Annotated in this window: 51 protein-coding genes and 1 tRNA gene (1 of these 52 running past the window's edge); 31 read left to right on the forward strand and 21 right to left on the reverse strand. The window is 49.4% G+C overall.

Features of this window, described 5'->3' with window-relative positions:
- The 3 genes from COW20_18485 to COW20_18495 all read left to right on the forward strand — a co-directional run.
- Positions 1-1,573, forward strand: a 1,573-nt coding sequence (locus COW20_18485; protein ID PIW45814.1) for a hypothetical protein, incomplete at its 5' end; no start/stop codon positions are given.
- Positions 1,570-2,646, forward strand: a complete 1,077-nt coding sequence (locus tag COW20_18490) for a hypothetical protein (protein PIW45815.1) — start codon at positions 1,570-1,572, stop codon at positions 2,644-2,646. The genes COW20_18485 and COW20_18490, both read left to right, overlap by 4 nt.
- Before the next feature lie 304 nt (positions 2,647-2,950).
- A complete protein-coding gene (locus COW20_18495) occupies positions 2,951-3,625 on the forward strand; it encodes a hypothetical protein (GenBank protein PIW45816.1) in 675 nt (224 codons plus the stop codon).
- A 360-nt stretch (positions 3,626-3,985) separates the two neighbouring features.
- Here the strand turns inward: COW20_18495 and COW20_18500 are convergent, their stop codons facing one another.
- The 5 genes from COW20_18500 to COW20_18520 are packed head-to-tail and all read right to left on the reverse strand — an operon-like array spanning position 3,986 to position 9,758.
- Positions 3,986-5,476: an NADH-quinone oxidoreductase subunit N gene (locus COW20_18500; GenBank protein ID PIW45817.1), complete on the reverse strand. Its 1,491-nt coding sequence runs from the start codon at positions 5,474-5,476 to the stop codon at positions 3,986-3,988.
- The gene (locus COW20_18505) at positions 5,457-6,980 is read right to left on the reverse strand and encodes a hypothetical protein (protein ID PIW45818.1); all 1,524 of its coding nucleotides are present in this window, start codon (positions 6,978-6,980) and stop codon (positions 5,457-5,459) included. Before COW20_18505 ends, COW20_18500 begins: the two co-directional genes overlap by 20 nt.
- Positions 6,977-8,947 carry an NADH-quinone oxidoreductase subunit L gene (locus COW20_18510; protein PIW45819.1) on the reverse strand — a complete coding sequence of 657 codons (1,971 nt, stop codon included), beginning with the start codon at positions 8,945-8,947 and terminating at the stop codon, positions 6,977-6,979. The genes COW20_18505 and COW20_18510 overlap by 4 nt, the downstream gene beginning before the upstream one ends.
- Before the next feature lie 5 nt (positions 8,948-8,952).
- Complete coding sequence (locus COW20_18515) at positions 8,953-9,255, reverse strand: NADH-quinone oxidoreductase subunit NuoK (protein PIW45820.1); 303 nt, start codon at positions 9,253-9,255, stop codon at positions 8,953-8,955.
- On the reverse strand, positions 9,255-9,758 hold the full coding sequence (locus COW20_18520) for an NADH-quinone oxidoreductase subunit J (GenBank protein PIW45821.1): 504 nt from the start codon (positions 9,756-9,758) through the stop codon (positions 9,255-9,257). The genes COW20_18515 and COW20_18520 overlap by 1 nt, the downstream gene beginning before the upstream one ends.
- A 202-nt stretch (positions 9,759-9,960) precedes the next feature.
- Here COW20_18520 and COW20_18525 point away from each other — a divergent pair, with 202 nt between their 5' ends.
- The 8 genes from COW20_18525 (at position 9,961) to COW20_18560 (ending at position 18,916) form a co-directional block, all read left to right on the forward strand.
- Positions 9,961-10,362 carry a hypothetical protein gene (locus COW20_18525; protein ID PIW45822.1) on the forward strand — a complete coding sequence of 134 codons (402 nt, stop codon included), beginning with the start codon at positions 9,961-9,963 and terminating at the stop codon, positions 10,360-10,362.
- Between the two features lie 15 nt (positions 10,363-10,377).
- On the forward strand, positions 10,378-10,878 hold the full coding sequence (locus tag COW20_18530; protein ID PIW45823.1) for a hypothetical protein: 501 nt from the start codon (positions 10,378-10,380) through the stop codon (positions 10,876-10,878).
- Between the two features lie 14 nt (positions 10,879-10,892).
- The gene (locus COW20_18535; protein ID PIW45824.1) at positions 10,893-11,360 is read left to right on the forward strand and encodes a chemotaxis protein CheW; all 468 of its coding nucleotides are present in this window, start codon (positions 10,893-10,895) and stop codon (positions 11,358-11,360) included.
- Positions 11,357-13,213, forward strand: coding sequence for a hypothetical protein (locus tag COW20_18540; protein ID PIW45825.1), 1,857 nt, complete (start codon positions 11,357-11,359; stop codon positions 13,211-13,213). Before COW20_18535 ends, COW20_18540 begins: the two co-directional genes overlap by 4 nt.
- A gap of 280 nt (positions 13,214-13,493) precedes the next feature.
- A complete protein-coding gene (locus COW20_18545; GenBank protein ID PIW45826.1) occupies positions 13,494-16,055 on the forward strand; it encodes a DNA gyrase subunit A in 2,562 nt (853 codons plus the stop codon).
- Between the two features lie 12 nt (positions 16,056-16,067).
- Positions 16,068-17,870 carry an elongation factor 4 gene (locus COW20_18550; GenBank protein ID PIW45827.1) on the forward strand — a complete coding sequence of 601 codons (1,803 nt, stop codon included), beginning with the start codon at positions 16,068-16,070 and terminating at the stop codon, positions 17,868-17,870.
- A 26-nt stretch (positions 17,871-17,896) separates the two neighbouring features.
- Positions 17,897-18,568 carry a hypothetical protein gene (locus tag COW20_18555; protein PIW45828.1) on the forward strand — a complete coding sequence of 224 codons (672 nt, stop codon included), beginning with the start codon at positions 17,897-17,899 and terminating at the stop codon, positions 18,566-18,568.
- Positions 18,569-18,709: 141 nt separating this feature from the next.
- Complete coding sequence (locus COW20_18560; GenBank protein PIW45829.1) at positions 18,710-18,916, forward strand: hypothetical protein; 207 nt, start codon at positions 18,710-18,712, stop codon at positions 18,914-18,916.
- A gap of 63 nt (positions 18,917-18,979) precedes the next feature.
- Here the strand turns inward: COW20_18560 and COW20_18565 are convergent, their stop codons facing one another.
- Positions 18,980-20,290, reverse strand: coding sequence for a carboxypeptidase (locus COW20_18565; protein ID PIW45830.1), 1,311 nt, complete (start codon positions 20,288-20,290; stop codon positions 18,980-18,982).
- 351 nt (positions 20,291-20,641) lie between these two features.
- On the opposite strand from COW20_18565, the gene COW20_18570 reads away from it, so the two are divergent.
- The 10 genes from COW20_18570 to COW20_18615 all read left to right on the forward strand — a co-directional run bounded on the left by COW20_18570 (position 20,642) and on the right by COW20_18615 (position 29,473).
- A tRNA-Pro gene (locus COW20_18570) sits at positions 20,642-20,715 on the forward strand.
- Positions 20,682-21,740, forward strand: a complete 1,059-nt coding sequence (locus COW20_18575; GenBank protein PIW45831.1) for a hypothetical protein — start codon at positions 20,682-20,684, stop codon at positions 21,738-21,740. Before COW20_18570 ends, COW20_18575 begins: the two co-directional genes overlap by 34 nt.
- Positions 21,741-21,823: 83 nt before the next feature.
- Positions 21,824-23,293 carry a UDP-N-acetylmuramoyl-L-alanyl-D-glutamate--2,6-diaminopimelate ligase gene (locus COW20_18580; GenBank protein ID PIW45832.1) on the forward strand — a complete coding sequence of 490 codons (1,470 nt, stop codon included), beginning with the start codon at positions 21,824-21,826 and terminating at the stop codon, positions 23,291-23,293.
- A 4-nt stretch (positions 23,294-23,297) separates the two neighbouring features.
- Positions 23,298-24,473 carry a hypothetical protein gene (locus tag COW20_18585; GenBank protein PIW45833.1) on the forward strand — a complete coding sequence of 392 codons (1,176 nt, stop codon included), beginning with the start codon at positions 23,298-23,300 and terminating at the stop codon, positions 24,471-24,473.
- 5 nt (positions 24,474-24,478) lie between these two features.
- A complete protein-coding gene (locus COW20_18590; GenBank protein ID PIW45834.1) occupies positions 24,479-25,477 on the forward strand; it encodes an esterase in 999 nt (332 codons plus the stop codon).
- Between the two features lie 282 nt (positions 25,478-25,759).
- Entirely contained in the window at positions 25,760-26,641 is an 882-nt protein-coding gene (gene rpsB, locus COW20_18595) for a 30S ribosomal protein S2 (GenBank protein PIW45835.1), read from the forward strand.
- A 32-nt stretch (positions 26,642-26,673) separates the two neighbouring features.
- A complete protein-coding gene (gene tsf / locus COW20_18600) occupies positions 26,674-27,273 on the forward strand; it encodes an elongation factor Ts (GenBank protein PIW45836.1) in 600 nt (199 codons plus the stop codon).
- Between the two features lie 5 nt (positions 27,274-27,278).
- Positions 27,279-28,046 carry a UMP kinase gene (locus COW20_18605; protein ID PIW45837.1) on the forward strand — a complete coding sequence of 256 codons (768 nt, stop codon included), beginning with the start codon at positions 27,279-27,281 and terminating at the stop codon, positions 28,044-28,046.
- Positions 28,039-28,617 carry a ribosome recycling factor gene (locus COW20_18610; GenBank protein ID PIW45838.1) on the forward strand — a complete coding sequence of 193 codons (579 nt, stop codon included), beginning with the start codon at positions 28,039-28,041 and terminating at the stop codon, positions 28,615-28,617. The genes COW20_18605 and COW20_18610 overlap by 8 nt, the downstream gene beginning before the upstream one ends.
- A complete protein-coding gene (locus COW20_18615) occupies positions 28,553-29,473 on the forward strand; it encodes a hypothetical protein (GenBank protein ID PIW45839.1) in 921 nt (306 codons plus the stop codon). The genes COW20_18610 and COW20_18615 overlap by 65 nt, the downstream gene beginning before the upstream one ends.
- On the opposite strand, the gene COW20_18620 is transcribed toward COW20_18615, so the two are convergent.
- Positions 29,449-30,459 (reverse strand): glycosyltransferase family 2 protein, encoded by a 1,011-nt coding sequence (locus COW20_18620; protein ID PIW45840.1) that lies wholly within the window; start codon positions 30,457-30,459, stop codon positions 29,449-29,451. The genes COW20_18615 and COW20_18620 overlap by 25 nt on opposite strands.
- Positions 30,456-31,325, reverse strand: coding sequence for a hypothetical protein (locus COW20_18625; GenBank protein PIW45841.1), 870 nt, complete (start codon positions 31,323-31,325; stop codon positions 30,456-30,458). Before COW20_18625 ends, COW20_18620 begins: the two co-directional genes overlap by 4 nt.
- 96 nt (positions 31,326-31,421) lie before the next feature.
- On the opposite strand from COW20_18625, the gene COW20_18630 reads away from it, so the two are divergent.
- The gene (locus COW20_18630) at positions 31,422-32,504 is read left to right on the forward strand and encodes a hypothetical protein (protein PIW45842.1); all 1,083 of its coding nucleotides are present in this window, start codon (positions 31,422-31,424) and stop codon (positions 32,502-32,504) included.
- Positions 32,505-32,548: 44 nt separating this feature from the next.
- Entirely contained in the window at positions 32,549-34,762 is a 2,214-nt protein-coding gene (locus tag COW20_18635; protein PIW45843.1) for a hypothetical protein, read from the forward strand.
- On the opposite strand, the gene COW20_18640 is transcribed toward COW20_18635, so the two are convergent.
- Both COW20_18640 and COW20_18645 read right to left on the reverse strand, forming a co-directional pair.
- Entirely contained in the window at positions 34,759-36,135 is a 1,377-nt protein-coding gene (locus COW20_18640; GenBank protein PIW45844.1) for a hypothetical protein, read from the reverse strand. The genes COW20_18635 and COW20_18640 overlap by 4 nt on opposite strands.
- Positions 36,132-37,748, reverse strand: coding sequence for a hypothetical protein (locus COW20_18645; protein PIW45845.1), 1,617 nt, complete (start codon positions 37,746-37,748; stop codon positions 36,132-36,134). The genes COW20_18640 and COW20_18645 overlap by 4 nt, the downstream gene beginning before the upstream one ends.
- Positions 37,749-37,802: 54 nt before the next feature.
- On the opposite strand from COW20_18645, the gene COW20_18650 reads away from it, so the two are divergent.
- The gene (locus COW20_18650) at positions 37,803-38,585 is read left to right on the forward strand and encodes a hypothetical protein (protein ID PIW45846.1); all 783 of its coding nucleotides are present in this window, start codon (positions 37,803-37,805) and stop codon (positions 38,583-38,585) included.
- 18 nt (positions 38,586-38,603) lie between these two features.
- On the opposite strand, the gene COW20_18655 is transcribed toward COW20_18650, so the two are convergent.
- Entirely contained in the window at positions 38,604-39,329 is a 726-nt protein-coding gene (locus COW20_18655) for a hypothetical protein (protein ID PIW45847.1), read from the reverse strand.
- On the opposite strand from COW20_18655, the gene COW20_18660 reads away from it, so the two are divergent.
- Positions 39,315-40,346: an SAM-dependent methyltransferase gene (locus COW20_18660; protein ID PIW45848.1), complete on the forward strand. Its 1,032-nt coding sequence runs from the start codon at positions 39,315-39,317 to the stop codon at positions 40,344-40,346. The two genes, COW20_18655 and COW20_18660, sit on opposite strands and share 15 nt — an antisense overlap.
- 106 nt (positions 40,347-40,452) lie before the next feature.
- On the opposite strand, the gene COW20_18665 is transcribed toward COW20_18660, so the two are convergent.
- The 6 genes from COW20_18665 to COW20_18690 all read right to left on the reverse strand — a co-directional run bounded on the left by COW20_18665 (position 40,453) and on the right by COW20_18690 (position 46,533).
- The gene (locus COW20_18665; GenBank protein ID PIW45849.1) at positions 40,453-41,355 is read right to left on the reverse strand and encodes a hypothetical protein; all 903 of its coding nucleotides are present in this window, start codon (positions 41,353-41,355) and stop codon (positions 40,453-40,455) included.
- A gap of 6 nt (positions 41,356-41,361) precedes the next feature.
- The gene (locus COW20_18670; GenBank protein ID PIW45850.1) at positions 41,362-42,369 is read right to left on the reverse strand and encodes a hypothetical protein; all 1,008 of its coding nucleotides are present in this window, start codon (positions 42,367-42,369) and stop codon (positions 41,362-41,364) included.
- Between the two features lie 102 nt (positions 42,370-42,471).
- Positions 42,472-43,020, reverse strand: a complete 549-nt coding sequence (locus COW20_18675) for a metal-binding protein (GenBank protein PIW45851.1) — start codon at positions 43,018-43,020, stop codon at positions 42,472-42,474.
- 3 nt (positions 43,021-43,023) lie between these two features.
- Entirely contained in the window at positions 43,024-44,487 is a 1,464-nt protein-coding gene (locus tag COW20_18680; protein PIW45852.1) for a hypothetical protein, read from the reverse strand.
- A gap of 190 nt (positions 44,488-44,677) precedes the next feature.
- Positions 44,678-45,076, reverse strand: coding sequence for a response regulator (locus COW20_18685; protein PIW45853.1), 399 nt, complete (start codon positions 45,074-45,076; stop codon positions 44,678-44,680).
- Positions 45,073-46,533: a hypothetical protein gene (locus tag COW20_18690; GenBank protein PIW45854.1), complete on the reverse strand. Its 1,461-nt coding sequence runs from the start codon at positions 46,531-46,533 to the stop codon at positions 45,073-45,075. Before COW20_18690 ends, COW20_18685 begins: the two co-directional genes overlap by 4 nt.
- A 132-nt stretch (positions 46,534-46,665) precedes the next feature.
- Between COW20_18690 and COW20_18695 the strand changes: the two genes are divergently transcribed.
- The 4 genes from COW20_18695 to COW20_18710 all read left to right on the forward strand — a co-directional run bounded on the left by COW20_18695 (position 46,666) and on the right by COW20_18710 (position 52,733).
- A complete protein-coding gene (locus COW20_18695) occupies positions 46,666-48,684 on the forward strand; it encodes a hypothetical protein (GenBank protein PIW45855.1) in 2,019 nt (672 codons plus the stop codon).
- Between the two features lie 159 nt (positions 48,685-48,843).
- Complete coding sequence (locus COW20_18700) at positions 48,844-50,952, forward strand: hypothetical protein (protein ID PIW45856.1); 2,109 nt, start codon at positions 48,844-48,846, stop codon at positions 50,950-50,952.
- On the forward strand, positions 50,949-51,809 hold the full coding sequence (locus COW20_18705) for a hypothetical protein (GenBank protein PIW45857.1): 861 nt from the start codon (positions 50,949-50,951) through the stop codon (positions 51,807-51,809). Before COW20_18700 ends, COW20_18705 begins: the two co-directional genes overlap by 4 nt.
- A gap of 75 nt (positions 51,810-51,884) precedes the next feature.
- Positions 51,885-52,733: a hypothetical protein gene (locus tag COW20_18710; GenBank protein ID PIW45858.1), complete on the forward strand. Its 849-nt coding sequence runs from the start codon at positions 51,885-51,887 to the stop codon at positions 52,731-52,733.
- A gap of 1 nt (position 52,734) precedes the next feature.
- Here COW20_18710 and COW20_18715 read toward each other — a convergent pair whose 3' ends face one another.
- Positions 52,735-53,514, reverse strand: a complete 780-nt coding sequence (locus COW20_18715; protein ID PIW45859.1) for a hypothetical protein — start codon at positions 53,512-53,514, stop codon at positions 52,735-52,737.
- Positions 53,515-53,911: 397 nt separating this feature from the next.
- Here COW20_18715 and COW20_18720 point away from each other — a divergent pair, with 397 nt between their 5' ends.
- Complete coding sequence (locus COW20_18720; protein PIW45860.1) at positions 53,912-54,280, forward strand: hypothetical protein; 369 nt, start codon at positions 53,912-53,914, stop codon at positions 54,278-54,280.
- A 2-nt stretch (positions 54,281-54,282) separates the two neighbouring features.
- Here COW20_18720 and COW20_18725 read toward each other — a convergent pair whose 3' ends face one another.
- Positions 54,283-55,002: a hypothetical protein gene (locus COW20_18725; protein ID PIW45861.1), complete on the reverse strand. Its 720-nt coding sequence runs from the start codon at positions 55,000-55,002 to the stop codon at positions 54,283-54,285.
- A gap of 65 nt (positions 55,003-55,067) precedes the next feature.
- Here COW20_18725 and COW20_18730 point away from each other — a divergent pair, with 65 nt between their 5' ends.
- Positions 55,068-55,535 (forward strand): MarR family transcriptional regulator, encoded by a 468-nt coding sequence (locus tag COW20_18730; GenBank protein ID PIW45862.1) that lies wholly within the window; start codon positions 55,068-55,070, stop codon positions 55,533-55,535.
- Between the two features lie 157 nt (positions 55,536-55,692).
- On the opposite strand, the gene recA is transcribed toward COW20_18730, so the two are convergent.
- Both recA and COW20_18740 read right to left on the reverse strand, forming a co-directional pair.
- Positions 55,693-56,802: a recombinase RecA gene (recA, locus tag COW20_18735; protein PIW45863.1), complete on the reverse strand. Its 1,110-nt coding sequence runs from the start codon at positions 56,800-56,802 to the stop codon at positions 55,693-55,695.
- A gap of 234 nt (positions 56,803-57,036) precedes the next feature.
- Positions 57,037-57,671, reverse strand: partial view of a hypothetical protein gene (locus COW20_18740; GenBank protein PIW45864.1) — the final stretch only. Its footprint extends 1,174 nt past the window's final position; 635 of the gene's 1,809 nt are visible here — the last part of the coding sequence; the start codon falls outside the window, past its right edge; it ends in the stop codon at positions 57,037-57,039.

Here is a 57,671-nt window from a genome sequence, read left to right on the forward strand (position 1 = left end):
TTTTCAGGTACTTTCAGCCCCCCAGCCGATCAATTGCCCTTCAGATTATCAATACTATGGCTATGCCTGTGCACAAACGGGTCTGGTTACAGCTTTAAATGCTTCTCTGGGCTTCTTTCCTGTGCCCCCCCCCACACCTGCAGGAGATTCTGTTTCTTTGACTTCTTCGGGTCTCTATTCACGAATTGTTGAAGGCCAGTCAGGCTATTACTATGGTGTAAATGTGCTCGAAACAGGGCTCAATGCCCAGAATCAACCCATTGCAACCCGGCTGATTCTCAGTACAGGAGTGAATGCCTGGGATCTGGGCTCGCTTAATGGGGGTTTCAGTCGAAATGTTTCCAGTTCCATCGAACTGGTCAGCAGCGATGGCTTGAATTTTACGCTGGATACCAGTCGTTCCTGGCCAGCAGGGTTTGGCTTTAATTACCAATCAGACACAAACAAGCTGACCGATGGTGGTGAGGTTTGTGTTGAAGGTTCCTGGGGCACAAGCAATAACAGTATGTGGGTTAACTCTGCCAGCGGGGTTTGGAACCCGACTGAATCCAAAGCACAGTTTCAACTGAGTATCTCAGGCACGGCTCAAGGGGGAGCCTCTGTTTTTGCTGTCAATTCTGAGGGAACGAGTTTCTGTTCAAACTATGGGGTGGGAGGGCCTTCTACCGCAAGTATTTCACTTGAAGTTTATTTGCCTCCCCAGCCAGATCCCCAGCCTACGCCCACTCCTACGCCAAGTGAATCAAATCCACCTGACTCAGCCGCTGAAATTAGTTTGGAAGAATGCAGCAAAATTAACGCCTATTGTCCAGTTGTACCTCGTTCTGGTGACTTTCAAATTCTGGCAAAAAAGAGAACACCCTTAGAATATCTCATCGCTTTACAAAAAGAATTGAGTTCAGAACTCGCCAAAACAACAGCATTAATCTGGTATCAAAACGAAATTAATCGTTTACAAACACAAAATACAATACTTCGTGAAGAATTAAGACAAAGTATCCAAGCCTATCGTAATTCAAGTTCAAATTCCAAAAAACTTGTCGATGCCACAATCGATAAAATGCAAATGCTTATGAATACCAGAAAAATAATGGAGCGTTACTATGCAGCAATTATCTATCTCAACAATGCCTCTGCGATGTTCCCTTGTGAATCTTGTGTAAAAAAAGCGCTACAAATTGTTGGCAAACAGGATAAAGGAGATCTGTTTGAACGCGAAATTTTGGAGATTTATCGCAATACGGTCGCGTCAAATCCCCTCAGTATGAAAACAAATCTTACCTATCAATTGCCAGGAAGATCAGATACCTATGAGCTTGATTTTGAATCCAGTGATCGTGTTGGAGAAATCTCAAATCAATTAAGACGGTTTAAAGGAGGAAAGGATGATCAAATTGAACGCCACCTTGAGTATGCCCACACTCAGGGGGGAGGAAAGCCAGTCGAATTGGTCTATGGTTATAATACGAAAGAACAGGAACTCAATAAAATCCGTACAGATTTTGCCTCACAAATTCGAGCTGGAAATCTGATCTTAACCGACTGGAGAGATGTGGTTCTGCCCCCTCTATGAGAAACGAGCCTGTAGAATTTACTTTTTTTGGATTTCAAAAAAAATATCTGGATACATTTTTAGATCAGTGGTTTCTCTTTGATGAGAAAAATTATGTGCGAGAACATCGATATGATTCAAAAATAAAACCCTTTGGTTATGAGTATGCCTCAAGATTTCAGCGAAAATTCTGGAATTATTCAGAATTCATAGCTTACTGTAAAAGCCAAGCTGAAGTAAATCTGGGTATTTTTGGAAAACTTAGGCTTGAAGGCACAAATATTGGCCAGGGAATGTCGTGTGAAATTTTCACCTCTGGCCCCATGCCCCGTCTGGAATTTTGTTTTAATGAATTTGCCATCAGAGAAGCTGAAGATGAAGAGCTTGAAATGATGTACGACTATGTCAAACGCATGGCTGAAACATTTGAAATTCCCTATGTGGTCTTTTGTGAGGTATCAACAAGTCCAGAAGAATTTAGATTTGATGGCAAGAGCCTGGAAATAGATCTCATTCTTTTAAATCAAAGCATGGACGATGATGAGTTTATTGATCGCATCTGGGTTCACAAGGGTTGGCCCGCTCCAGATAATTATCCCGTGATCTATGTTCAAACCTATCCTGGTAGCTACCAGGAATATCAAAGTATTCGCTTTGATGGAAAAACACAAGATCTCTATGATCAAAGAAGAGAGGAGCGAGCAAGGGAGAAAGATCCGCTAACAGGTCAAGCTATTGCGCAAGAAATCCATTCTGAAGAAAAAAAGCAGACCTTTTCTTGGGATGGTTCTTACCATACCGTTCCCTACGAACCAGCCAGCAACTATCCTCTCAGTGTGCCTCAAAAAAACAAAATGAAATTTGATTTACTGGCTTTAATCGATAATCTTATCAACAACCGAATTTCATATGCCATTTTTTCTGATGAATTTTCAGATCTACTCTATAAGGTTCCTCATTTCTGCATGTTTAAGACAGATCTCTCTTTCTTTGAGGAAATAGATCGTCTCACATATTTGTCTTTAAATGAAAACGAAATAAAAATGGAAATAGAGAAACGCTACAAGCAGTATTCAAAAAGCAACAGAGATTGATCGAGACTCTTAGCCAACCCAATCGGCCCTAGAAAAACCAGCCTTCACCAACCTGAAAAGCCCCACTCCGAACAGAGTGACAACAAGCTTCAGGTATCAAACACAAAACAAGCCAAAATACCCGCAGATCTAGAGATCCAAGCAAAATTTTGCTATAGTAAAAGAAAGGTCTGATTAAGGACTGAACAGATCATTAAGTGATCTTTAAGTTTCTTCTAAGTTTATAGAAGCCTTCACAAGATCCTGACAGCCTTTTGCGACAATACCTGTGTGAAGTTTGCCAAAACCCGGAGGAACCCGAACCATGCCGAACCTGAGACCCCTCAACGAAATTATGCCCGCTCAACAGTATCAGCCTCAACAGCCTGTACAACCTCAGCCTCAACCCGCTGAGCAATACCAACCCCAACCTGCCATGCCTGGCAACCTGCGTGTCGAACAACTGACCAACTCTGCTCAAATGCAGAGTTTTCAGAACAACGGCCGTGTTGAAGTTGTCATTCAGGATCGCACCCGGGGTCACTTCGTTATTTCTGCAGATCAGCTGAATATCTCCATGGTGGATCAACAGACCGGCGGCATCGGTCTGGGTAACGAACTTCGCATGTTTGACGCCAATGGTGATGGCTGGCTGGTAGAACAAGAACTTCAAACTGCAATTGGTTCCGCTCCCGTTGGCGAAGGCACTTCCAAATTTGAACACGTTGCATCCACCACCCTGGGTGGCGGTATGTTCGGTGCAGCGGTTGGCGGAATCGCCGCAAAAATGGGTCTGGATATCGGCAGCAAGCTCGGTGGCAAATTTGCAGGAACCAAAGGCTGGATGATCGGTGCTGGCGCTGGCGCAGCTGTCGGTCTGGTCGCAGGTTTTATCACCCACAAAGGCAACAAGGCCAATGACTCAGCCCCTGCCAATGTCAATGGCTACCGTGCTGAAACTCAGTGGAACGAAAGCCGTTTGGCCAAGACCGTTCTCTAAACAAACTTCACAACCAAGCCCCGGAAATTCCGGGGCTTTTTTCATGGGAAGATTTTGGGGCTGACTTCTGTTGAGAACCTCCAGGCAGTTCCCACGTGCCAGCGTTTAGAGCATTAAGCAACGCAGACGACTTCAGCGAAACTTCGTATGAACCCTCAAGAGAAACGCTCAGAGCGGATCCGTCTCTCGCGCCCAAAGTCTATTCAGGCAGGCCAACCCCAAAATCAGGGCTGAATGCTCAGGTAAAAGCCATACGAGAGCTTGAGTCGTTCAAGCTTTGTATCTGCACGGGTTGGTTTCTGGAAGTGAAAATCTAGCCCAGCAGAGACAAGAAAATCCCTGCTGGGCTTCAAGTGTGAATTATAAAAAGCTGGTGCCCTGTAGCCACTGCAAAAGGGGAACCAAGCCAGGAAAAACATTGAGGAAATTCACCGGGGCAAAGCCGGCCCAAAGCACAGCAAAACCACTGCAGCCCAAAACAGCGCCCAAGGCGATCGGACGCACACGGGGCGCTTCGAGATGGGGGGCGGTGGGCTCCATATAAAGGGTCATGATCACCTTCAGATAATAGACAATTGAAAGTATGCTGCCCAAAATAGCCACAGCGACAACCGCTGTCTGCTGCGCTTGAATCGCCGTTAAAAACAGATAGTATTTGGCAAAGAAACCACCCAGGGGGGGAACGCCAATAAAAGAGAAAAACAAAATACTCAGCCCCAAAGCCGTCAGTGGATAGCGCTTGCCCAAACCTGCAAGATCTGAAATCTGAACAAATTCTTCGTTTTGCGAACTGAGCCAGGTCAGGGCTGTAAAAATGCCCAAAGAACTGAGCACATAGATCAAAAGATAATAGAGCAGCGCGGGAATGGCTTCATTCCCAGCGTGCAGGGCCAGAGCGGTCAGCCCGGTAAGCAGATAGCCCGTATGCGCGATACTGGAATAGGCAAGCATGCGTTTGATATTGCGCTGGGTATAAGCCAGAATATTCCCACCGAGAATGGTTAGAATCGCGAGCACGCCCACAACTTCCACCCAATAGGACTTCAGCGAGATAAAACCCTCTCCTAAAACGCGGATCATCAATGCGAAAAAAGCAGCTTTCACAGCCGTGGCCATAAACCCCGTCACGGGCATTGAAGCCCCTTCGTAGGCATCGGGAGACCAGGTATGAAAGGGAACCGCTGCCACCTTAAAGGCCATGCCAATCAGCACCAGCATCAGGCCCATGCCCGCCAAAGGCTCAAGAGGATGGGTTGAGAAATAGGTGTGTAAAGCGTAAAGACGGGTAGACGCAACCGAGCCATAGAGCATGGCAATGCCATAGAGCAGCAGGGCTGAGGCCAGAGAGCCCAAAAGAAAATATTTAAAGGCCCCTTCATTGGCGCGAATATTGTTGCGGGCATAGCCCACCAAGACATAGATCGCTACCGAGACCACTTCCAGGGCAATATACAAAGTAATCAGATCACGGCTGGAACTCAAGAGCAACATGCCACTCAAAGCGAAGAAGAGCAGGGCATAGAATTCGGCCTGCACCAATCCCTCACGCTCAAGATAATAGGAAGCATTCAAAACCGTCACAAAGGTAGCAACCGTCAATAAAAGATGGAAAAAGAGTGCATAGGGATCCACCATCAGGTAACCGCCCATGATTTCGGCATTGGGCCAGTCAATATACGCTTTGATCGAGGCAGCACCCACACAGCCCAGCCCCACTATTGAGAGATAAAAGAGCAAGGAGCCCTGTTTACGGGAGGGAACAAAGACCCCGATCAAGAGCAGTACAAGCCCCCAGAAAACAGGCAGAGCGACGGGTAAAAAAACAGACCATTTATCCATGGAAAGAGGCATCACTTTCGGGCGAGATCACCTGCTGGGGAAAATTGCGAAACTGTAGATACTGCTGAACAGAAGACTTTGTACGCTCCAGAACAGGCGCGGTATAAAGCCCCATCAAAACTACAGCCAGCACCAGCGGGACAAAAACAGCCTGACACAAGGGGGCCAGGGTAAGAGAAGTCTCTCGTTGCGGGGCATGAAAGGCTCCAAAAAGAAAACGTTGGTTTAACCAGAGCATATACGCGGCAGAAAGGATCAGGGTCAGAGCGGCTCCGGCTCCCAAGAGGGGAGAATGGGTGGTCACACCCAAAAGAATCAAAAACTCACCGACAAAGCCATTCAGACCCGGCACGCCAATCGAGGCAAAACTAAACAGTGAAAAAAGCACGGCGAAAAGAGGTGCTGGCTTGGCCAAGCCACCCAACTCAGCAATCTCGGTGGTGCCATAATGCTCTTCAATCAAGCTGACCAATAAAAAGAGTGCGCCAGTGGCCACCGCGTGGTTAATGATGTGATAGAGGGTTCCCTGCAAACTGCTCTGATTCCAGCTAAAGACTCCCAAAGCCAGCAAAGACATATGGCTGAACGAAGAATAGGCAAGTAAACGCTTGAGATTGGTCTGGCCCAAGGCCGCAAAAGCCCCGTACACAACCCCCAAGACCGCCAGCCCAGACAGGTAAGGGGCCCATTGGGTCATCGACTCAGGAAAAAGCGGAACCACTATCCGAATCAGGCCATAGATTCCCATTTTGGCCATCAGACCTGACAAAAGAAAAGTCACCAGCGAAGGGGCTTCTTGATAGGTATCCGGCAACCAAGTATGCAAAGGGAAAAGCGGAACCTTGATCAAAAACGCCAGGGCAAAGCCAAAGAAGAGCAGATCGACCAAAGGCGTCAAGGGCAGATGCAGTTGATACAGAACCGGCAGCGAAAAACTCCAGTCCCCTGTTTTAGCGTGGTACTGAACTCCCAGATAGAGAATGCTGAACAAAAGCACCAGCGAACCCACCATGGTATAAATCACGAATTTTAAAACCGCTTGTTTGCGTTTGGGGCCGCCCCAAAGGCCGATCATAAAAAAGGCAGGAATCAACATGAGTTCCCAAAACAGGTAAAAGAGGAAGAGATTCAAAGCCAAAACGGTTCCCAAAAGACCCGCCTCAAAGAGCAAAAGCAGCGCAAAGAAAGAACCCGGATAGGCTTTTTTCGAAGCATAGGCCATCAGCATGGCAATCAGGATAAAAACAGGAATCAGCAAAACCAAAAAGAGGCTGATGCCATCCACCGCCAGATGGTACTCAATCCCAAAGCGTGGAATCCAGTTCAGTTTTTCTTCCATCTGAAATAGATTCTGGGGTTGAAAACGCAGCAGTACAGCAGCCGCTAAAAGCAGATCAAGCAAAGCAATCACAATCGCGCTGGGTTTCACCAGATGCTCGGCTTTACGCGCAAGCGCAAGAAGAGCCAGACCACCCACAAAGGGAAGAAAAATAAGCAGACTTAAGAGATGGTTCATAGCTCAAAAACTCCGGGTAAGTGCAAAAGAAGATAAAGGTAGACCAGAATAAACAGGCCAAAAAGCATATATTGGGCATAGGTTCTGACATGGCCTGTCTGTAAAGTGCGTAAAGAAAGGGAAAACACATAATAGGCCCAGGTTCCAGCCCGAATCACGCCATCAATCATAATCGGTTCAGCGACCTGGCGGCAGAACTGGCCCAAAGCCAACCAGGGTTTGACAATTCCTTTTTGGTAAAGCAGATCAAAACCAAATTTAGCATCCAAAAGCTGGGTAAAGGCATTGACCGGAATAGCAGGCACAGTGTCTGTAATTTTGCCAAAGCGTTTCAAGGCAAAGCCAATCCCAGCGGCAGCAGCCAAAACCGAAAGCGCCATCAGCATCAGAGAAACCCCCTGAACAGAAGCTGCGGCGACAGGGTGCTCGCCATACAGGGGCGAAAGCCAGTGAACAAACCAATTGGGCAAGCCCAATGTTGCTGGCATCCCTAAGAAACCCACGCTGACTGCGCCCAGGCCCAAAAGCGCCAAAGGCAATTTCATCAACAAAGGCTCAGATTGAGGCGCGTGGTCTCCACGGTAAGTGCCCCCAAAGGCCAAAAAGTAAAGGCGGAACATATAAAAAGCGGTGAGCGCAGCGGTTACAAGCCCCACGCCCCAAAACAGATAGTGCTGTTTTTCCCAGAGCGACCAGAGAATTTCATCTTTGCTGAAAAAACCCGCGAAGGGGGGAATACCGGCGATGGCCAGGCAGGAGACCAGCATCGCGGCATGGGTCACAGGCAAGTATTTACGCAACCCGCCCATTTTACGCAGGTCTTGCTCATGGTGAAGGGCATGAATAATCGCACCAGCGCCTAAAAACAGAGCGGCCTTGAAAAAGGCATGGGTAAAGACATGAAACATCCCTGCGGCATAAGCGCCACTGCCAACGCCCATGAACATATAGCCCAGCTGGCTGACGGTTGAATAGGCCAAGACCTTTTTAATATCATGCTGAACCAAGGCGATCAAGGCGGCCATCAAGGCCGTCAGAGAACCAATCAAAACAATCAGCCAGGCCACAGCGGGCGTTGCGGTATAAATAAAGTGCAGACGCGCCACCATATACACTCCCGCTGTCACCATCGTCGCAGCGTGAATCAGTGCACTGACCGGTGTTGGGCCCGCCATGGCATCGGGCAACCAAACATGCAGCGGAATCTGGGCTGACTTGCCCAAGGCACCGATCAAAAGCAAAAAGGCAATCACAGGCAGAATATAAAAATCAGAGGCTCCTATTTTGGCCTGAATCGTTGCAAAATCAAAGGCCCCGGTTTCTCTGAAAAGCAGAAAAATACCCAAGATAAAGCCGAAGTCACCGACCCGGTTGACCAAAAAGGCTTTGGTTCCGGCGCCCGCTTTTGCTGAATCTTCAAACCAGAAACCAATCAAGAGATAAGAGCAGAGCCCAACCCCTTCCCAGCCCATAAACAAGCCGATGATATTATCGGAGAGAATCAGCAGCAACATGGCCCCTAAAAAGAGATTGAGCCAGGCAAAATAACGGGCAAAGCCCCGATCGCCATGCATATAGCTGAGCGAAAAGAGATGAATCAGGGTGCCTATAAACGTAATCATCAGCACCATAATCGCGGAGAGATGATCCATGCTCAGACCCAGTTTGATTTGAAAACTGCCGGTATCGAGCCAGTTGAGCAAGGTGCTCTGCCAAACCGCAGCGGAATCACCCAGCATGGGCAAAAACAACAAGAGCGCAATCAAGGTGGCCAGCGCAGGTCCTGAACAGGCAATCGCTCCAACGACTTTTTCAGAAAGCCCCTGTTGCTGACGGGCATTGAATAAACTGCCCAAGCCCAAAACCAAGGCTCCCGCCAGAGGCAGCAGAACAATCAGATTTAAAAGCGGATTCAGCTGTAAAGCTGCCGTGGGCAGTGAAGTGTGTGCAGCAGAGTGAAGCAACATCGCAATCAGCCTTTCAGAGTGTCGAAATCATCGACATTGAGCGTCTGTCGGTTTTTAAAGATCAGAATCACCAGCGCCAGACTGATCGCCGCTTCAGCGGCGGCCACGGCAATCACAAAGAAAACATAGATATGGCCATCCAGGTGATTAAAGAAGCGCGAAAAGGCCACAAAGCTGAGATTAATGCCATTGAGCATCAACTCCAAAGAAAGGAACAGAATAAAAATGTTTTTACGGCTGATAAAACCTGCAAGGCCCAGAAAAAAAAGCAGGGCGCTCACGGTAAGATAGTGTAAAGGTCCAATCATCAGGCTCTCCGTTTCGCCAGGGCCACGACCCCCACCAGGGCCACCAGCAAAAGAATTGAAATCACTTCAAAGGGAAACACATGGTTGCGGTAAAGGGCCAGCCCAACCGCTTGGATCGAGCCAAAGTCCGATGAAACGGTAGGAAAAACCGCATTTCCAAACTGGGCAATCATTGCACGCTGAACCAAAAAGAAAAAGGGAGCCAAGGCCAAGAGCGCAAGAAAAACCCGTGAGGCAATATTTTTTTCAGGGGGAAGATGGTCTATGCGCACATTCAAAAGCATGATCACAAAGACCATCAAGGCCATAATCGCGCCTGCATAAACCAAAATTTGAATCACGAAGAGAAAATCAGCTGACAATAAAGCGTATAAGCCAGCCAAGGCAATCAAGGTCATGACCAGAGAAAGAGTTGCAGACAGAGGGTGCCTGCGGGTAATGGTCATCAGACCACCGGTCACCGCAATGATTGATAGTATTGTGAAGTAGGCCGTTGTTTCCATGATTTCTGCTTCGTTATTGAGTGCCTTTCAGGTGCAAGAGGCTAAACCATTATAACGGATCCCCCATCAGCCCCCAATATGTTCTGGTGATTTAGACGTGAAAAGAGGCTTTTGAGGATCGCTTCAGGGGTGTGTCATCCTGCAAAAATGGTGGTATACTCGATTAACTTGCCCACAGAGCGCAGACGGAGGAAAAAAGCGAATGGCTTCTATCATGATTGTCGATGACTCCAGTGTTACCCGGAAAGTCATCAAAAAACATATTGGCAGCGGCCCCTATGCCGGCCTGAACCTGATTGAGGCGGCAGACGGTGAGCAGGCGCTTGAAACCTTCAAAGGTGGCGCGCGTCCAGACGTGGTTTTAAGCGACTGGAATATGCCCAAAATGAACGGTTTAGAGTTTGTCAAAAAACTCAGAGAATACGAGAGTTCTATTGGCACTGAAGCGGATAAAAAAGTCAAAATCATCATGATCACGACAGAAGGTACCATTGACAAGGTCACCGAAGCAATGGAGTCAGGTGTGAATGAGTATATTGTCAAACCCTTTACAGCTGATACCCTCAACAAAACCCTGAAAAAGGTTTTGCCGCTGCACGTCTGAGCTGGCGCAAGACACATGGCTTTAGAAAAGCATTTTATCCGCGCTGTCAACAGCGCGGTTTCAAACCTTTTGAGCACCATGATTCCGATGGACTTTAAACTTTCAGAGGAGTCCGCTCAGAACCCGGCAAATACCCAGGGGTTTTCCAGGGAGCTGGTGGGAACCATCGATATCCGTGGGGGACTCAGCGGCAGTATTTCTGTCATGCTTTCCTATCCCCTGGCCATTTCCATGGCCTCGCTTCTGCTTGAAGAGGAATTGGATGAGGTCAATGAAGATGTCTATGAAGCCGTTGCCGAAATTACCAATATGATTGCTGGCGGAGTCAAAACCAGTCTTTCTCAGCATGGCAGCTCCTTCGTGATTGGCCTGCCCCAGGTTTTTGATCTGGGCGGAGACAAGATCTCAGCCTTTCCCGAAGCTGGCAAAGGTCAATTCCCCATTAATGTTCCTGTAGAAACCCTTCAAGGTGCTTTTTGCGTGGCATCTTTGCTGCAGGAAGAGGCTTTTGCTTGAGTGTTTCAACGGCCATGACCGAACTGCTTACAGAAACTCTGCAGGTTGTTTCTTTCAGGCTTGAAAACGAGATTTATTCTTTGGATATTCTCTGTGTACAAGAGATTATTAAGGTTTTACCTGTCACGCAGGTTCCCCTCACGCCCCCCTGGATGGCGGGCGTGATTAATTTGCGCGGTCAGATTTTACCCTTGATTCATTTGGCCTCGCGTTTGGGCCTCAAAAAAACGCCTTACCAACGCAATACCCGCTTTGTGATTGTGCGTGGCAGAGAACAGAATGTCGGACTGGTCGTCGATGAAGTACAGGAAGTACTGCGTCTGCCGGTTTCTCAACTGGAACCCCCTCCCGCCACATCGATTGAAAAAGACTATATTCAGGCGGTCTGCAAACATGACAACAGGCTGGTGATTGTGCTGGATTTGCCAAAAGTACTCTATGATTACAAGCCCCGCCCCGAAACAGTACAGGAGGTTGTATGAAAATTTTTGCCAAACTACTGGTCAGCTTTGGGATTACCTGCGTATCCCTGCTGCTGGTGCTGATGATCAGCCTGGCTGGTCTGGATCAGCTCAACCAAAAGCTCGATCAGGTCTACGATACGATTGATACCAAAACAGAACGCGTGGTTCAAACCTACCAAGAAAGCCAGCGTATCCAACACCAGGCGACCTTTCAATTGGTCTTTGTTTTTATTGGGGGCCTGGTTTTCTCATTGGTGATTGCCGTCTGGCAAGTACGCCAGATTACCCGTTCCCTCAAGGAGGTCAATCAGGTAGCCACCTCGATTGCGGGAGGAAACCTCAACAGGGTAGCGGTGGTCAAAACACAGGATGAATTCGCAGAACTGGCCTATACCTTTAATGAGATGACCCATAATCTCAATGAAAAATTTGCACGCATTCTCGAAACCTCCAATAAAACAGCGCAATCCTCCAGCGAGATTCAGTCTCTGTCGCGGGAAACGGCGGCAGGTGCAGCCAAACAAGCCTCTGCCATCACTGAAATTTCTGGTTTTATGGAAGAAGTCAGCCGTTCCGTCAAAGGCATTGATAACCAGGCCGAAGCCCTGGCTTCCCGCTCCAGCGAAACCATGGGCCAGATTGAACAGGTGGCTCACAATCTGAGTCAGTCCACGCAAAGCATTACCCGTCTTTCCGAGGCCAGTGACCAGGTCTCTGACGTGGTCAGCCAAAACTTCAGAGCCTTTGCTGAAATCAAAGAAAGTGCAGAGTATATCAGCCGGGGCACGGGAGATACCTCTGCCGCAATCAATGAGCTGTCTGCCAGTTTCAATGAAGTCTCTACCAGCCTGCAGGAAGGGGCAAAACTGGCCCTTGATATGCAGGAAGCAGCCTTTGAGGGCAGTGCTGCCGTTCAGGAAACCATCAACGGCATCAACCATCTCAAAGAAGTGGTTTTGGAAGCATCGAAGGTCATTGAACACCTGGGTTCCAGCACCCAAAAAATCGGCGAGATCATCAATGTAATTGACGATATCTCTGATCAGACCAACCTGCTGGCACTGAATGCGGCGATTGAAGCTGCCCGTGCCGGTGAGCATGGCAAAGGCTTCGCGGTAGTCGCCGATGAGGTCAGAAAACTGGCCGAGCGCTCCAGCCGGGCCACCAAAGAGATCTCGGATCTGATCCGGGGTATTCAGGTCGAAGCCGATGGGGCTGTCAAAACCGTTCAGGGGGGAGTGACCCAGGCTGAACAGGGAGCCCGTCTGGCCGCTGAAACCGGAGGCAAGATCAACCAGGTTATCAAAGGGGTCGAAACCACGGTCACCCTGATTGAACAGATCAAAAACGGAGCGGAAGAACAGGCACGTGCTGCAGAGCATATTGCCCACCGCGCTGAAGAGATGAATCATCAGGTCACCAAGGTCACCGAGGCTGTAAAAGCCCAGGCCTTCAATACCGAAAACATCGTGCAGACGATTGAACAGGTACGCCAGATGATCAAGCAGATCGTACAGGCCACGCAAAACCAGGAAGACAGCAATCAACAGATTGTTGCTGCCGCCACCAAAATCAACGAAGCCTCTCAGGCCATCCGCAACGATACAGCCCGTCAGGTCACTTCGATTGAACGGATTACCTCTGCGATTACAGAAGTGGAAAAAATCGCCGATGGCAATGAGCATATTGCCCATCGCACGATGGAATCGGCCCAAGCTGTGGCCGAGTATGGCGAAGAATTACGTGAGATGGTCCAGGAGTTTCACCTGGCCCCTGTCAACAGTGCTTCACGTAAGAAATACATTACCCAATTCAAAGGCGGCGGAGATGTCAAAACCGCGCGCTTGGGAATGCTTGAAAGCGGCAGTTAAAGCCACTTAAACAAAATTAGATGAGGTCGGAAAATTCCGGCCTCTTTCTATTTTTTTGAAATCGATAAGGGGTCCTTTGCCTGCCCTGAGAAACAAAGCACACAAATCTCAAACCTCATCACCTGCGACGTGCCTCTCTGATCAGAGCCAGAGTCCCTCATTCCCCTTGGCTTAAATTGAAAAATATCAGCGACTCTGCAAGGGAATAAGCGCTTCCTACTTAATTTTCAGCCTCGTTTGCGGTATAATGATTCAGTTTTACCAGGAGAAATATCCACCCATGACCACTGATCAAGCGCCGCCTGCGGAGCAGGAATCCAGCCCCTTTGTAACGATCCAAGACGAAATGAAGCAGTCCTTCATGGACTACGCCATGTCCGTCATCGTCTCACGGGCCCTGCCTGATGTCCGCGATGGCCTGAAACCCGTGCACAGACGCATTCTCTATGCCATGCACGAAATGGGCATGACCCCGGATAAACCTTTTAAGAAATCGGCCCGTATCGTCGGGGAAGTTTTGGGTAAATACCACCCCCACGGAGACAGCGCGGTTTACGATACGATGGTGCGTATGGCCCAGCCCTTCTCCCTGCGCCATATGATGGTCGACGGCCAAGGTAACTTCGGCTCGATTGACGGGGATTCCGCAGCAGCCATGCGTTATACCGAAGCCCGCCTGTCTAAATTCGCCATGGAAATGCTGGCGGATCTCGATTGCAATACTGTCGGTTTTACCCCCAACTTTGACGGTTCTCTCGAAGAACCGATTGTCATGCCCAGCAAAGCCCCCAACCTGTTGATCAATGGCGTCACCGGGATTGCCGTCGGGATGGCCACCGAAGTCGCCCCCCACAATCTCAAAGAGGTCTGCGAAGGCCTGGTTTACTTGATTGACAACCCCGATGCCAGCATTCTCGACCTGATGGATTTTATCAAAGGCCCAGATTTCCCCACCGGCGGCATTATCCTCGGCAACCGGGGCATTCGTGAAGCCTTTGAAACCGGACGTGGCAAAGTTACCATGCGTGCCGTGATTGATTTTGAAGAAGGCCATGGCCGCGAGCGCGACCGCCTGATCGTCAAAGAAATCCCCTTCCAGCTCAACAAAACCACCCTGGTTGAACATATCGCCGATCTGGTACAGACTGGCAAACTCGAAGGCATTGCCGATCTGCGTGACGAATCCGATCGTAACGGCATGCGCATCTGTATTGAATTGAAACGCGACGCCAATTCCCAGGTCGTGCTGAACAATCTCTACCAGCAGACCCGTCTGCAATCCAATTACAACTACAATATGGTGGCCCTGGTCAATAACCAACCCCGTCTGCTGAGCCTGAAAGACATTCTCCAGGAGTTTTTAAAGCACCGGATTGAAGTCATTCGTCGCCGCACCCAGTTTTTCCTGGATCGTGCCGAAGGCCGTGCTCACCTCGTAACAGGCTTTCTCAAAGTGCTGGATAACCTCGATGCGGTGATTGAGACCATCCGCGCTTCAAATGGCACCCAAGAGGCCCAGGCCGCTTTGATTGAACGCTTTGAACTGAGTGAGCGCCAAGCCACCGCCGTTCTGGAAATGCAATTGCGCCGCCTGAATGGCCTCGAACAGAAAAAACTTGAAACCGAACACTCTGAACTCTTGCTGCAAATCACTGATTTTCAGCATATTCTGGCAACACCCGAACGGGTAGCCACCCTGATTCGTGAAGAACTCGAAAAATTGGCAGCCAATTTTGAAGATGGCCGTCGCTCTCGTTTAGAAGCTGATCCTGGTGATTTTACCTATGAAGATTTGATTCCCGATGAGCCCATGGTAGTCTTCATGACCCGCCAAGGCTATATCAAACGCAGCCATCTCGACAGCTTCGAACAGCAAAAACGCGGTGGCCGGGGTGTTTCAGGGATTCAAACCCGTGATGAAGACTATATCGCCCAATTTGCAGTGACCAACAGCCATGATTCCCTGCTGTTTTTCACCAACCAGGGCATTGTCTATAATCTCAAAGCCTATGAAATTCCAGAAACCAGCCGCCAATCCAAGGGCAATAGCGTGGCCAACCTCCTTCAGTTCCGTGAGGACGAAGAAGTCACCGCCATGATTCCTGTGCGCGAATTTGACGCGGACAAAAACCTCGTCATGCTCACCCGCCAGGGCATTATCAAAAAAACCCCCTTGAATGCCTATCGCAATATCCGTCGGGCAGGCCTGATTACCGTCAACCTCGATGAGGGAGACGTGCTCGGCTGGGTCGCCCTGACCGATGGCCAACAACAGATTCTGATCGGCACAGCCAACGGCATGGCGATTAAGTTCAAAGAAGAAGATGTTCGCCCGACAGGCCGTACCTCACGCGGTGTCAAAGCCATTCAACTGAAAAACGATGACGTCGTGGTCGGCATGGCCACCCCGCAAGCGGGTCAGACCATTTTGACCGTTACCAACAATGGCTATGGCAAACGCACAGAGATCGAAGAATACCGCCTGCAAAGCCGTGCCGGTTCAGGCATTATCAATATCAAACTGCGCAAAGATGGCAAAGTCGCCAGTCTGCAGGCGGTGGATGGCACTGAGGAACTGATTGTGGTCACCTCACAGGGCATCGTCATTCGCCAGCATGTGCGCGATATCAGCGTTTACAGCCGTTCCACCAAGGGCGTGATGGTGCAAAGATTGGGCGAAGGCGATAAAATCGTCGCAATTGGCCTGATCCAGGAACAACCCGAGGCTCCCGAATCAGAAGCAAACACAACGGAAGGCGAAGCCGCCCCAGCGAGCGAAACCCCTGCCGTGGTGGCAGCAGCTGAGCCCAGCGAAGTAAGCAGCGAAAACAGCGAAAACTAGAAACAACCTCTCATGAGTTATATTGAATCGATCCGTAACTTTTCGATTATTGCCCATATTGACCATGGCAAATCGACCCTGGCCGATCGCCTGATTGAATTTACAGGCGCTCTGTCACAACGTGAAATGATGGAACAGGTGCTCGACAGCCTGGATATTGAGCGCGAACGCGGGATCACGATTAAATCCCAGTCCGCCCGTCTGAACTATACAGCTTCAGACGGCAAACCCTATATCCTCAATCTAATCGACACCCCTGGCCACGTGGATTTTACCTACGAAGTTTCACGCAGTCTGGCAGCCTGTGAAGGTGCCCTGCTGATCATCGACGCCACCCAGGGGGTAGAGGCCCAAACGATTGCCAACCTCTACCTGGCCCTTGAACACGATCTTGAAATTATCCCCGTGATCAATAAAATTGATCTGCCCAGTGCCGACGTGGATCGGGTCAAAGAGCAGATCGCGGATTTGGGGCTCGACCCCGATGAGGTGGTACTGTGCAGCGCCAAAGAAGGCATTGGCATCAAAGACCTACTCGAAGCGATCGTTTTTCATGTGCCGCCCCCCAAAGGCGACCCCGAAAAACCCCTGCAGGCCCTGATTTTTGACTCGGTCTATGATACCTATCGGGGCACAGTGGTGTATTTCCGTATTTTTGAAGGCACCCTGCGCACCCGCGACAAAATTCGCTTCATGGCCTCGGGCAAAAACTACGATGTCACGGAGTTGGGCGTGCTTTTGCCCCACCGCAAACCCGTTGAAGAACTCAAAGCCGGTGAAACCGGTTTTCTTTCAGCTGAAATCAAAGACGTGCAGCATGCCCGTGTCGGCGACACGGTCACACACAGCGAAAAACCCGCCAAAGAACCCTTGGCTGGTTATCGTCCAGCCATTCCCATGGTTTTTTGTGGGCTTTACCCCGTAGATTCTGATGATTACGAAGAACTGAAAGAGGCCTTGGGCAAACTTCAGCTCAATGACGCAGCCTTGGGATTTGAACCTGAAACCTCCAATGCCTTGGGCTTTGGCTTCCGCTGTGGATTTTTGGGACTGCTGCATATGGAAATTATTCAGGAACGTCTGGAACGGGAGTATGATCTTGCGCTGATCGCTACGGCCCCCAGTGTGGTCTACGAAGTGACCACCACCCAAGGCGAAGTGCTGATGATCGACAACCCCCAGAAAATGCCTTTGCCTCAGCATACCGAATCCATGAAAGAACCCTATGTAAAGGTCACGATCATCGCGCCCAAAGACTATGTGGGCCCCATGATGGATCTGGCCCAGAGTCGCCGGGGCCTTTTTATCAGCATGGATTACCCCACTCCCGATCGGGTCGTGATGATCTATGAAATGCCCCTCAATGAAATGATGGCAGACTTCTTTGATCAGCTCAAATCCCGCAGCAGTGGCTACGCCTCGCTCGATTACGAAATGATCGGTGTGCGTGAAGCCGATCTGGTCAAACTGGATATTTTGCTCAATGGTGAAATTGTCGATGCCCTTTCGGTGATTGTGCCCCGCGAAAAAGCGCCCATGATGGGCCGTCTTTTAACCGCTAAACTGCGTGAAATTATTCCCCGCCAGATGTTTGAAATTCCCATCCAAGCAGCGATTGGCAGCCGGGTGGTCAGCCGCGAAACCGTCAAAGCCATGCGCAAAAACGTACTTGCCAAATGCTACGGGGGCGATATTTCGCGTAAACGTAAACTGTTGGAAAAACAAAAAGCAGGTAAAAAGCGCATGAAGCAGGTCGGACGGGTTGAAATTCCGCAAGATGCCTTCATGGCGGTTTTACGCATTGGTCAAGAATAAGCGAAAAGTGCAAGGAGAGAGAAAAAATGGAAGACTATAAAGCCCCTCTGGCTGAAACCCCCGTCAGCGCGGGAGATGAATTGACCCTGGCCGATCTCGAACGCCTGCATGGACTGGAAGCAGCAGAAGCAATTGCTTCTGCTGGTTATGAAAGTAATCTTGAAGATTTGCAGGACAGCACGCTTGAACTCAGTGAAGACCTGCAGGGCAGTGATCCTGATGATCTTGAACTGGCAATTGAACACCAACGGATTGAAATTCCAAGCATGACAACAGCTCCCCCTGCTGAAGCCAGCGAAACACCTGTCGAATCACCTGCACCCGCTGCACAGCCAGGACTGATGATCCAAGTCGGTTCAGAAACTTTGGATTTGAGTAAAAAAGATGATATCTCCTGGTTTGAACAGGAATTTCAAGCCCTCTTCAGCCAAAATCTTTACCCCTATCTGCAACGCATGTCACGCACCTGGAATTCAGAAACTGAAGTCAGTGCCATGTACCAGAAACTTGAAGAACTCTCGCGCAACCGCGGTCCCGTTGAAGAAATCATGGATGTGGCCCAGCAGGTCAGCGTTTACCGTGAAATGACGGAAAAAGAACGCCTGAACGCTGAAGAAATTCAAGCCACTCTGACCCGCATTGAAACCCTTCAAGGGATTCTCGGTCATTACCAAGGGCTTTTCTCAAGCCTGCGCTAAACAGCTTGATATCAAGCTTTCAGCCCTGCCTTAAGGCAGGGCTGTTGTTAATTTTTCGTTAAATTCGTTCAATTGGGTCTTTTATTTTCATATATTCTATGTTAGATACATGTAGATCTTCAGAGAGAGAGGAATTTAAAGATGGGTCTCGATGGCATTTATAATGTGCCTGAGTTTCGCTACCAACAAAAGGTGGAAAAGCATGCGGGCAACACTGAAGAGCGCAAGCAGCAGCAGGAACAGGGCAAAAAAAAGAAAAAACAAGATGACAAGGCTGAAAGTCTTTTCGAAAGTCTGGCCGATAGTTTGGGCCAGTACAGTGACGAACCCTTTCAGTTTTCGGGTTAAGGATTTGTTCACGAAAAAAAGGGGAGCTTTTTCAAGCTCCCCTTTTTAATTGGGTGACGATTCTTAGAGTTTGCCAGCAGTATCGATCAGATACAGTGCTGCATCACGGTTCTCATTCCAGAACTGAGCCACACGGGAGTAGGGGGGATCAAAGCCATCGCCCCAGCTGCCAATTTCAGTGGTGAAGGACATCAAGCCCTTTTCACCAAAGGTGAAGTCATCGGTAATTCCGGAAGCAACATACAGATCAGAGGCCTGTTCAGGAACATAGCCTGTCATTTTACCAAGTTTCTGACCCATTTCAACCAGTTTGGGACTGTTCACGCGCTGCTTGGTATAACCCCAGGGCCAGAGGATCAAATTGCTGAAGCTGTGATAGCTCATCATGATCTTGAGATTGGAATGCGCAGAAACGAAATTACGAACAGCCTGGGTTTCGGGCTCAGAGAAAGGAGCCTTCCCCATAAAGGTATCACTGCTGGGAGAGGAGGAAGAACCGCCTGAATTCCAGTGATGGCCATAGTTGCGGTTCAAATCAACACCGCGATAGCGATTACCATCGTTGGCATTCATGTTTTTACGCCAATTGTCGCCTTTTTCAGCTTGCAGGTGACCGTCTGGATTGACCATGGGAACAATCCAGATATCGCGGGTATTGACCAGCTCAGTAATCTGGGGGTCTTTGCCGTAATTTTCGAGCAGAAGGTGAATCAGGTGCAGGGGAATTTCAACGGTCACCAATTCACGTGCGTGGTGGTTGCCAAAGAAAACGATGCCAGGTTTCTGACTGCCTTCACCTGGGCCGGTGATATGCAGGGCCCACAGATCACGGTTGCCTTCTCCATGCACTTTCTGCCAGGTATCACCGATATCGTGCAGGCTGGAGATCTGGGGATATTGCTGAGCAACCTGTTTCAGTTCTGCCAGCATTTCATCATAGGTATGGTATTGCGGGTCAAACGTATTTTGGGCGCTCATGCCGCGCTCGGGGCTGATCAGGCTGAAGTTCAAACGGCTGAGTTGCAGACGCTGAAAAACTGCATCATTGACTTGACCCAAAACATATTTGGGGGTGACCATCCAGATATCCATGCCCAATTCAGCCAATTGACTGACCTGCGCATTGTTCTGGTAAGAAACTTTGACAACCGTATTGCCAGTGCGGGCCATGGGGCGCGCCGTCATGAAAGAATTCTGGAATGAGGGTTCAAAATTAGCGCTCAGGACTTGCTGCTTGGGATTAACCGCATTGGCGCGCAGAGCGGGATTGCCTGTATTGTTCAGTGGCAAAAGACCGGTCTGGGCACTACAGCCCACCATCAGGGCAACAGAAGCCAGGGCCATACGAAAAGAAGTGCGAAATTGCTTTGACATCGGGATAACCAAACCTCGATTGAAAATTAAGTAAATCTTATCACAAATTTAAAGACATTTACAGGGGGTGGATCCCCAAAGGCAATAAATCATAGCAAATAATTTCAGTTGCTCGCATGAGAATTTGCTGAGAACCTCAAAAAAGATCGCAAAGCGCAAATAAAAAACAATTCAAAAAGCTAGCCTGATGCATTTTTCAGACAGAGAAAAGGCAGGTAGACGCGAGAGAATTTAGAAGCATGAATTGAAACTACTGTGCAAGTCAAAAAAGGGTATGCTAGTATAGTGTCTGCGTTGCTCAAAAAGGAACGCAATTACCCCCCGGCCACAAGCCGGTCACATCGTTACAATCGGGGCGTAGCGCAGCTTGGTAGCGCACCACTTTGGGGTAGTGGGGGTCGCTGGTTCAAATCCAGTCGCTCCGATTTTTGTCTTTTTTTGGGGATTAAAACCTTTGAAACGCCGTTTTCTGTTATTTCTACTGGTTTTAGTAATCCTGGCAGGTTGCTCACACTTGCTCGAGCGACCTTCGCTGGAAACCTACCGTGCTTATTTTACAGATCCCCAGGCAGCCCCCCCTGCCTGGAAAGCCGGTCAGGTCAAAGCGACCTTTTTAGGCACGACCTCCCTGGTCTTTTCCGATGGCGAAACAAATCTCTTGATTGATGGTTTTTTCACCCGCCCCGGCCCCGCCACAGAATTGCCTTTCCGCAAAATTGAAACCAACCGGGATCTGGTACGCAAATACCTTAAACGCCTGGAACTCGATCGGCTGAGTGCGATCTTTGTTTATCATTCCCACTATGATCACGCCATGGATTCAGCTTATATCGCCCTGCAAACCGGGGCCCAGGTCGTGGGTTCAGAATCTACAGCGATGATCTCGCGTGGCGAGGGTTTGAGCTCAAACCAAATTGTGGTTTTAGAACCCTTTAAACCCATGCACTACGGCAAATTTACAGTCACCATGGTTCCTTCCATGCATGTAGATTTGCCCTGGGTCGCCAATCTGACCGGCATGATGGGCACGATTGAAGCTCCTTTTTCTCAACCCGTTTCAATGTTTGATTACCGAGAAGGCGGCACCTTTACGATTCATATTGCCCATCCCCAGGGAACCGCCATGCTGCATGGCGGACAGTACAAAGCCGATGAACTCAAAGGCTTAAAAGCCGATGCGCTCTTTCTCTGTACCCCCGGCCTGGATCGTCTGGGAGAAAACAAAGACCGGTTTTACGATGAATTGGTAACGCAAACAGGGGTCAAAACCATTTATCCCGTGCATTGGGACGATTTCTCCATCTCGCTCGATAAGCCCCTCGAACCCCTGCCCCGAGGCGCAGAAAATCTCGATGCGGCCATGACCTATCTGCTGGAAAAAACCAAACCACACCCAGAAGTCAAAATCCATTTCCTGCAGGGCTGGGAACAGACAACACTCTACCAATAAAGGGCAAAATCCAGGCCATGCCCTGCCCTTTTCCCCCTGTGCTAAGATAGAATGTACTTTCAGTCAGAAGAAAGTCCAAAGCCATGAAACTCGACACGCTGCTGCAAGCGCTGCCCGCTCTGAAAAGCGCTGAATTAAATCCTGAAATTACAGGGCTGTGCTATGACTCCCGCCAGGCAAAGGCCGGAAGCCTCTATGCCTGCTTGCCCGGTACGCGTGCCGATGGCCATCAGTTTATTCCCCAAGCCCTGGCCCAGGGAGCCGTCGCCGTACTCTGTCAAAACGATTGGCTGCAGCAACAATCTGACCTAAGCCCTGAAATCGCTTGGATCGGCGTTGAAGAAACCCGTGTGGCCCTGGCCCAGCTGGCAGCTGCCTTTTATGATTTCCCCAGCCGCAAACTGGCACTGGTAGGGGTCACAGGAACCAATGGCAAAACCACCACCACCCATCTGATTCGCTCACTGCTTGAAAAGGCGGGTCAGGCCACGGGCCTGATCGGCACCCTGGGCTGCTTCTTTGGCGCCAGCGAAATTCCCACAGGTTTTACCACGCCCTTTGCACCTGAGCTTCAGCAAATTCTGGCGCAAATGCAGCAGGAAGGGGCCCAGACCGTCACCATGGAATGCTCCTCACACGCCCTGGAACAACACCGTCTCGACGCCCTTGAATTTGAATGCGCCATTTTTACCAATCTGACCCAGGATCACCTCGATTACCACAAAACAATGGAAGCTTACGCCAGCGCCAAACAAATTCTTTTCAAGCACCTGCTCAAAGCTCAGGGAACGGCCCTGCTGAACAGCGATGACCCCTACGCTGAAAGTTTTGCCCAAAGCTGTTCAGGTAAAATTCTGCGCTATGGTTTTGGCAGCGAGGCCGATCTGCGCGCCAGTGACCCTGTTTATGGTCTGGCTGGTGTGAGCTATCTTCTGCACTGGCAAGGCAAAATCTGGCCTGTGCGTCTGGCCTTGCCCGGACATTATAATATTCTCAATTCGCTGGCGGCCCTGGGAGCCGGGCTGGTCTTGGGCCAAGATCTGCCCAGCCTGATTGAAAATCTGGCTCAGATTCCTGGGGTGCCAGGTCGCCTGGAAGTGGTCAGCCCAGCAAACCACCCCTTTACTGTGGCGGTGGATTACGCCCATACTCCCGACAGCCTGGAAAATGTTTTAAAAACAGCCCGCCAGTTTACCCCCGGCCGACTGCTCTGCGTCTTTGGCTGCGGGGGCGATCGGGATGCCAGCAAACGCCCCCTGATGGGAAAAGCGGCCTCTGAATTGGCGGATCATGCCTGGCTGACCTCAGACAATCCCCGCTCAGAAGATCCTGAAGCCATTCTCAACGACATTCTGGCAGGCATTGATCAGCCCGAAAAAGTCACCCGCGAAGTGGATCGGCAGACGGCGATTGAATCTGCCCTGCAGGCTGCCCAACCTGGGGATGTGTTGATCATTGCCGGCAAAGGCCATGAAACCTATCAAATATTTAAAGATCGCACGGTTCATTTTGATGATCGTGAAGTGGCCCGCCAGTGGCTTGAAAGGAATTAGAAAAATGCCGGTTTCACTCGTACACAGAGCCATGCAACTGCGCCAGAAACTGGTCGATTATGGCCGTGAAAACTTTTCAGAACTTTATGCCCAAACCCTTGAACAGCTTTTTCCGGGGCGCAATCAAGAACTGAATGACGATGAACGCCTCGCCTTTGATACCTGGTTTGTGCTCGAATATCTATTGCCCGATCATCGCACTATCCTCTCGCATTTTCTTAAAAACTGGGAAGACGGGGCCGATCTGGTGCTGGCCGAGCAATGGCATATGGTCATACAAGGCATTTTTCAAGTTCGGCAGCTCTTACCCGGCAACCACTTTGAACTGTTTAACCTGGTCAATGAAGTCAGCTATACCGTGGCCGGCAACCCGGATGCGCCCCTGCCCCTGGAAAAGGGTGAGTATATTGCTGCCAAAATTATTCCTTTTCAGGACTACCACCTGTTTACAGGCGTGATTGACCGCTTGCCCACGCGCAAAAAAAATGAGCTTTATGAATTGGTCGCCGAAATTCAATTGCACAACCCCCGCATGGCGTTTATCGACAACAAAGAGCGCATCGCTCAGGCCTACCGGATTCAGGCTGAAGAATACCAGGATTTTGTTTCGTTTTTTGGCAGTGCCGAGGTCATTCTCAATGGCCGTGAACTGCCTGAAAAAATGCGAGAATTTTACCATTACCGCTATTTTCAGAAACGCAGCCAGGAAACCGGTGCCACCATCGCCCGCGCTTTTCAGGAAAAATACCATCAATTGCCCCCCTCTCCCAGTTTCGACTTTTTACCCGATCTTGAAGCCCAGGAAAACCTGGGGATTATTTATGATAAAACCGAAGGCATGGTCTTTTTGCTGGAGTACGGCAAATTCAAAGAAATCTTTTCACGTAAGGATTTCAAACGGATCAAAAACTGGCGGCAAGTCATACAGGGCTATCTTGAAGACCCGATGATTTCTTCTTTGCCCTTTAAGCTGATGGCCCAAGCCTATCCTGAAAATACCCAGGCAGTCTTCAAAGCCCTTCTGAAAGTGAAACAATTCTCACTGGATGAAGATTTTGCTGACTTGATCAAAGAACACAAACCCATGGAAATGATGACCCATCTCACGCCTGCCATTATTCCTTCCTTGGTCAAAAGCAAAACCTTTTTAAAATCCCTTAAATCTGGCAGCAAGTGGTAAGCCCTATGGATCTTGAAATCTGTTTTAAAAACACGCTTAGTAAACGTATTCTGCGTCTGACACGTTTTATCTGCCGCCACCGGGGCGTGCATTATCTTGATGAGGAGTCCATGCCGCGCCGCATGGAGCACAGTGTAGAAACTGTGGGTTTCAAATTTTTGCAACCCGCCCCCGAGCAAACCCACCTGGCCGGCAATATCCGCCTTCACCGCCAGTTTTTCTCTCGCTACCTCGAATTTGAACGCAGTATTATTGTCTATCTGCCCCCCAGCTACAAGGACAACCCCTACAAACGCTACCCTGTGCTGTATATGCATGACGGCAACAATGTCTTTGATCCACGCACCTCCTTTGCCGGAGTCTCCTGGGAAGTCAATGACACGGTTGAAAAACTCGTTACCCAAAATAAACTCGAAGAAATCATCGTGGTGGGTATTTACAATACGCCCGCCCGACTCTATGAATACACTTGGACCCCCATGACCCTCGACAACGAAATGATGCAGGGAGGCCATGGCAAAAAATACGCCCGCTTTATGGTGCAGGAACTCAAGCAGTTTATCGACAAAGAATACCGTACCCTGGCGGATCGACAGAATACAGCCGTGATGGGTTCCTCCCTGGGCGGCCTGATTAATTTCTATTTGGGTCGCCATTATTCAGATATTTTTGGAAAAATCGCAATTATGTCGCCATCTTTTTGGTGGGGAAATGGCATTGCCTATAAACACGCCCAGAATTACCCCCGTGATCTGCGGATCTGGATGGATATCGGCGTCTATGAATGTGGCTCGCATCAACCCAAGGCCAATGACTATGTAATTCGCCAAACCCGCATGATGCGCGAAGCTTTGCTGCAAAATGGCTATGAAGAAAATGTGAATTTTCGCTATTTTGAGGATCCTCACGGTCACCACAATGAGTATTCCTGGAGCAAAAGGGTGCATCGCCCCCTGCTCTTCTTTTTTGGCAAAGAGCAGCAACAAAAACCATTTTCTGCCTGAAAATCTGTTTTTCTGAGCACAGATCGAATTAACATTCGCACCAATAACAGGTAAACTGAGTCAAGGATACGCAATCTCAGCTTATGGGTGTTCACCTGTGAGGGTCGTTTGCGTTGGCGTTGAATGCGTAACTTGGGCAGTGCTATACTGCATCTCACACGTACTCAGATTGTATCCCGCACAACAGCAACTATCCTGAAACCTGCCATTATGGCACTGTTGCCATCTGGTTTCTACCCGTAAGCGGAATCCAAGAACTGGTGAAAAGAAAGGAATGATGACATGAGCGTCGTCTCAATGAAACAACTTCTGGAGGCTGGTGTCCACTTTGGCCACCAAACACGCCGCTGGAACCCCAAAATGAAACGGTTTATCTTTGATGAGCGCAATGGTATTTATATCATTGACCTTCAAAAAACCATGCACCAACTGAATGAAGTCTATGATGAAGTGAAACGTCGGGCCCAAGAAGGTCAACGGATTCTCTTCATTGGCACCAAGAAACAAGCCAAAGAATCCATTCAGGAAGAAGCCCTGCGTTGCGGCATGCCTTCTGTCAGCCACCGTTGGCTGGGCGGCATGTTGACCAATTTCAGCACCATTCAGAAACGCGTAAGCTATCTGAAAGATCTGAAAAAACAGGAAGCTGAAGGCGAATTCGAAATGCGCACCAAAAAAGAAGCGCTGAACCTTCGCCGCAAAATGGAAAAACTGGACCGGGTACTCGGTGGTATTCTTGAAATGAATGAACTGCCCGATGCAGTTTATATCGTCGATCCCAAGAAAGAATATATCGCTGTTGAAGAAGCCCGCAAACTGGGTATTCCCATTATCGGGATTGTAGACACCAACTGTGATCCTGACGTGATCGATTATCCTATTCCTGCCAATGACGACGCTATCAAAGCCGTTCGTCTGATCTCCTCCCTGATGGCCAACGCTGTTCTGGAAGGCCGGAGCATGGCCAAGGATGTGGAAGACGCAATGATGGCTCAAGCTGCTTTGGCTGAACAGGAAGCTGCTGCCCCTGCTGAAGAAGCAAGCGCTGAAGCTGCTGCTCCTGCCGAAGAGGCAAGTGCTGAAGCTGCCGCTCCTGCTGAAGAAGCAAGTGCTGAAGAAGCCACTGGCGTGGAAGCAGATGCCGCTGTCGTTGGACAGGTCTAGGAATCTGCGAAGGATTTGAGAAAGGATTAATCATGACAACGATTTCTGCTGATTTAGTCAAAACCCTGCGTGAAAAAACCGGGGTTGGGATGATGGAATGTAAAAAAGCCCTGGTGGAAACCAGTGGAGATATTGAAAAAGCTCAGGAATTTCTGCGCAAGAAAGGTCTGGCCGACGCTGCAAAACGCGGAGACCGCACCACTGCTGAAGGAATGATTGAGTCTTATATCCACATGGGTGGCCAAATTGGGGTCATACTGGAACTCAATTGCGAAACCGACTTCGTCGCTCGCAATGAGAACTTCAAAACCCTGGCCAAAGATATTGCTATGCATATCGCAGCCAGTGCTCCCCAGTATGTATCCAAAGAAGAAGTGCCTGCTGATCTGGTCAATAAGGAAAAAGATATCCTGATGGCCCAGCCTGACATGGCTTCTAAACCTGAAAATGTACGCGAAAAGATCATCGAAGGCCGTATTGAAAAATTCTACGAGCAAATCTGCTTGATGAATCAACCCTTCGTCAAAGATCCTTCCGTCAAAATTGCGGATCTGGTCAATAAGTCCATTTCTACCATTGGCGAAAAGATCCTGGTCAAACGTTTCGTACGTTTTTCTGTCGGCGAAAGCTAAAATTCATGCCTACTTCGTCTGAATTGACAGAAGATCTGAAGACCCAAGCCCAAGGCCCCGTCTTCAAACGGATTCTGATCAAATTGAGTGGCGAAGCCCTGATGGGAAACCGGGGCTACGGAATTGACCCTGCTGTGGTACATTCCGTAGCCTTGCAAATCAAGGCCGTTGTCTCTCATGGCGTAGGCGTTTCAATTGTCGTCGGCGGGGGAAATATCTTCCGCGGACTGGCAGGAAGCGCAGCAGGCATGGATCGCACCACCGCCGATACGGTCGGCATGCTGGCAACCGTTATGAATGCTCTGACCCTTCAGGATGCGCTCGAAAAAGAAGGGGTCATTACCCGCGTACAAACCGCCATTGAAATGAGCAAGGTCGCCGAACCCTTTATTCGTCGCCGGGCGATTCGCCACCTTGAAAAAGGGCGGGTCGTTATTTTTGCAGCAGGAACCGGCAACCCCTATTTTTCAACAGATACAGGCGCAGCTTTGCGGGCCGCAGAAATCAACGCAGACGTGATTTTTAAAGCCACCAAGGTAGACGGTGTCTATACCAGTGACCCGGTCAAAAATCCGGATGCTACGCGGTATAACCAGATTTCATATATGGACGTGATCAAACAGGAAATCAAGGTCATGGATACCACGGCCATTTCTCTGTGCATGGAAAATTGTATTCCGATCCTGGTTTTCAAATTGGAAGATGAAAATATGGAACGTGCCGTCATGGGAGAAACCGTCGGCACACTGGTAGGAGGCAAGAAACATGAGTGAAGATCTTCAGGAAGAAGTACTGACTATTCAAATGGAAGCCGAAGAAAAAATGGAGAAATCTCTCCAAAGTATTCGGATTGAATTTCAATCGATTCGTACAGGACGTGCCAATCCGGCGATTTTGAACCGGATCCATGTGGAGTATTACGGAGAGCCCACTCCCTTGCAGCAATTGGCCTCTGTTTCTGTTCCTGAACCACGGATGCTGGTGATTCAGCCCTATGATAAAAGTGCCCTGCAAGAAATTGATCGGGCGATTCAAAAATCAGATTTGGGCATTTCACCTTCCAATGACGGCAAGGTGATTCGTCTGAACATTCCGCCCCTGACCGAAGAACGCCGCCGCGAATTTGTCAAACTGGCAAAAAAAATTGCCGAAGATGGCAAAGTGGCTGTGCGCAACGTGCGCAGGGATGCCATTGAGCATATCAAGAAGCTGGAAAAAGACAAACATTTGCCCCAGGATCAATCCAAGGATCATCAGGAAGAAGTTCAAAAATTGACAGATCGCTTTATTGACGCACTGGATAAAGCTGCGGCAGATAAAGAAGTCGAGATCATGGAACACTGATCCCTTGTTATTGACCAAAATTTTAAGCGGTGTCGTCGTCGGCGCCGCTATTATTCTATCTGTCTTATTTTTTAAGCTGGCCTGGCTGCTGATGGTGATCTTTTTATCGGTCACAGGCACCCACGAATTGCACCGCATGTTGCAGGTTAAAGGCTACCGGGTTCAATTCGTCCTGCCTGCACTGATCAATGTCATACTGCTGAGCGTTGTCTATTTTTTAGTCGACTCCGATTTTTCTAAAATCGTGGACAATTGGAGCGTGGGCCATGCCCCCGTAATCTCCCTGTTGAATATGCTGATGATTTTTTCCAGCTTGATCTTGATCACGCGTTGCCTATTTTTATTGCCCCGCGCCACCATTCCTGAGCTTGTTTCACCCCTGTTTCAAATCGCCTATCTGGGGTGGTTTCCCTGCTTTTTTATTCTCTTGCGCTCCATTCCCCAGGGTGAATATTTTTTGATCTGGTGCCTGACCAGCGTGGCTTTTTCAGATATTGGCGCCTATTTTGCAGGTAAATATTTGGGTAAACGTCCTTATTTTCAGCATCTCAGCCCCAATAAAACCCGTGAGGGTGCGATTGGCGGAATTGCCGCCAGTGTCGGCATGGCTTTTTTACTGGCGGCGCTCTTTGGCAAATGGCTGCCCATGCCCTGGTACCATACCCTGATTCTTGCGGTTGGAGCGGCCTGTTTGGGACAGGTCGGTGATTTGATCGAATCACTGATCAAACGCGATGCCAATGTCAAAGACTCAGGCACCTTTATTCCTGGGCACGGCGGCATGCTCGACCGCATCGACAGTTACCTCTTGCTGGCCCCTTTTCTCTATTACTACCTGGTCAATTTTGTACTGTAATCCGAGAGCTTTTTCCCAAGCAAGAAGCTGAAAAGCGCCCCAAGAAATCCCACGCCATAGGCAAGGTGCAAAGTCGGAAAAATCAACAACAAAGCCGGAAAATAGCGGAATTGCGTCCATGCTTGCCGAGCTGAGAAGTAAAGATCAGCAAGACAATAAGCCCCTCCAATAGCGCCCAGTAAAAAACAGCCCCAAAAACTGAAAATACTGAGCAACAATGCGCCTGCCAGACTTAAAACAAAACAGGCAGGTATCAAATGACGCAATTGAAGGCTTCCCGGATGCTCACGCAAAACAATAATCTTCCAATAGCCATACTGGTAGTATTGTTTCCAGAGGGTGGGCAAAGATCCCCGGGTATAGTAAGTGGATTGAATACGTGGATCCAACCAGATCCGATACCCTGCAGCACGTACGCGGTAATTGTATTCATCGTCCTGATTGCGCGTCAGGGCCTCATTAAAAAGGCCTACTTTTTCAAGCACTTCACGGCGATAGGCGCCAAACGCCAGGGTATCGACTTCACAGGCCGTCTGTGTATAACGAAAAAGCGCATTGCCAACCCCAAAGGGAGAACTCATCCCCATGGCAATGGCACGGGCCCAAGCGGTTTCCCCCACATTATTCAAACGCCCCCCGACACAACCCGCGCCTGTTTCTTCAAGCACCTGCAAACACAGGGCAAGATAATCGGGGGCGATTTCACAGTGTCCGTCGACACGTACCCAAATATCTCCCGTAGCATGCCTGAGTCCAATATTCATGGCATAGGGAGCAGTCTGCGCAGGGTTTTCCAAAACTTGAATCCGTGGTTCTTCAGCCTGCAAACGGCTGAGAATCTGAGGAGTCAAATCAGTCGACAAACCGTCAATTACTAAAATTTCAATCGCTTCAGCAGGCAGCGTCTGATTGAGAATACTGTGCAGACAGCGCTCAATATACTGCGCTTCATTGCGGATCGGAACCAGCACGCTGATCCGCTTCATTGAGAGGCAAGCCCTTTCAGACTTTTAAAAATCTGATCGTATTCACGAATCCGCGCCAACCAGGTATGTTCAGGCGCAAGCGCATTGGCCTGGGCAACCAGTGCCTGGCGCTGTTCTGGATTTTTCAACAATAACTCTGTTTTTTCAAGTAAGTCCTTGAGATCTTTCCAGCTGACATACCCCGGCTTCAATTCAGGAACCTCATTCTGGCCCAAGTCCTCGGTTAAAAAGCAGCCCTGGGTAGGCAAAACCTCAAAAAAGCGGGTGGGTAAATAGGTCTCCTCTTGGGCATGAATATGTAAAACCAATCGGGACTGATTATAAATTTGATTGACTTCGGCGGGTTTCCAAGAGGTCGCAACTTTCACCTTAAAATGTTTCTGCAACGCCTCTAAAAGAGCCAGCCTGCGGGGAGTCATGCCTCCAATAAAACAGAGATCATAGAGATAGGGAATCTCCAAACGTTTGTAAAAATGGGGATTGTAGGCATGGTGAATGCGCCGTGTCGGAATCTGGTGGTGCTGACACCATTCAAAAACCTGTTCACTGTGGGCCAAAACAAAATCAGGGGGACGCTTAGACTGCAAAAGATGAATTTGAGATTGCAGGCTGAATTCAGACGCCAGATAAGCCACGGGGCAGTCAAACTGCTGCATCATGTCCACGGGAAAAGGAATGCCATTCTGAATAAAAACCAAATCAGTACGGGCTTTGTTTTTCTTCCAATCCGCCGAAATTCTCCAGGGCAGGCGGCTGCGAAAATTTGAAAGCCAAAGCTGATATCCCAAAGTTTCAAAAGCCTCTTTGATGGGGTATTCAGAGCGCCAGCGGCGTCCATCAAAGACCCCGTAATAGAGCATGCGCATGGGTAAGCTATCCTGTCAGATCTTTTCAATTGAAGCGCAAAAACGTGATTGGAGTGTAACATAATTTGGGGGCTCGCTTCGTGTAAGATAAGAGATATGCGCATTCTCGTACTGGTTCAAGCCTACCCCTCAAAGGCCAAACCTTATAACCAAGCCTATGTTCACGCCAGGGTACTCACCTACCTGCGTCAGGGCTGGCATGTGGACATTCTCTCCTTTGCCTGTCAGGAAAGCTATCTGCATGAGGGTGTCAGAGTCTTGCCTGAATCAGCGTTGAAATCAGTGTCTCAAGTCTATGACGTCTGGGTTTCCCATGCCCCCAATCTGCGCAATCATCTCAGGCTGATTCTCAGTTGCCCTCAAAAATGGAAAAAATTGGTATGGGTCATTCATGGCCATGAAGTCCTGATCAAACAAAACTATTACCCCGCCCCCTATCCCTGGTTGCCTCAGCCCTCTGGATTGAAACGTCTGTCAGATCGCCTCTATGATGAATTCAAAGTCTGGTTTTTAGCGCGTTGCCTTCGGCATTGGATTCCACGAAACAAAATCAAGCTGATTTTTGTCAGCGCTTGGATGAAACAGGCCTTTCTGGAATCTGTCCCGCTGCCTGCAGAAATGCTAAAGGGGGTATCTGTGATTATCCCCAATCCTGCCCATCCTATTTTTTTAAACACCGAATGGTCAGAACCCACACCCCCCCAAGCTGACTTTGTGACCCTTCGCCCCTTGGATGAGCCCAAATACGCAGTCGATCAGGTCTATCAATTGGCAAAGAACTATCCCGAACTGAAATTCGATCTCTATGGACAGGGACGTTTCTTTGAGTTTCACCCCCCCTTGCCCAATCTGCGCTGGTTTAACCGCTATTGTACCCAGGAAGAAATACCGGGCATCCTCGCCCAGTATCGGGCCGCCCTGATGCCCACCCGTCTGGATGCCCAAGGTGTGATGGTCTGCGAAATGGCAAGCTGGGGCATGCCTGTATTGACCTCAGATCTGCCGATTTGCCGAGAAATGCTGAAAGACTTTCCCCGTGTGAGCTTTTTCGCCACACCAGACAACTGTGACCTGCCAGGATTTCTGAACAGAGAGCTTCCCCCACGCGGCAATGCCCTGCGCTTTGCACCAGAAGAAACCATTCTCCAAGAAATAGCTTGGATTGCCCGTAATAACTGAATCTCTGCTATAATTTCAGCGAGACTTCTGCACGGATAAAATGCATGCAAAGCCCTTCCCTCTACCAATTGGCCGAAGCCTACGCCCAAAATAAAAAATGGCCAGAAGCCCTTGCCGCCTATGCACAATATTATCGGGAGCACCCCCATGAAGGGGTGGCTCCACTCTGTGCTATGGCACGAATACACAGGTATCAGGACCAATTGGAGCAAGCCCATGAACTGCTGACCCAGGCCCTTGAGGAGGCACCCGAAGACAGCACCTGCCATTTGGAACTGGGCCATCTTTTTTTCAAGACCGGTCAATTAGAACACGCCGTACGCTATTTTCAGCAGGCCCTGAAGCTTGATCCACTTTGTGCAGAAGGCTATTATTGGCTGGGCCGGATCTTTCAACAGGAAGGCCACCAGACCCAAGCCCTGCGTTTTTATCAACAAGCCGTTGAGATTCGGCAAGATTATCCTGAGGCGCTCAATGCCTGGGGCGTGATTGCCCTGGCCACTGACGATCTGGAAAACGCCGCCAAGGTCTTGAAACAAGCCGTTCAATTGCGTCCTCTGAATTATGAATACCACAAGCACTTGGGCCTCAGTCTGTTTTGGCTTAAACAGGAACCTGAAGCCATCGAACATCTGCAAAAAGCAATCGCGCTCTATCCACGACTGGCCGAAGAATATCTGAATCTGGGCCAATTTTTTCTGAAGGAACATCAACGTCTCGCCGCCAGTTTCTTTTTCAAACTGGCTTTAAAAGGCAAAGGCGTCAGCCGTTCCTATCTCTATACCCGGCTGGGTGAATGCGCTGAACAGGCCTCCGATCCCGAAGAAGCGCTGTATTTCTACCAACAGGCCCAAAAGCTAAAACCCGAAGACCCCTGGCTCGAAGTACGTGCCGCCACGCTTCTGCCCTGGATTTATCAGAGCACAGAAGAAATTCAAGCCTGGAATCAACGCTATTCGCGTAATCTGGATTATCTTCTGCACAAATTCAACAAACCATCAGCCCCTGAAAACACACGCATATCAGGCTTTACACAAAATTTTCTGCTGGCCTATCAGGGCTTGGACAACCATTCCCTGGCTGAAAAGCTAGCTGCCTTCTGGAAATCCCAACTACCGCATCCCCCGGCGCTCAAACCCCGCCCAGCCAAGCGCAACAGAATTCGGATCGGGTTTGTCTCTGCTCATTTTTATCAACACTCGATCATGAGCTGTTTTGGTCAACTTATGCCCTATCTTCAAGCCAATGGTTTTGATGTCTATTGTTTTCAAATTGCACAACCCTTTCAGGATCAGATCACCGCAAATCTCAAAGAACAGGTTCACTCCTTTGTGGATCTTTCCAAACAGACAGCCCTTGAAAAGCTGAGCGAAACCCTGCTGAAAGCCAACCTGGATATCCTGATTTACCCAGAAATCGGTCTTGAAAATCTGACCCATCTTCTCAGCCTGCAACGCCTGGCTCCTCTGCAATGCCTACTGGCCGGGCACCCCGTCAGCAGTGGCAGTCCAACCCTTGATTATTTTATCTCCTGTCACCTATTTGAGCCTCCTGGAGCGCCCAATCATTACACTGAAAAGCTTTTCTGCACGCAGAATCCGATTTTCTCAATCCCTTGCCCACAGCTCCCCTCAAAATTGCTGTCACGCAGTGAATTGGGATACCCCCAGGATCAACGCGTTTATCTTTTACCTGAAAGCCTGTTCAAAATGCATCCAGACATGGATCCGCTGCTAAAAGGAATCCTGGAGCAAGATCCCCAGGCCGTGGTGGTCATGATTTGTGCCCGCTACCATGATTGGCATGAAAAACTCGCCACACGCGTTACCCATAGCCTGCCCGATCTGCACGGGCGCATCCGCTTTCTGCCCTGGAGCGATCAGGAGACCTTTTTCATGCGTCTGCTCCAAGCCGATGTCATTTTAGACAGCCTGCATTTTGGGGCTGGCACCGTGGCTTATCAGGCTTTGGGGCTGGGATTGCCGATCGTGACCTGGCCAGGCCCCCTGATGCGGGCCCGGATTGTGTCAGGGCTTTACCAGCAAATGGGGCTCAAGGAGTGTCTTGCAGACTCTGGCGAAAAATATATTGAAATTGCCTGCCGTTTGGGGCAGGACAGGGTCTGGCGCAAAGAAATCGCTGAAAAAATTAAGGCCCATAACGCGATCATTTTTGATCCGAACCCAGGCTATGCTGAACTTTCTGCATTTTTCAGACGCATGGTCTTGTCACAACGCGCGCCCGAAAACCAGGCTTAGCGCAGTACCTGCTCAAAGACACGCATAAAACTGCCCCCCAAAACCTGCTGGATTTGCGTATCTGAGTATCCCCGCTTACGCAATTCAGCCGTAATTGCAGGAAATTTGGCAGCATTTTCAAGCCCAACGGGAGGAGGCGCATCCAGCCCATCAAAGTCTGAACCCAAGCCGACATGACTGGCTCCCACCAATTTGACAGCGGCGTCGATATGATCGACGACCTTGGCCAGATTCGAGCTGCGGCGCACATCAATAAAGGGAGGATAAAAATAAATTCCTACGGTTCCCCCCTTGTCGGCCAATAATTTAAGCATCTCATTGCTGAGATTGCGGGCATGCATTCTCACCGAACGAATACCCGAATGAGAGGCAATCACGGGCTGAGTGGAGGTCTTGAGCACATCATAAAAAGCAGCATCTGAGATATGTGAAACATCTACCAGCATGCCTAACTTGTTCATGCGTTGAATTACTTCTTTGCCAAACTTGCTCAAGCCCTTCCAACGGGGCCGCTGGCTGGCACTGTCGCCCAAAAGGGTATGGGTGCTCCAGGTCGGACTCAGATAGCGCACCCCCTGTTTATAAAAATAATCCACATTGTCAAGCGAACTGCCCAGGGGGTCGCCCCCCTCCATGCCCATCAGCCCTGCAATTTTGCCTTGCGCGACAATCCGCTGAATATCGGGATAGCTATAGGCCAGCTCAATTTTATCGGGGTGCGCAGCCACCTGCTGTTTGATCGTTTTAATAATAAAATCAGCCTGACTTTTGGCAAGTTTGCGGTAGCGCCAGGGATTCACGAATACCGAAAAGAAAACCACATCGACGCCGCCCTCTTTCAAGCGCTGTAAATCCACTTGGCCACGGGGATTTTTATCCAGTTTGGTACGCGTCTCTGTCAACAAAAGCGGGGTTTCAACATGGGTATCAACCACAACCGCTTGCGCATGCAAGGTTTTTAAATCCAAAGGCCCTGAAGGAGAGGGCATGGGGCTGGCCGCAACACTGGCCGATGCGCTGGGAGAAGCAGAGGGTCTGTGATCCAGCAGCATAATCGGAGTCGGGGTTCCAGCGGGGCCAGGACTGCCAGAAGCACTGGGGTTCCCAGAAGCCTCTGAAGAGGGAGCAGAAGAGGGATTGGCCGAAGCCACCGCCTGGCGAACCCGGGCTCGCCATTCAGCATCAGCAGAGACAGTGGGTAGAGCTGAAGGTCGTATCGGCTCGGCACTGGCTTGACTGGTTTTTTGAGCTTGCAACCCTGCCACAGATACTTCACTGACAGGCACCGGGCTTTCCACGGAATAGCGAACCATGGCAGCGCCCCCCATCATGATCAGGGAAGCTCCCAAAAGAATGACCGCTTTGCTACTCATGCTTTTTCTCCAGACAAAGGCTTTCGCCCCACAATAAAGGTATCGTTCCAGCCAAACTCTTCAAAACCAGCTGCCGTCACTTCAAAACCGGCGTCTTTGAGCACTTGTTGTAAAAGTGGCAGCGGATAAGGACGAATATGTGTAATATCCAACCAAAAACCCTCATGACGCACCATTTGATTGCGCCAATTGGGGGTGCGGATCAGCAAAAGCCCACCAGGGGCCAGTGCCGCTAATGCATTTTCAACCATGGCAATCGCCCGCTGCCCATCGATATGTTCAATGATATGACTGGCATGAATTCCGCCCAGACTGTTCTCGACACAATCAGCCAAAACCCGTTCATCACCCGCCAGCGCCTGCAGGCCCAACTCCTGGCAAACGTCCACCATATCAGGATCGGGGTCAATGCCAAAGGCCGGAATCTGCATCTCTTTGAGAATTTCAAGAAAAATCCCGGAACCACAGCCAATATCCAGCACATCCGCCCTGACAGCCTTAAAATATTCAGCATAGCGGGCATGCCAGGCCCGCCGGGATTGCATTTCATCGGCCTGATAATCTGAGTGAAACAGACTGTATTTTTGTTTACGGCCCTCGCGTTCAGCAGCTGCCCGGTTCAAACGCTCAGCCTTCGCCTTTTCACGGCGGGTAGGCAAATCAATCAGCGCAGGTAAACGGTTCAAGCGTTCCTGCAGCTCGGGGCCGACAAGCTCAACAGAAAAAGCAGCGAGGTCAGACAAAGCCGAGGTGGTCAGCTCCAAAGCCTGACGCAGCACCTGGCGATTGGCTTCTGAATCGTCTTCCCAGAGCAAGACCCCTGTTTGCGTTGTCAGCAGGCCCACAGGCGCCAGCACCGTCTTGCCCAGCGCTCTGGCTGCCAAAACCAGAAGCGGCTCAGCGGGATTAAGCAGAACCGCCGTGCGCTGGAGCAGCCCCAACCAGGCTTCGGGGGCCAGGGGACCAATCAGGGTATGAATATTTAATTGTTCCATCTCAGCAATGCCATGCTCTTCGCACAAGGCAGCAATCTGCTCCATCAGCCCATCTTCAAAATCATCCGAGACAGCATCGATCTGCAAAAGCAAGACCACATCAGGAGCCTTCAAAGCATCCGGAATAAAAGCCTTTAAAACCGCTTCCATCCCATCGGAGGTTGGGCTTTGCCAAAGCAGCAAACGCTGTTCAGGCTCAAGCTCAAGTTCAGCAGGAAGCGGAGCATCTGTCTGCCAATGGCTGAGTTCCAGGCAAGGGGGAAGATAGTGCACGGGTTTTTCAGGATAGCGTTTTTTGAGCTCTTCAGCCCCACCAGGGGTCATGCTCCAGAGTTCATCGATCTGCAGCAGCCATTCATGCGCAGGCAAAGCGCCTCCTGACCACCAAAAAAGATTGGCACAGGCTGGATCGGGCTGAAAAGCAAGCCCTGTATGCAGACAAAGCTCTGATTGTAAGAGTGGGCGTGAAAAAAAGCCATAGAGTTCAGGAGCCGAAAGCAAAGGCCCTGCGCTTTCAAGTTTTAAATCAAAATGCCCCGCCAACCAGGGTGCCAGGGAACGGGCCAGAGCAATCTGTAAAAAAGAGCTTGTTTCAAAACGATATCTTAATTTGAGCATGTATAGTAATTTAACATGATTGACGTATACTGAAAAAAAAAGGCGGGTTTTTACATGACGCTGATCTTGGCCATTCCCACAACACAAGGCATTGTTCTGGCCTCAGACACCCAGTATACCAGCGGTGAAGTACGCACCACGGGCCCCAAAATTTACCCCTTGAACAATCAGTGTGCCTGGGCCGGCGCCGGCGAAATTGCTCTGATTCAGCGCGTTCAAGAAGCAATAGAATCGGCTCCCAACCGACATTCTCTGAATGAACTGCGCGATACCCTGGCACGGATGGTACAGCAGTCTGTACGCACCTTACTGGATTTGGATGTGCTCACAGAATTCGTTCAGGCTGACCCTTCTTTGCTGCTTTCACTCCACCCCGGAGATTTTATCTTTGCCGAGTACCATCAGGGAGAGCCGCGCATGCTGCATATCACCAGCAGTGGCACCCCCGAATGGATTTCCAGCCTTTTTGCCAGTGGCAATGGCGCGAATTTTGCCTATGCCCTGATGCAAAAATACCAAAACACCTCCCTCAGCCTTGAAAGCGCCAGTCTTCTGGCCTATAAGGTCATTGATGAAACCATTCAGGTGGGAGCTTATGGACTGGATTATCCGATTGATATCTGGCTGATTCGTGAACAAGGCTTGGGACGCCTGGAAGAAACCGAAATGCTCCTTTTGGCAGAAATGACAGAAACCCTGCGTCAGAAAGAGGTGCGTCTGCTGCACCATGTGCCTTTCAGTTTTACCGGTTCAGAAAAAGCCACAAAGCCCAAAGCTCCTGCGAAAAAAAGAAGTGCGGGCCCTGTCAAAAAAAATAAAACCGAAAAACCAGCTTAGGGCTTTGTACTCAAAAACTTATTCTTTGGCAGCAGAGGACCCTGTTTTCTGAGATTTCAAGCCCTCCAATTCCTGTTTCAAAGCTGCAATCTGCTGTTCCAAAGAGGAAATTCGATCTGCTTTGCTCTGATCAGAAGTATCTTCGGCTTCTCCCTCAGCTTTTTCACTGGGATTTGAAACCTTGTCCATGACCTTGTGAATATTCTCTGAGCCTTTTTCAAGCATTTCTTTAATAAAACGGGCACGCTGGTCTTCGGCCAGTTCCCCGCGTTTAATCAATTCGTTCACAATTTCTTCAAGTTTTTCATGGGTCAGAGAGGCCAAGCCAATGCCGCCCAAAAGAAATTTCTTGATCACCGACTCAATATTCTGACCTTCCTGAATCAGGCCCTGCAGCACAAATTTATTCAGAAAAAGCTGCTTGGTTTCAAGGTTCTCCTGAAGAAAGATTTGCCCCAGAATTTTAGGGGTAATATCATGTCCCTGGCTATCGACCACCTGAATATCATCGCCCTGGCGGATCATATCGGCGATCTCGCCAAGATTCACAGTTTTACTGGTTTGGGTATCGTAAAGTTTACGATTGTCGTATCGTTTAATGACTCGCACGGTCTGTTCTCCATCTTTGGCCTGTAGCAGAATGGTACTATCGTATGCGATCCGCACGGGGAACGTCAAACAATAGCGCAATTGCCAAAAGCCTGGATCAGGCCCTATGATGGTGAGATCATGTGGTATCAAAATCTACTCAAACAAAATAGAATTCCAGATTCGCTGATCCGAACTGGCATTCGCTTTTATAATCGTCAGCACCTGCGCCGCCTGAACCAGCCCGGCAAAGAAACCCTGCGCAAAAATTTGCTGCAACGGCTGGAAAGCTTTCCCGTTGCAGCAGTGCCCGAAAAAGCAAACGAGCAGCACTACGAAGTACCTGCCGCTTTTTTTGAAAAAGTACTGGGTCCCCATTTAAAATACAGCTGTGGCTTTTGGCCGACAGGTCAAGAAACACTGGCGGAAGCTGAAGCAAAAATGCTAGCCCTGAGTTGTGAACGGGCCCAACTCAGCAACGGTCAGGCCATTCTGGAATTGGGGTGTGGCTGGGGCTCCCTCAGCCTGTATATGGCCGAGCAGTATCCTCAAAGCCAGATTACAGCGGTCTCAAATTCCCACAGCCAACGCCAGTTTATTGAAGCACGGGCCCAGGCCAGAGGGCTTGAAAATTTAAACATTATCACGGCTGATATCAACGATTTTGCTCCCGAGCAGAAATTTGACAGAATCGTCTCCGTTGAAATGTTTGAACATCTGCGCAATTACCCTGAGATTTTTAAACGGATGAATACCTGGCTCTATCCCAACGCCAAAGTTTTTATCCATATTTTTGGTCACCGTGAGCATCTCTACCTGTTTGAAGTTGAGCATCCCCGCGACTGGATGGCCAAGTATTTTTTCAGTGGCGGCACCATGCCCAGTCAGGATCTGCTTTTGAATTGCTGTGACCCACTTGAACCGATTCAATTTTGGGTTGTGAATGGGCAACATTATCAAAAGACCAGTGAAGCCTGGCTGGCCCGTATGGATCAACACAAACAAGATCTGCTGCCGCTATTTGCCGAAACCTATGGCAAAGAAAATACCACACGCTGGTGGGCCTATTGGCGCATCTTTTTCATGGCCTGTGCCGAACTTTTCGGGCACAGCCAAGGCCAGGAATGGCAGGTTTACCATTATTTATTTGAGAAACGCGCTCAGGATGCTTGATTGATGGCTGCTTGAATCGCCCTCAGCACAACACAAAACCAGGCGGATCGAGACGCAAAAAACGAAAACGCCCCAGGAATAACCTGGGGCTGAAATTCAGGCCGCATCAATTCAGTTGGCTGAGAACCGAATTCATACGGTGCAAATGACTGGCAACTTCAGCAGAGGTTTCGTCAATAATCGTCATAATGCCTTTGGCTTGAACCATCTGACCTTGCCATTCCTTTTGGAAGGAACCATTCCAACGGCTCCAGGCATCATCCAGTTCAGCTTTGATCTGCTGGCGATCCTCTGGGCTGATGGTTTCAATAAAAGGACCTTGCGTTGTAAAGAATTGGTTATAAAGCAGATTGGCTTTTAAGGCTTCGTTATAGGTGGTAATCCCGTGCTTCTTGGCTTCATTGAGTAAACCCACAGCCTGATCACGGTATTCGGTAACACGTGCCATTAAAACCTGCTTCTGCTGAGGATCCAATTGTTTCCACTGGGAATGAATCTGTTCAGCAGCTTCAGCTGCCTGGGTGGCATAATAACGGGCACCCCAGGTAATCCGGTTAGAGGTTTCACGGGCCTGCTTAGAGGCATCACTGTGAGCAGCAATCAACTGTACAGCCTGTTGTGGCGATTGCACCTGCTGGGCCTCCTGTTGCATGAGTTGCTCAATATTGGCCATGGCAGGCCCTTCGGGAATATCCTTGGGCAAGGTAAACACAATTTTAGCGGGTTCAGCTGGCTGGTTGGGTTTTCCAGGTGCCGTGGCAGGCTGTTCCAAGAAATCAACCGGTTTGCCATCAGGCCGGTGAAAAGGCGAAAGCTGAGATTGTTTATCGTGCAAAAGGTTAATATTGGGCTGAATACCCCTTGCCATGGGCTGGGTTTGTACACTGTCGGCATTGAACCCCCCTGGAGCACCCGTTTCACCGTTGCGTGCAAAAGGAGAAACAGGTGAACGACCGGGCGTTGCTCCGGGAATTGGCGTATTATATGCGGGTTGTTGTACAGAAGGCATCTTGACTTACCTCTGGATGACAACCCGGCCGAGGATCTGGTCTACCTGATTGAGATAGGCCGTCACGGTCCCCACCGAGCGTGTAAAGACTTCAGGTGCAGCCGGTAATTTCTTGGTAAAGAAAAGATACTGGCTTTCTTCAACGCCTGTGGTCCAGGCTTTCCAGGCATCCTGAACCGTGCGATTGGCATCCTGTGCCAAAGCGGGAACCTGTGGGAAACGAGGCAGAAGCTCATCCATGGCCAGATTGGCGTAAAGCGCTTCATCATAGGTCGCCTTGGTATACTCTTCAGCACGTTTTAAAGACTCAAGTGCCTGGCTCTTTTTGGACTCCAATTCACTCAGGGTCTGATTTAGCTGTTGAGGAGGCATACGGCCCTGGCTCTGTTCGATTCGCTGTGCCAAAACAGAAGCCTCTTGGGCCAGTGATTCAGCATGGCGGGCTTCTTCTTCAGCCTGACGGCGGTTATCCAAAGCTTTTTTAGCGTGAAGATCAATATGGCGGAAAGCCGTTCCGGGATCTTGTACCTGTTGCAAATCACCGGCAACAACCTGACGGGCCTGATTGATATCGGTTCCGGGAGGTGCCTGGGGCATGGAGCCTCCAGGAGGCATCATTCCAGGCTGCGCACCTCCGGGCATAGGAGGTTGGCCCTGTTGAGGCTGCTGTTGCTTTTGTTTGTCTTTGCCAATGCCAAAGAAACCAAGAATACCTTTAATGACTTTTACAACCAGGCTGACAATGGTATTCAAGATCTTGGCAATAATACTGGTCAGAGAGGTAAAAATATTGCCAATCCCACTGGCGGCACTGCTGATCGAGCTGGAGGCACCATAGGCTGCGGAAGCACCTTGAACATAACCTGTCTGGTAAGGACCTGTGGGGCGATAGACATCATTGGCATAGCCAGGAGAGCCATAGGGCACCTGACCAGAGGGGACATAGGGGCCGTTGGGGTTTCCATAGGTAGGAACAGGGGCTCCGTAGGCCGGATATTGGGGCGAAATATTCACTTGAGAAACCTCCGCGTGATCGTGCTCTCTGATCTGACTGATCTATTCATAGCCACCTGTGCCTGTTTTCTTGTTTATCTTAAACAAAAATTATCATTTTCTTTAGGCCCGCTTACGCTTTTTTGCGCCGCGTCGGGCAAATTTTCGACGCTTGATCCGCTTGAGCAGAGACACAAACTCATCTGCCAAGGTATGACTAAACCCCCCTAGCCACAAGCCCGCCAGCCCCATTACCGCATAGACAGGATGGGTCATCATCCCGGCAAAAACTTCTGCCAAGCCCACCCCTTGTTCCACCAGCCGATTTTGGTTGAAAGCCAAAGCCAAACGGGTTAGGCTGAAAAACAAGAGCATCACCCAAAGGCTCAGATAAACCAAGCGGGTTAAAACCCCCAAAACAGGTCCATGTGAAAAAGGGGAACGGTGAGGAACCAGTTTACGATAGGGGATCCAAATCCACCGAAACCAGCCCCAACGCTTATATTGTACACTTTTTGTATCGAGATCTCCACTGAACATCAAACCGGCAAAAAGAAAAGCACCGCCCAGGCAGGCAAGCGCGCGCAGATCCTGGGTAATAAACCACCCTCCGCCCATCACGGGCAAGGCTGTCAGCCAGGTAATCCGGTCATGGGTTTTCCCGCTTGGCACTGCTTACTCCTGATTCGGGCGTTGGCGATCCAGGAAGAGATAATGGCGATCTTCCAGTTCACGTAAACCCCAAATCACAGAAAGACGGTCATGGGGCATATGGGCAAAAATCTGTCCCAAACAGCGCTGACCATCTACCCAGCCCAACAAAGCCAAGGCCGGAGCCGAGAATTGGTCCCCCCGCGCAGGTTCCATAATAATCTCAGGAATGTCCATGTCCTGATAATTGCTCCAAAAACCTTCAACATCCTTTAAATAGGCATGGGCATCTGCCAAAAGCACTTTCTGTTCAAGCTCCATATGTTGCCCCGAACCCAAAGCCTCAAGCCCGGGGATAAAACAGAAATTCCCACTTTCCCAGGCCAAAATATCCATCAAGAGCAAATCGCCACCCAAATGTTTGTTTTTAATATCCACATAGCGAATCAGCCCCTGGGTAAAGCCAATCGAGGCTTGCTGCCAGGCATTCCAGACCAAACACTGCCCATCGACCTTGGCCTCAATCAAACGCTCAATCGCCTGAATCAGTCGGAACTGCTCAAACATACGAATTCTGGGCAAAACAGCAGGACTGCTCACCGAAGGCGGCTTCTGGCCTTCGGCATAGGCCTGTTGTAAAACCACCTGAAGCATTTGACTGAACTGACGGCAGGAAGCAAAACGGTGCTGGGGAAATTTTTGCATGCAGGTTAGAATCAATTGATTGAGATCAGGGCCAATACGCGGATTCAGTTTCATGGGGGGAACGGCATCCCGGCTAAAAATTTCAAGCACAGCCGTACCTGGATTGGTGGCATTGAAAGGCATTTGACCTGTAAAAACCTCATACATCAGCACACCCACAGAATAGATATCACTTTGAGCGGTAATCAAACGGCTGTTTTGAATCTGCTCAGGCGACATATAGGCCAAGGTTCCCAACATGCTGCCATCGGTGGTGAGCTGGTTCTGGCCTTCAATTTTGGCAATGCCAAAATCCAGCAGTTTTACCTGTTTGCCCATGATGATCATCAAATTATCGGGTTTGATATCCCGGTGAATAATATGTTTGGAATGAGAATACTCCAGCGCATCGAGCAATTGATCAATCCAAAGCAGAATTTCACGTTGACTGGGGCTGTGCCGTTCAACATATTCTTTCAAACTCAAACCCTGCAGATATTCCACCACCATGAAATAATCATTTTCAATTTCAAGATAATCGTAAACGCTCATAATATGGGGATGATTGAGCAATTGCATGGTCAAAGCCTCATTGCGAAAACGCAGAATACGCATTTCGTAATCAGCAGGCGCCATACTCGGCAAAAGCGTCAGGTGTTTAATCGCGAGGATCCGTCCGGTCTCTATTTCCATGGCGCGGAAAACGGTAGCTGTAGCCCCTTGGCCAACCTCTTCAATCAGCACATAACGTCCGGCAATTTCAAAACCGGGAGAAAGACGTGCAATATGCAAAGAATCGGTCATAGGTCAGGTTCTGAGCAAAAGGATGTATGAAAAAAGGAAAACGAAATAAAACTGCGTGTATTTTTCCGCAGAAAAGAGCATACATCAGAATAAAAACCGCTGAGAGAAAGGCCTAACATAGTGTTTATTGTACAGGATGAAGACCTGCTTTTAACAGATTGAAGCTGCTTTGAAATTCAAAGAATTCGGTTTACATGGCGTTTTCTCGTGATTCAGTAAACATACGCTCCATTTCGGCCAACATAAAAAGATCGTCAATCGGTTTGATCCAGGTTGCCAGTGGCTGAATCTCAACCAAACGCTCCTCACGAAACAAAATATCTGAGTTCCCAGTCAAAAAAATAACAGGAACCTGGTATTTCTGACGCAAAATCAAAGCCACCTCAACCCCGTTGAGTTTTCCTGACAAACCAATATCCATCAAGACACAGTCAGGTTTTTGAGCTTCAATGGCCTTCAGAACCGACTCACCCGAACTGAGCAGATCCAAAACAGGGTAACCGGCCTCTTTGAGTACGGTTTCCAAAAAAAGGCTGATAATAAAATCATCTTCGGCAATCATCAGTCTGGGCTCTGATTTTTGACTCACGCCCCTCCCCCCTCTTCAAAACAAATCTGGAAACAGGTTCCCCGCCCCTGGGGAATAATCTCCAATTCACCCTGCAACTGCCTGACCAAATTCAGAATCAAACGCAACCCCAGCGAAGAGAGCGTATCAATCTGCAAATCTTTGGGAAGCCCTGAACCATTGTCACAAAAATGCAATTTAAATTTTCGCGGGGCCAGCTCAGAGAGCGAAACCTGAATTTCCGGTTGAAACGTATCGGCAAAGGCGTGCTTGAGCGCATTGGTGGTCAGTTCATTTAAAATCAGCCCGAGGGGAATGGCCGTGTCCATTTTAAGTGAAATATCCTCTAGCTCAAGTTTCAGCGCAATCGGCGTAGCGCCATCTGACATGCCCCGCAGCGACTGAGTTAAAAGCCGCTCAATATACTCCCGATAGGGAATCTGGCTGAAATTTTCAGATTCGTAGAGCATTTCATGAATCATGGCAATTGCGGCAATTCTGCGTTGGGTACAGCGCAAACTTTCTTCTGACTCCAGATTCTGCAAAAGCTTGATTTGCAGGGTAATCAAAGACACCACCAATTGCAAATTGTTTTTGACCCGGTGGTGGATCTCCTGCAATAGGATTTTCTTTTCCTGCAGCGAAGCGCGAATCAGTTCTTCACTCAATTTACGATTAAAAAAGAGAGGCGTTGATGATTTTTCCTGAACGCCAGCCTGCGAAAGCTCTGCTTGGAGATAGAGGTGAATTTTATCGGGGGGGGCCATAATAAAACTACAGGCAGCATCCCCACGGGCCCGGCAGCTGATTTCAACCGCTGTCAGCGGCAGCCCAAAACTGGCCTCGCACCACCCCGAGGAATAGGCGGCATTCATAATACAGACCGTATCCTGAGAACGCTGCCCACGGGAAATCCAGGAATCGGCCTCAAAGGAATACGGATGGTTGTATTTCAAAAAGAAATGCTCATTGGGAACCGGGCGACTTTCCGGCAGAATTTCAACAAAGCCCCAACCCGCATAGGCAAAATGTACGGGGCCCGCAGAAAGTTTTTCAATCGGGTCCTGCAGGTGCATGCGTGCATGAAAAGATTTTGCATCCTCAATGCCCAGCACATGCCCAATATCAAAGAGAAAATCCTGCCCGGTTTGAAAGGCCGTCTCCAGATCGCGATCACTGTAAAGATAGCTGAGATAATTGAAAAAATCACAGGAAAGAGAAGAGGCCCGAATCAGAACATAACGTTCGTTGTCGACTTCAATCATGCCCTGTTCTGGCCTGAATTCAAGATTCTGAAAATAACGCTGTACATTGTTCTGAGCCCGCTCAAAAATGGGCGCAAGCGCTTCTGGAACGGAGACCGTCGCTCCGCACGCTTTTGGGGGCAGCACGGAACCGCACAGGCGCACGTTTTCAGACTCCAGTTCAGCAATCCGAGCTAACAAATCCTCACGCGAAAAATCTGTGTAATTGCCCATGCGTCCTCTGTGACTCAAATATCATGCAGATGGTATTGCCCTTTATTACGACATATTTTGCAGCAAATTGCAATTCACGGGCAAAAAAAGAATTCGGGTATAATCTAAGGACAGACAAAGAAAGCCCACGTCATGATTTCCAACGAAGCGCAAAGGTATTATCAGCAAGGTTGTGATCTGCAGCTGGCAGGCCAGCAAACTGCGGCGCTTGACGCTTTTCTGCGTGCCCTGGAACTGGATCCAGGCTTGAGTCTCGCCCATCTCCAAGTCGGCCAACTCTATCTCGAAGCTCAAAACGATCTTGATTTGGCCCAAGCCGCTTTTGAGAAGGCCCTCAAGTTCAACCCCCAATGCGCCCCTGCCTATTATCATCTGGGTCAGGTTCAATACCAACAGGGAAAACCTGTTTCAGCCCTGCAAAACTGGCAACGCTATCTGCAGTTTCAACCTGAAGACAGCAAAGTTCAACTTGAAATCGGAGATCTGCTGGCTGAACTTGGAAAAAAGCAACAGGCCAATAACCGCTATCTCAAAGCAAGCAGTCTGGCCCCTCAAAACCAGGAGGCTTTGGATCGCCAGGTTCAAGCCGAGATCAGTCAAAATCCGCTCCAGTTTTACCAACTCATGCAAGTCTCAGAACAAACCTTTCCCAACGAAAGTTTAGAGTTGGCACGCAATCTGGCTTTTCTGCTTGAAAACAAAGGGTTTCTCAAAGAAGCCCGCGAGTGCTACGGCAAAGTTCTGGCAAGCCCCCAACTCCCTGATCGGCTGGCCTGGGAACTCAAACAGGATCTTTTGGTGCCTGTTTTTCCCAGCTCTCAGGCCCAGCAATTGCACTATCTTGAAAAGACCCGTCAAAGTTTAATCGCCTGGGAAAACCGTCAACTGCCAGCAGCTCCCCCCATTCAAACCAATCTCAGCAATCTTGGGCTCTATCTGCTCAATTGGGTGCCCCTCGAAAACATGGCCTATAGCGCTTATAACCCCGCCCAGGAGCGTCGTCGCCTGGGACAGGTGCTGCACAAACTCCTGCCCCCCCAAGCCCCGCTGCGCCACGCTACCCTGCGCAAGCAAAAACGGCGCATCGGTTTTGTTCTGAGTGCTTCGGGGGCCGTTTTAAAATTCATGGTGGGCCTGCTGCAACGCCTGCCTACGAACATTTTTGAGATTTATATCCTGCATACCGATAAGGTCAGTGCCGCCTATTTCTCAGCAGAGCGGCTGCAGCCCCAGTTTCAGTACCATTTATTGCAGGAATCGCCTCGGGCAGTCGTTCAGCAAATTCGTGATCTGGAACTGGATATTCTTTACCTGACCGAGCCCAATGCCCAACAGGGCATGCAAAGCCTTTTGGCAAGTTTCAGGCTGGCCCCGGTTCAGGTCACCTCCTGGCTCAGTTCAGGCACCACCGGCCAACCCCATCTTGACTATTTTCTTTCCAGTGAATTGGTTGAGCCCCCTGAAAACCCCGCGCAATACTATACAGAACGCTTGGTTTTACAGAAAACCCTGCCCACCTATTTTTTTCGCCCCCCTCGGGTTCGCAAATATCAGCGCAGTGATTATGGGCTGCCCGAAACAGGGCAACTCTATCTCTGCCCCCATCTGATGCATAAAATTCAACCTGATTTTGAAACCCTGATGGCCGAGATCCTGCGCGCAGATCCCGAAGGCCACCTGGTTTTACTGACCAACCCCAATAATGAGGAATTGCGGGGCCTTCTGTTGCAACGCTTTGAGCAAAATATCCCCGAGCTCATGTCGCGGATTTGGTTTTTGCCTTACCTCAAATCTGAAGAATATCTGAATCTGCTTGAAATCGGGGATGTCAGTCTGGATCCGCTCTATTTCGGGGGGGGAACCACCAGTTATGAAGCCCTGGGAAGTGGAATTCCCATGATCACCCTGCCCGACCCTGAGCGCCTGCATGGGCGCGTGACCCTGGGATGCTACCGCAAAATGGGCCTGGAAGCCTGCATTGCCAAAGATCGCCAGGATTACGTACAAAAAGCCCTTGCCATTGCCTCGGATAAAAAACGCAATGCCGAGATTCGCGCTGAAATTCTGGCCCAGGCCGATCAACTGTTTGAAGATCAGGCAGCTGTCAGCGAACTCTGCGAATTCTTAAGTTCGGTCAGTCTGCGGGCCTGAATCCAAATCCCCGCAGCCCGAAAAAAACACTCTGGAAATAGCCATTCCGGGACAGGGTGCCCACAGGAGCACATTGCCCAAATAGGCCTTGGGAGTATCACAGCGTTTGCAGCCAGCCCTGTTATAATTATTGAGAAAGCCAGGGGAAGCAGAAAACGCGTGCAAGAAGAACTCGAACATTTTGAAGAAGCCCAGCAGCTCCATGCCGAAGGGCAATGGGGGCTGGCTGCACTGCACTACCAAATGGCACTGGAATTGGCTCCCGATTTCAGTGAGGCCCGTTATCAACTGGGGTTGCTTCATAAAGCCCAACATGAACCTGAACAAGCCATTCTCTGCTTCAAAGAAGTGCTTGACCACAATCCCCTGTTTGCTGCCGCCTATTTTCAACTGGGGCAAATTTACCAAAGCTATTATGGTGCCTTTGAAGAAGCCCTGCACTATTATCGCAAAACACAACAATTGGATATGCAATATGCCGAGGCCTATTACTGTGCAGGCATGCTGCAAAAAGAACTGGGACAATTTGCCCAGGCTTCGCAGAGTTTTCTGAAATTTGTTCAGTTTCAGCCCGACCGTGCCGATGTTTATACCCAATTGGGTGAATTGATGACCTATTTGCAACAGCCCCTCAAGGCCAGCCAATACTACTCAAAAGCACTTGAAATTGACCCCGAAAACACCCAGGCCCTGATGCCCTGGCTGCACCTGAAGATTGGGCAAGACCCCCATAAAATGATGGCCTTTCTGATCGAGATCGCAACGAGCTATCCCCATTTGCGCAGCCAGATCGCCTGTCAGGTGGGGCGTCTGATGGAGGGCATTGACGATACTGACGAAGCACAAAAATGCTACCAGATGGCCCTTGAAGATCCTGAGCTGCCCGACCGGGAAGCCTGGCAACTGAAAGAGGCCCTACTGCTGTCCCTCTTTCCCAAAGACAAGGCCAGCCAGGAAGCCCAGATCGAAAAACTCAAGCACAGCCTGCAGACCTTTGAAGCCGATCCCCACTTTTTAGCCGAAAACAAAATTCACGAAGATTTCAGCAATGCCGAAAGCTATTTTCTGAGCTGGCATGCCCTGCTACAACTGGCCTATACGGCGCATGACCCCCGTGTGCCTCGAGAGCAATTGGCGCGTTTATTGCAAAAATGCCTGCCCCCCCTTCCAGGCCAGCCCCGCCAAAGCCTGCGCCCAGACAAACGCCGGGTAGGCTTTGTCTTATACGAATCAGGCGCTGTGCATAAATTTTTAATCGGCATTCTGCAACGCCTCTCCGACCCCGAGCTTGAGATCTTTATTTTCATGAGCGAATATGGCTCTGCCTATTTCTCCCCCATGCTGCAAACACGCGACTTTGAACAAATTCTGCTCTCCAATCAGGTGCCTGAAGCCCTTCAGCAAATTCTGGAGGCCGATCTGGATATTCTCTTTTTCTCAGAGCCCAATACCACGCATATGAACCAGACCCTTCTGGCCGCCTATCGGCTGGCCCCCATTCAGGTCACTTCCTGGCTCAGTTCGGGCACCACGGGCCAACCGCATATGGACTATTTTCTTTCCAGTCATCTGCTGGAAAGAGCCGAAAACCCACAGGATTTGTATTCCGAACAACTGGTGCTGAATCAAACCATCCCCACCTTTTTCGCACGCCCCGAAAAGCCCACCCCTTGGCCACGCTCTGACTATGGCCTGCCAGCAGAAGGGCGCCTCTACCTCTGCCCCCATGTCATGAGCAAACTGCAACCTGATTTTGACGCCATTTTGGCAGGCATTCTCAAACAGGATCCTGAAGGACAGCTGGTGCTGGTAACCAACCCCGATCTGCCTGCCAATCGCGATGCGCTTTTGCTCAGGTTTGAAGCCGAAATGCCCGAACAGCTTCCTCGGATCTGGTTTTTGCCCAAACTCAATCCCGCCGATTTTCTCAGCCTGCTGTTGCTTGGAGAGGTAATGCTCGATCCACTCTACTTTGGGGGCGGCACCACCAGCTATGAAGCCCTGGCTTTGGGCTTGCCTGTGGTGACCTTGCCAGGTGAAAGACTCCACGGGCGCATCACCCAGGCCTGTTATCTCAAGATGGGCATCACAGAGTGCATCGTTTCAAGCCCCGAAGCGTATATTGCAACGGCGGTCAAAATTGCTACAGATGCTGAATACAATCAAGCCTTACGTGAAAAAATTCTGCAAAAATCGGGGCTGATCTTTGAAGAAGCCTTGGCAGTTCGGGAAATGGAAAACTTTCTACGCACGGTACAGATACGATGAGCAAAAAACCACAAGCCACCTATCTGGTGGGGGATATCCATGGCTGTTACCAGGAATGGCTCAGCCTGGAAGAAAAGATTTACAAACAGGCTGCCCACCGCGGGCAAAGCCCCTTGATTGTTTCGGTCGGAGACCTGATTGATCGTGGCCCCGACTCGGCCAAGGTTGTTGCCCATTTTGGGGCGGGTGTCCGGGCGGGCACCCATGCCGTGGTCATGGGCAACCATGAGCTGATGATGCTGGAATGCCTGTGGGAATGGGCTCCCTGGAATTTTGACAGCACAGGTTGGCCGGCCTGGTTGAACAATTACCGCAAAACCTGGGAAGCCAAGGAGGGCTTCAGCCGTTGGTTGCCCTGGGAAGACTACCGCGTGTTTGCCCGCAGCCTCTGGCTCAGCCAGGGAGGCTACCAAACCCTCAGCAGTTATGGCTGCGACCCTCACCAACCCGGTACCTGGCTGATTCCCCCTGAAACCCTGCAGTTTTTACTGCATTTGCCCTATGTTTGGGAAAACGAAGAGGTGATTGTGACCCACGCCTTGGCCCGCCCCCAGGATCTCAAACTGATTCAGGAACTGGGCCCTCTTCGCGATAAACACGCTGGCGCCGCCCAAGCCTTTTTACAGCACAGCCATTCGCTGATCTGGAACCGCACGCCACCCCGTGTCTCCCCCGATAGCAAAAACCGTTTGCATGTTTCAGGGCATACCCCCGTCTCGCGTCTGAAACGCTGGAAACAGGCCCAATGCCTGCAAATCGATACGGCCTGTGTTTATGGCAGTCGGCTCAGCACCTGGTGTGTAGAAAGCCAGGAACGTTTGAGTGTCAAAGCAGCACGGAACTATTTGCATCCTTAAAAACCCTGAAAAGACGCAAGCAAACGGGTTTGAAACAGCTCCGTAGCACAGGGGTGAATCTGCTAAAATACAGCCATGACAGACACCAAAGCCGAACATATTCCCTGGGATGACGCATTCAAACAATTGATGCGTGAAACTCTGGGTACGCTTGGGTTGGAAGTAATTGAAGATCCCAAGCTGGGCAAGCTCCCCCTCAAGGCGGACTTGGTGATCATCTCCCCTCAGGATCAGCAGGGAGAATGGCAAACTCACCCCCTCTGGAAATATTTAACCGATCAGAATCTGCTTGAATTCAAATCAATTGCAGACCCACTGAAACCTGGAGATTTTGAAGTCCTTTTGGCCTATACCCTGCTTTATCGGGTCAAATTCAAAATTGGCTACGAGGCCCATCTCAGCTCTTGGTTAGTAGTTCCGAGTTTAACCCCCACGCTTGAACAGGCTTTGGCCCATTACCAGATAGCCATCACCGAAATTCTACCCGGATTCTGGCAGGCCAAAACGCTTTTCCCCCTCTATCTGGTGGCGTATAATCGCTTACCATTAGAGTTACCATATAGTCAGCTCAAACTGTTTATTAAATCGGGTGAACCTTTACAGCAAATCTTTCAGGCCGTGTTAGAATCAGAACAGAGACAAAGCTGGCTGGAAGCCATGCTCACCATCATGGAACTGATTCACCCTTTGGATTCTCAGGAGGTACTTAAAAAGATGGGATTGGCTGCAGAACGTCAGGAACTGAGAAAAACCATGCTGGAGTTGGTCAAACCCGATCTTGAGCAGGAGCTGGCTGAACGGAAACAACAAGGCAAACTTGAAGGTAAACTTGAAACTGCCCGCCAGATGAAAGCTGATGGAATGCCTGTGGCCAGTATCTGCAAGTACACGGGGTTAAGCGAAGCAGAGGTCGCAGCCCTTTAAACTATCCCGCAAAGGGAATGCCCTGTGCTGTGGCTGGGTCAAAGGGCAGGGGGCAGTACAACTGCTCTTGCATGAGCTCTGCCACGGTCTTGGCCCCAGCCTCAAGCAAGGCCGTGACGATGGGTTCAAACTCAATTTCACGGGCGAAATCCAAAACTGTGCCTGTTCCTGTTTTTCTAAAATAACTGGTTGAAGAATCATAATAATTTAATTCAGCACCAGCCTTAATCGTATAGAGTACACTCTCTTTCCGCGGAGATAAAAAACCACAATGATAGTCATCATCACAAAAGCGATCATATTCACGCATAAATAATTCCCAAAGTAAACGAGGCCATCTCTTCACATTTGTTCCATGATTGATCAGTCCATCTGCAATTTCAAAATGATTAAAGAGAATAGCATAGTATATTGGATCAAAATATACCTTATGCCATTGAGAGTTTAGACAAAAATATTCTTGTAAAAGTTTACTGTCATTTTCATCACATGCTTTATCAAGAAGACAGAAGTCAGAAAAATTATAGAAAAATTTATAAGAATAAACTTTAGTTTTGGGATCTGACTCAGGAAATCGGCTAGAAAAAAAAGAAGCTAACCAATCACCAATTGGGGTTTGACGGTGAATCTTTGATATATAGAGAGGCGGAAATACAAGCTTTTTCCAATCAATCCCCTGCTTATCTAAATTCACAATCTCAGCAATATTTCCCTCAAGCAGGGCCTGATACACCTGCTGATCAAGTGAATTCTCCAAATGCACTTCGGGGGGCCAAGTCATCATTCATCCTCGCTAAAATACACAGAACCATTTTATGACCGCTATTTTGTCACGGGTCACAATATCATTCAGGAATAAGTCACAACCAATTGCCCCTGTTCAAACAAGTGCTGAGTCAAAGCCTGAAGCGAAAGAAATGTAATCAGCCATTTGCTTTTGCCCAGTCCATACTTGAATGGGTCGATTGATACATCTGCATATAGCATAAAGGAAATTCCATTAGAAGATCTTTCAAGTTCAGAATCCAATGAAAAGTAACAACGCCTGAGCTTGAAAGCAAATCGAAACGATCTACACCCTTGAAGTTTATTAAAAACTTAATGCTTATATAACCTTGTTTGGTGCTTTGAGCGGCGATAAGAAAACTATCTAATTTGCGTAGGAGAGCTCTCTGTCTATGAAATTTTTAACACCCTTTTTAGCCCTATTGACCCTAACCGCCTGCAATACGGCCCCCCTCCAGCAGGCCTTGGCTCCCACTCCCCTGAGACAGATGAGTGCCGCCCAAACTACACCGTCAGGCTTTCAGTTCACTTCCATTCAAAATTTGAATATCCAATATACCGGCAGCCAACCCTATATGCGTATCAGTGTGGATTACCAGCTCTTGCGCGGCGAAAAAGCCTTCAAACGACAGGTTCGCTTCAACTATCTGATCAGCAGCAAATCCGTCTCAGAGATCGTCGTTATCACAGGCGATCGTGGCACACCTGAAGAACTCCAACAGGAATGTATGGCGATTATGCGGCTGCAAATCAAGCAATAAGCTCAGCTCTTTAAGATTTCCAAGCGCGAAAACGCATCTTGCATCCGTTTTTTCGCCTGGTTTTGCACCAATTCTCCGTGGGCCATCACAATCGTTTCAAAATCCCATTGTAAAACCTGCTCCAGAGACTGCCCCAGTGCGACGGGATCTTTGAGTGCCATTTTTCGCAACATCCGACTGGGGCCAAATTTGCCGTAAGCATCATTCAAACGAAGAAACAAACGGCTCCAGGCATGCTCACTGTGCTGCAAATTAAAGGCCAAATCTGTCAGGATCAAGGTTTTGCTGGAGACATGAAAAAAGACGGTTTCCTGCAAAAAACTGAGCCCTTCCAAACGCAGTTGCTGAATATCTTCAGCCCAAAGTGCCGGTGCTTCTGGCTGCAAACTTTCAATCGCCAAGCTGGGCTGTTTGCGTTTTAAACCTGTCGGCCCATAGACTTTGGCTTCAGGAAAGAGCCGGGCCGCCTCCGGTAAAAACAAATGGTGCATGGTATTGGGAGCCACCAAGGCTTCGACGGGCCCCAAAGCTTCTAATTCCGCTTGAAGTGCTCCCAAGCCTGAGCCTGGCGAGAGCAGCCAAAGCCCGCCATTGCTTAAACGCACCACGGTGGTGCGGGTTCCCATTTTGACCTTCATCACTTCAAAAGGATGTTCAATCACCCAGATATTTTCAGCAATGGGATTCAGTTTCATGCCTAACCAGACCTTTCGCTTGCTCATTTAGTCAAGTAAGTTTACTATTTATTTTGCAAGAAAAAGATAAATTAGTCAAGAAAGTTTACTAAATGATAGCCGATGAATTTGCCTTGGTGCTTGAAAAGGCGAAAAGTGAAAGTGTCGCCCAATTGCTGTTTAAATCCGCCCGGCTCTGGAATACCCTGGCACTGACTCAAATTCAAACACAGCAAGCCCCCCTCCTGCGCGAAGCCCATACCCGCCTCTTGCCCTATCTTGATCTGGAAGGAACCCGCATCACCGATCTGGCGCAGCGTCTGGGAAGCAGCAAGCAAGCGGTGAGTCAATTGGTGCATGAAATGGAAAGTCTGGGTATGGTTGAACTGCAAGCCGATCCCCATGATCGGCGCGCAAAGCGGGTCTGCTTCAGCCCACAGGGCAAAAAATCATTGCTGCATGGGCTGAAAATTTTAAAAACAATGGAAGCCCAATTGGCGCTTCAAATGGGAGAAGCCGAAATGCAAAATCTGCTGAGCGGATTGCAAAAGCTCAGCAGAATCTTAGAAACCCAGATGTGATACTCTCTATTCCGATACAGGCAGAGGGTTCTCCAGGGGATGGAAATTCACAGAACATGCTCTCAGACGTTCTTTAAAAACCAACCAAAAGAAAACCGGGGGCTTTGCCCCCGGAGACGATGGATTCACAAAAACAAATCAGAACAGAGTGCTGAGATTAGGCCTTGACCAACTCTTCAGCAGCCTCTTTGGCTCCCTCTTTGGCGCCCTTCGCAGGAGCGGCAGGTGCAGGAGGCGCGCCCAAAGCCTTATCCACACGGGAAGGCAAATTGTGGTGGATACGTACCTTGTTTTCAATCTCAAGCGCCGTATGGGGGTGTTCCATCAGATATTCTTTGGCGCGTTCACGGCCTTGGCCAATTTTTTCGCCTTGATAGGAATACCAGGAACCACTCTTTTGGATAATATCCAGCTGTTCGGCCAAATCCAGAACACATCCTTCACGGGAAATACCTTTGCCATAGACCATATCCACTTCAGCAGTTTTAAAGGGCGGAGCCACTTTGTTTTTCACTACTTTGATCTTGACGTTATTGCCCACCATTTCGCCTTCACGCTTCACAGATTCAGCACGACGAACCTCTAAACGCAGAGAAGAATAGAAGCGCAGGGCACGGCCACCCGGCGTGGTTTCAGGATTTCCAAACATCACGCCGACTTTTTCACGCAATTGATTCACAAAAACCACGACAGTATTGGAACGGGCCGTAACCGGGGTCAGTTTACGCAAAGCTTGGGACATCAAACGGGCTTGCAGACCCACATGGGCATCGCCCATTTCGCCTTCAATTTCACTTTTGGGAACCAGAGCGGCGACTGAATCCACCACGATAATATCGACTGCGCCACTGCGGATCAATTGTTCTGTAATTTCAAGTGCTTCTTCACCGGTACTGGGCTGAGAAACCAGCAGGGCATCAATATCCACACCAATCGCCTTGGCGTATTCAGGGTCAAGCGCATGTTCTACGTCAATAAAAGCAGCAATCCCGCCTTGGCGTTGGGCTTCCGCAACCGCATGCAGGGCAATCGTCGTTTTACCGCCTGATTCCTGGCCAAAAACCTCAACCACACGGCCACGGGGCAGGCCCCCGACACCCAGTGCCACATCCAAAGCCAGGGCTCCGGTTGAAATAGCATCTACACGGGTATTGGGTTTTTCACCCAAACGCATAATCGAACCCTTGCCATAGGATTTTTCAATATTGGAGAGGGCCAGATCAAGGGCTTTGCGTTTTTCATCAGAGACAGTTAATTTTTGACTCATGTTTTCAGGTTCCTTTTTAGTTTCAGATTTAAAAGCAGTATAGGAGGCTGCCCAGCGCTTGTCGATTAACGCCCTGTTAACATTCAGGTGTGATCTGAGATGTATTTTTGCCCTTCAAATCAGGCTATCAAATCCACTGAATGCACAAACCAGAGGGTTATACAAACCGTATACACAATTATAGCATTTGTATGCTCGCGTATAAAGAGGGCTGGGAAATTTTTTAAAAAATTTTTAGAAAAGCAGCTGCAACTGGGCCTGCCAACCCACCCCATAGGGAAGCGCAAACATCAATCCGCCCTGTGTTTCCAAGCCAAAATTCCGGCTAAAAGCATAGCCCGCTCCAGCGAGAATTTTTAAACCAAAGGCCTCTGGCAGGGTATTGCGTTCTGAACCTGAAGTGTCACTGGATGCATCCGAAGAACTGTTTTCATTCTTTTGACTGCTGATCACCAGCATGGGGGCCACCCCCCAACTGTAATGCCATTGCCTTTCATATTTACGCCAAAGCAAACCGGCATGCAGATCAAAAAATATTTTTTGACTCACTCCGTAGGTTTTAAAATCCAAGGGCAGAGTTACCCCGCCAAAATAATCCCAATCCCATGCCAAGCTCTCTTCTAGCGCCAGATCCCGTTCAGACTTTTCTGGATGAAGGGCCAGCTTCTCCTGAATTCTTTGCTGAAATTGGAAGGGCGTCAGTGTGCCTGTTGCCCAGCTTAAATCCAGATTTAAACTCGCTCCTGATAATTGCCCTGGAAAGCTATAATAGCCCCCCGCAAAATTGATCTGCCAATTTTTAGAAGGATATTCGTCCAGCCGATCTCCCAATTCCAGATCCCGCGCCAAGAACATGGGCTGAACCAGAA

It is taken from the genome of bacterium (Candidatus Blackallbacteria) CG13_big_fil_rev_8_21_14_2_50_49_14 (assembly GCA_002783405.1).
Taxonomy (GTDB): domain Bacteria; phylum Cyanobacteriota; class Sericytochromatia; order UBA7694; family UBA7694.

Coding starts and splice junctions, on each gene's coding strand:
- COW20_18680 (PIW45852.1), bottom strand. CDS start 44,487: ATGACCGATTCTTTGCATATTGCACGTCTTTCTCCCGGTTTTGAAATT.
- rpsB (PIW45835.1), top strand. CDS start 25,760: ATGAGCGTCGTCTCAATGAAACAACTTCTGGAGGCTGGTGTCCACTTT.
- COW20_18715 (PIW45859.1), bottom strand. CDS start 53,514: ATGACTTGGCCCCCCGAAGTGCATTTGGAGAATTCACTTGATCAGCAG.
- COW20_18560 (PIW45829.1), top strand. CDS start 18,710: ATGGGTCTCGATGGCATTTATAATGTGCCTGAGTTTCGCTACCAACAA.
- COW20_18625 (PIW45841.1), bottom strand. CDS start 31,325: ATGCGCATGCTCTATTACGGGGTCTTTGATGGACGCCGCTGGCGCTCT.
- COW20_18650 (PIW45846.1), top strand. CDS start 37,803: ATGACGCTGATCTTGGCCATTCCCACAACACAAGGCATTGTTCTGGCC.
- COW20_18665 (PIW45849.1), bottom strand. CDS start 41,355: ATGCCTTCTGTACAACAACCCGCATATAATACGCCAATTCCCGGAGCA.
- COW20_18495 (PIW45816.1), top strand. CDS start 2,951: ATGCCGAACCTGAGACCCCTCAACGAAATTATGCCCGCTCAACAGTAT.
- COW20_18580 (PIW45832.1), top strand. CDS start 21,824: ATGAAACTCGACACGCTGCTGCAAGCGCTGCCCGCTCTGAAAAGCGCT.
- COW20_18555 (PIW45828.1), top strand. CDS start 17,897: ATGGAAGACTATAAAGCCCCTCTGGCTGAAACCCCCGTCAGCGCGGGA.
- COW20_18540 (PIW45825.1), top strand. CDS start 11,357: ATGAAAATTTTTGCCAAACTACTGGTCAGCTTTGGGATTACCTGCGTA.
- COW20_18630 (PIW45842.1), top strand. CDS start 31,422: ATGCGCATTCTCGTACTGGTTCAAGCCTACCCCTCAAAGGCCAAACCT.
- COW20_18610 (PIW45838.1), top strand. CDS start 28,039: ATGAGTGAAGATCTTCAGGAAGAAGTACTGACTATTCAAATGGAAGCC.
- recA (PIW45863.1), bottom strand. CDS start 56,802: ATGAGTCAAAAATTAACTGTCTCTGATGAAAAACGCAAAGCCCTTGAT.
- COW20_18590 (PIW45834.1), top strand. CDS start 24,479: ATGGATCTTGAAATCTGTTTTAAAAACACGCTTAGTAAACGTATTCTG.
- COW20_18530 (PIW45823.1), top strand. CDS start 10,378: ATGGCTTTAGAAAAGCATTTTATCCGCGCTGTCAACAGCGCGGTTTCA.
- COW20_18725 (PIW45861.1), bottom strand. CDS start 55,002: ATGAGCAAGCGAAAGGTCTGGTTAGGCATGAAACTGAATCCCATTGCT.
- COW20_18720 (PIW45860.1), top strand. CDS start 53,912: ATGAAATTTTTAACACCCTTTTTAGCCCTATTGACCCTAACCGCCTGC.
- COW20_18660 (PIW45848.1), top strand. CDS start 39,315: ATGTGGTATCAAAATCTACTCAAACAAAATAGAATTCCAGATTCGCTG.
- COW20_18710 (PIW45858.1), top strand. CDS start 51,885: ATGACAGACACCAAAGCCGAACATATTCCCTGGGATGACGCATTCAAA.
- COW20_18620 (PIW45840.1), bottom strand. CDS start 30,459: ATGAAGCGGATCAGCGTGCTGGTTCCGATCCGCAATGAAGCGCAGTAT.
- COW20_18705 (PIW45857.1), top strand. CDS start 50,949: ATGAGCAAAAAACCACAAGCCACCTATCTGGTGGGGGATATCCATGGC.
- COW20_18640 (PIW45844.1), bottom strand. CDS start 36,135: ATGAGTAGCAAAGCGGTCATTCTTTTGGGAGCTTCCCTGATCATGATG.
- COW20_18690 (PIW45854.1), bottom strand. CDS start 46,533: ATGGGCAATTACACAGATTTTTCGCGTGAGGATTTGTTAGCTCGGATT.
- COW20_18515 (PIW45820.1), bottom strand. CDS start 9,255: ATGATTGGACCTTTACACTATCTTACCGTGAGCGCCCTGCTTTTTTTT.
- COW20_18525 (PIW45822.1), top strand. CDS start 9,961: ATGGCTTCTATCATGATTGTCGATGACTCCAGTGTTACCCGGAAAGTC.
- COW20_18695 (PIW45855.1), top strand. CDS start 46,666: ATGATTTCCAACGAAGCGCAAAGGTATTATCAGCAAGGTTGTGATCTG.
- COW20_18730 (PIW45862.1), top strand. CDS start 55,068: ATGATAGCCGATGAATTTGCCTTGGTGCTTGAAAAGGCGAAAAGTGAA.
- COW20_18585 (PIW45833.1), top strand. CDS start 23,298: ATGCCGGTTTCACTCGTACACAGAGCCATGCAACTGCGCCAGAAACTG.
- COW20_18500 (PIW45817.1), bottom strand. CDS start 5,476: ATGCCTCTTTCCATGGATAAATGGTCTGTTTTTTTACCCGTCGCTCTG.
- COW20_18505 (PIW45818.1), bottom strand. CDS start 6,980: ATGAACCATCTCTTAAGTCTGCTTATTTTTCTTCCCTTTGTGGGTGGT.
- COW20_18635 (PIW45843.1), top strand. CDS start 32,549: ATGCAAAGCCCTTCCCTCTACCAATTGGCCGAAGCCTACGCCCAAAAT.
- COW20_18510 (PIW45819.1), bottom strand. CDS start 8,947: ATGTTGCTTCACTCTGCTGCACACACTTCACTGCCCACGGCAGCTTTA.
- tsf (PIW45836.1), top strand. CDS start 26,674: ATGACAACGATTTCTGCTGATTTAGTCAAAACCCTGCGTGAAAAAACC.
- COW20_18520 (PIW45821.1), bottom strand. CDS start 9,758: ATGGAAACAACGGCCTACTTCACAATACTATCAATCATTGCGGTGACC.
- COW20_18645 (PIW45845.1), bottom strand. CDS start 37,748: ATGCTCAAATTAAGATATCGTTTTGAAACAAGCTCTTTTTTACAGATT.
- COW20_18490 (PIW45815.1), top strand. CDS start 1,570: ATGAGAAACGAGCCTGTAGAATTTACTTTTTTTGGATTTCAAAAAAAA.
- COW20_18535 (PIW45824.1), top strand. CDS start 10,893: ATGACCGAACTGCTTACAGAAACTCTGCAGGTTGTTTCTTTCAGGCTT.
- COW20_18545 (PIW45826.1), top strand. CDS start 13,494: ATGACCACTGATCAAGCGCCGCCTGCGGAGCAGGAATCCAGCCCCTTT.
- COW20_18565 (PIW45830.1), bottom strand. CDS start 20,290: ATGTCAAAGCAATTTCGCACTTCTTTTCGTATGGCCCTGGCTTCTGTT.
- COW20_18605 (PIW45837.1), top strand. CDS start 27,279: ATGCCTACTTCGTCTGAATTGACAGAAGATCTGAAGACCCAAGCCCAA.
- COW20_18550 (PIW45827.1), top strand. CDS start 16,068: ATGAGTTATATTGAATCGATCCGTAACTTTTCGATTATTGCCCATATT.